Below are 57671 nucleotides of genomic sequence, written 5' to 3'. Positions count from 1 at the left end.
GCGCCCCGTCGGGGCCGGTCCACAGGTGCACGGGGTTGTAGGTGCCCGGGGCCTCACCGAGTGCGAGCGAGGTCAGGCAGCTGACCGCGGCCGCCCGGAGCGTCTCGGAGCTCACGTCCTGCAGCGGCTGCCGGGGCGCGGGGAAGTCGGGCTTGGCCAGGTCCACTTGGGGGAAGGCCACGAGCAGCGCCGCCCGGAAGCCCTCCCGCTCGTCCTCGAGGTCCTGAACGAACCGTCCGTACTGCGGCCCGCCGGCCATGGTCCGCAGCTCGTCGGTGATCTTCCCGGTGTCGGGCGCCTGCCCGCTCAACCAGCGCAGGAGGTTCGGGTAGGGGCTGGTCGGAGTGTGAGTGCTCATGGTCTTCCCTTCGGTCGGTGACTGCGCGGTGGACCGGGTGGGGGGAGGATCGGGGGCACGGGAGCCGCCCACGGGGCACCGGAGGGGCAGGCGGCGGGGCGACACTTCACGCTACCGTGCGCTTTGACACCCCGTGGCCGGTTCGGCCCGATCACCGCAAACGCCGCCGCCACGGCCTGATCGGCCGTGGCGGGCGAGGGTCCTCCGCGTGCGCGGAGGGGGAGAAGACCGGTGGGACCGCGTCAGCCGCGCTGCCTGACCGCGGCCAGGGCGTCCTTGACCTCCTGGACCACGCGGGCCGCGTCGTCGGGGTTGTTCACCACGTCCGTGCGGTTCATGTCGACGACGAGGACCTCGCTGGCCGAGTAGTGCCTGTGCACCCAGTCGTCGTAGCCGGACCAGAGGGTGCGGTAGTACTCGACGAGCCCGGCGTCCTGCTCGAAATCGCGTCCCCGCAGGCCGATGCGGTGCAGCACCGTGTCGAAGTCGGCCTGGAGGTAGACCATGAGATCCGGCGCCTTGCGGTAGGGCAGGCCGTCGATCTCGCGCATCATCTCCTCGAGCAGCCCCTCGTACACCTGCATCTCGAGGGAGCTGATCCGGCCCAGGTCGTGGTTGACCTTGGCGAAGTACCAGTCCTCGTAGATGGACCGGTCGAGGACGTTGTCGCCCTGCTTGTACGCCTCCTTGATCGAGGCGAAGCGCGTCTGCAGGAAGTAGAGCTGGAGCAGGAAGGGGTAGCGGCGCGCCTGGATCTCCTCGGGGCTCGCCGTGTAGAAGAGCGGGAGGATCGGGTTGTCGTCGACGCTCTCGTAGAAGACGTGGCTGCCGAGCTCCTTCGCGAGCAGCTCGGCCACGCTCGTCTTGCCGATCCCGATCATGCCTCCGACGCAGATCACTGCCATACCTCACTTCTCCCTGGGGTTCCTCTGTGCGCGGGCGGGCGGGCCGGCCGGCCGCCCCACACCGATGAGACGCGCGCCGACGGGCACGCGATTCCCAGGGAGCTTCATGATCAGTGTCATACGGTCCCGTCCGGCCTCGGGCCCCGACGCAGGCCGCCCTCCCCGGCCGGACGGACCGACCGCTCCGCGATCGCCCGTGCGGCGGGGAATCACCATCCCGCAGCCGCCTTGAAGCATAGGTGACGTTTCGCCCCGGGCCTGCCCGGGCGGACCGGCCCATGTGTGACCGGTGTCACCGTGCGGACGGGCCGCCGCCGGGCCGGGCGGGGCCGCCGGCGGGCCGGGCCGTGCGGAGCGGCCGGCTACGGCTGCTCGATCGCGACGAACAGCGCGTTGACGGTCCGGTTCGCGTTCATGGTGAGCTGGTGGCTCGGGTCGTTGCCGTCCAGCTCGATCCCGTCGACCGCCCAGGCGTCGAACCGGTAGCCGGGATTGGGGACGGCGGTGACGGTGACCTGCGTGCCGGGGTCGTACGGGCCGAACTCGCTGACCCGGACCGTGCCGCCGGCCTCCGGGTCGTGCATCAGGGTGAGGGAGTTGCGGTTGGTCACCAGGGAGGCGCGGTAGGCGGCCACGGTGTCCGCGCTCTGACGCGCGACGGCGGCGTTGTTGTTGTCGGCGTTGCCCAGGGCCTGGTCTCCCCAGGTGCGCTCGGTGTTGGAGTACGCGTTGACCACGCTGCACGCCCGGGGGCAGGCCTGGGAGTAGGCCATGAGCGTGCGGTGCAGCCCGTTGGGCGTGACCCAGCCGTAGTTGAACGTGCCCTCGGGGGTGGTGCCGCCCTGGCGCGCGATCGTCAGGCGGTCGTGCTTCAGGCCGAAGTTGTGTCCGACCTCGTGGGCGAGGTTCTCCCAGGCGGCCACGGACCCGATGCTGGTGACCGAGTACGCGTTGGCGTCGGTGGTCGCGGAGGGCCCCGGATCGGGCAGGTTGGCCGCACCGGAGGAGTCCTCGAACGGCACGGAGGCGAGCAGCGCGACGAGGTCGGCCCCGTAGGTGTTGCGCTGCGCGGCGGCCGTGGCCCCGAGGACCGTGTTCGCGGGGTTGCTGATCATGGCCAGCAGCGTGTTCACGTTCTCGCGCGGGACGTTGGTGGGCGCGGTCTGGTACGTGTTGACGACGTGCACGCTGGCCGGCACGTTGCTGAAGGCGAGCGCCCTGTTCATCTGGTTCACGCCGTACGTGATGCGGGACTGGACCGCCTGGACACTGCCCATGACCTCGACGGCGGCCGGGGTGTAGGCCACGACGATGTCGATGGCGGCCGGGTCGTTGGGTGTGGCGGCCCGCAGGCCCGGCTTGGGCGGGTGGTGCGGGTGGCCCGGGTGGTGCGGGCGGTGCGGCTTCTTGTCGGGGATGGTGACCGTGTCGACGCCCTGCCCGCTGGGCGGCAGGGCGAGGGAGTCGATCTCCTGCAGCTCGTACCAGCCGGGGCGCCCGGCCAGCGGCTGGTAGGCGTAGTCGCGGAAGTCCTCCGTGATGACGCCGGAGAGGGTGACCGGCCCCTTGGTGCAGGCCCCGATGACGGACACGGAGATGGTGTTCTCCGCGTTCTTCGGGTCGTGGCCGCTCCAGAACACCGTGCCGTCCGCCTCCTTGCGCTGGAAGTCCTCCACGGCGGTGAAGCCCTTGCCACGCCCGAACAGCGGGAACGTACGGCGCTCCGGTGCGCCCTCCCGGTGCTCGCCGCAGAGGGAGCGGAACGCCTTGGCGTCCGTGCGCTGCACGGCGGACCGCACCACCCAGGGCTCGTGCTCACCTCCGCCCCGGCCTCCGCCCCGGCCTCCGCCCCCGCCCGACCCGGCGGACGCGGCGGGTGCGGTCAGGGCGAGTGCCACGGTGGCGGTGAAGGCGGTCGCCGAGGCGGAGGCGGCGAGCAGGAAACGACGGCGCATGGGGCGTGGGCCTCTCTGTGGGGGGTGTGCGCCTTGTATTCCGTGGCCGGGGCCACGCCACGCCGGTACGCCGGTCCCGCACGGCCGACCGGCCCGAGGGTTCACCCCGAGGGTGGGGAACCCCCGAACCGGATGCTCAGGGTGTGGTGGAAGGCGCCGTCGGGGCCGTACGCGGCCCCCGTCCACCCCGCACCCCCGCCGCCCGTCCGACCGCGGCCGGTCAGGGGCCGGTCCACGGCCCCGGTGCGCGGCCGGTCAGGGGCCGGTCCACGACCCGGTGCGCGCCCGGTCAGGCGCCGCTCCGGCGTCGGAGGTGGTACGCGCCGGCGCCGGCGGCAGCGGCTCCCGCCAGCAGGACCGCGGGCCACGCGTACCCGGTGCCGGAGCCCGCCGGGGCCGTGGCGGCGGCGGCCACGGGCGGCGGTTGGGTCCGCGGGCGGGCCGCCGACGGGGGCCGGAGCGATCCGACCGGGTTCACTCGTCCGGCTGCCGCAAAACCCCAGTCCAGCAGGGCCCGCGCCTCCTCGTACACCGCGAAGGGGCCGCCGTGCTGGGGGTTCATGACGGTGACCAGGACGGTACGGCCGGCCCGCCGTGCGGCCGTGACCAGGGTGTAGCCGGCTCCGGAGGTGTAGCCGTTCTTGATGCCGATGACGCCCGGGTAGCGCTCGACGCCGTCCTCGCCGGTGAGCAGCCGGTTGGTGTTCTCGATGCCGTACGTCCAGCTCGGCCGGCCCGCGGCGTCCGTGTCCCCGGGGAACGGGGCGTCGGGGAGCGCCGCGTAGCGGGAGAAGTCGGGATCGGCGAGGCCCGCGCGGCCGAAGACCGCGAGGTCGAAGGCGGAGGACACCTGGCCGTCCGCGTCGTAGCCGTCCGGGGAGACGACGTGGGTGTCGGTCGCGCCGAGGGCGCGGGCCTTGGCCTGCATCCGCGCGGTGGTCGCGGCCCAGCCGCCGTTCATGGCGGCCAGGACGTGGACGGCGTCGTTGCCCGAGCTGAGGAAGACGCCCTTCCAGAGGTCCGCGACCTGATAGGTACGGCCGGCGTCGAGGCCGACCAGGCTGCTGCCCTCGCCGACGTCGGCCAGTTCGGCGCCGGTGACGGTGTGGGTGCCGGTCCGCGGGAGGCTGGGCAGGGCCGTGAGCGCGAAGAGCGTCTTCAGGGTGCTGGCCGGCGGCAGGCCCAGGTGGGCGTTGTGGGCGGCGAGCACCTCACCGGTGCCGGCGTCGGCCACCAGCCAGGACAGCGCGGACAGGTCGTCGGGCAGGGCCGGTGCGCCCTCGCGCGGCCGCACGACGACGCCGGGGCGGTGCAGGAGGGCCGGATCCGGCAGGGCCTCCGCCCGCGGGGGCGCGGGCTCGGCCCGGGCCGCGCCCGCGAACGCCGGCGTGAGGACGACGCTCGCGCCGGCGGCCAGGGCGGCCGTGCGGGTAAGGAGCCTGCGCGCTGACGAACTGAGGATCATCCGGTCACGGTAGGCACCGCCCGGGGAGCTCGCAGCCGCACGTGGGCCGACCGGCGTAGCGCCGCGGCCGCCGCGGCACGGCCGCCGGGCATCGGCCCGCACCGGACACGTCCCGGCGCCTACGGGCCCACGGGCCCACGGCGGGTCAGGTGCGGGCCAGCGCGGCGGCGCCGAAGGACACGTCGAAGCGGTCGCACCAGATGCTGACGCTCGAGTACGTCGACCAGTCGAGGTCCGGGGGCAGCGGGTAGTTCTGGTCGCCCTTGTTGCCCTTCAGCTCGGCGAGGTTGACGTACCGTCCGTCGTCGAAGAGCCGCCAGCCCGCCCTGCCCTCCTTGACGGGCGCGTCGCTCAGCCAGACGCGCACATCGGGCCCGCTGCTCGTGTCCAGGCCCTCGAGGCGGAGCGTGTGGGTGCCGTCCGCGAGCCGGAGGATCCTCACCGTGCCGGTCGTGGCGTGCTCGTGACTGATGAACGTGCCCTGCGCGACGGTGACGGGCTCCGACGGAGAAGGCGCGGACGGCGCGGAGTCCCCGGCCCCCGCCGTCGGCTTCGCTGCCGCGGCCGAGGTGGGCAGCGCCTCGTTCACCGTCTCGTCCGTCCACAGGGCCCACGGCTCGAACCACACCAGCCCGGCCGACACCACCACCAGACCCGCCGCGACGACCGCGGCCCACCACTGCTTCCTCGTGACGCGCCCCACGACGCCCCTCCTTCCGAACCGCCTCTTCACCTTCACCCGCCATCCAAGGTGATCGCGCCTCCGTCCGGCAGCCCCGGGCCGATGACGAAACCCTTACGTCGTCGGCGGCGCGCGCAGCGGCGCGGCCGGGTGGCGCGCAGGGGTCATCCGAAGGGGCCGGACGGCGGCGTGCGCCATCGCGGTCCGCCCTGCGTCCCGGCCCCCATGCCGCGCGGGCGCCGACACGGGGCGTTCGCGCCGAGGACCCGTCAAGTCGGGTGCTGTCACACGTTCTTCATGCTCCGTGCATGGTCCGGGTGCGGCTCCCCCGCGCATGATCGGCAGGCGTCCGGCCCAGGCCCAGGCCCGGCCCGCCCGCACCCCCACGCGCACGCGCACGCGCACCCGCAGCCGCACCCACACCCGCACCCGCATCCGCATCCGCATCCGAGGAGCAGTCCCCCATGCCCAGCCGCCGTACCTTCCTCGCCGCATCGACCGCTTCGCTCGGTCTGACCGCCGTCACCGCCACCGCCGCCGGGTCGGCACAGGCGGTGCCCGCGGTGACGGTCCCGGACACGGCGGACGGCTCCGGCACCCGGCTGCCGAACATCGTCGTCGTCCTCGCCGACGACCTGGGCTACGGCGAGCTCGGCTCCTACGGCCAGAAGCTGATCACCACCCCCCGCCTGGACCGGCTCGCCACCGAGGGGCTCCGCTTCACCGATGCCTACTCGACCGCCGCGGTCTGCGCACCCTCCCGCTGCTCCCTGCTGACCGGACTCCACACCGGCCACTCCACGGTCCGTGCCAACCCCTCCTCCGGCGGCCAGGGCTCGCTCACCGCAACCGACACCACCTTCGCCCAGGTGCTGCGGGCGCGCGGCTACCGAACCGCCGTGATCGGCAAATGGGGCTTCGGACCGGAGGCCGCAGGCCAGGACAGCCATCCGGCCGCCCGCGGCTTCGAGGAGTTCTACGGCTACATCGACCACAGCCACGCCCACCAGTACTACCCCGAGTACCTGTGGCACAACGCGGTCAAGGAGCCCATCCCCGCGAACGCCGGCGGCGCCAAGGCCGTGTACGCCCCCGACCTCCTCGAGCAGCACGCCCTGGAGTTCATCGACACCCACGCCGCCGAACCGTTCCTCCTCCTGCTCACCCCGAACGTCCCGCACGCCCCCAGCGACATCCCCGACACCGGCGCCTATGCGGGCCAGAGCTGGTCGGCTGCGGACAAGGGCCACGCGGCCCAGGTCAGCTACTTCGACTCGCTGGTGGGCAAGGTGATCGACCGGCTCCGCGACCTCGGCCTGGAGCAGGACACCGTCGTCCTCGTCACCAGCGACAACGGCCCCCACGAGGAGGGCGGGGTCAACCCCGACCTGTTCGACGCCAACGGTCCGCTGCGCGGCTACAAGCGCAACCTCTACGAAGGCGGCGTACGCGTCCCCCTCATCGCCTGGGGCCCCGGCCGGGTCCGGCAGGGTACGAGCGACCGCCCCACCCCCCTGACCGACGTCCTGCCCACCCTCGCCGAGCTCGGCGGTGCCCCCGCCCCCACCGACCTGGACGGGCTCTCCGCCGCTCCCCTGCTCGCGGGCAGCGCCGACTCGGCGCGCCACGGGCACCTGTACTGGTTCCGCGACGAGTCGGGGGGCACCAGCCGGGCCAACGCCCAGGACAGGAAGCGCGCCACCTGGCTCGCCGAGGCGGTCCGCCGGGAGAACTGGAAGGCCGTGCGCTTCGCCCCCGAACGCGACCACAACCTCCCCGACGACAAGTGGCAGGTGGAGCTGTACGACCTGGCATCCGATCTCGGCGAGGCCCACAACGTCATCGACAAGCACCCGGCCACGGCCGGAGAACTTGTGGCGCTGATGCGCTCCTCCTGGAAGGACACCTACCCGCGCACGCCGTTCGGGACCCGTCTGACGCTGCCCCGGCTGGCCGTCCCCGGCCGGGCGTTCACCGTCACCGCCACCCTGGACAACGGGTCCGCACGGCCCTGGACCACCGCGGCGCTCAGCCTGCGCGCCCCCGCCGGATGGACCGTGGCCTCCGCCTCCCCGGCCACGGCGGAGGGACTCGCCGTCGGCGCCCGGCTCACCGCCTCCTGGCAGGTCACACCACCCGTGGACGCCGCCCCCGCGACCGCGTGGGAGCTCACGGCGGAGGGCACCGCCCTCACCCCGGCCGGCCCGGTCCACTACCCGGCGACGGCCACCGTCCCGACCCCGCCCCCCGCCCCCACTCGCGACTCCTACCTCTCCGACCTCACCTGGATCAGCGCTACCAACGGCTGGGGACCGGTGGAACTCGACGCCTCCAACGGCAAGAGCGCCGCCGGGGACGGCCCGCCGATCGCCTTCGGCGGTACGACGTACCCCAAGGGTCTGGGCGTCCACGCGCCCAGCGACATCGCCTACCACCTCGGCGGCGGCGCCGTCCGGTTCACGTCCCTGGTCGGCATCGACGACTTCTCCGCCAAGCAGAGCACCCTCGGCGCCACCCGCGCCAAGGTCTACGGCGACGACCGCCTGCTCCTCACCACCCCCACCCTCACGGCCGCCACCGGCCCGGTCCAGGTCGACCTGGACGTGCGCGGCGTCCGCGTCCTGCGGCTGGTGGTGGAGGACGCCAACAACCGCACGTCCTACGACCACACCTCCTGGGCCCTGGCCCGGGTCACCGTGGGCTGACCCCCGCGCCCCCGTGCCAGAGGCCGCTCCGGATCACTCCGAAGCGGCCACCTGCGCAGTCGCCGTGGGTATGCGGGCGACGGACCGTGCTACGCGGGACCGGCGGCCACGCGGAACCCGATGTTGCCCGTCGAGCTGTCGGGCGTGTTGGAGCTGCGCGCGGCGACCCGGTAGCGGTTGCAGTAGGAGTCGTGGCAGAGGTACGAACCTCCGCGCATCGCGCGGGACGTCTCCTCGGCGGGGGTGAACCAGTCCGCGCACCACTCCCAGACGTTGCCGACCGTGTTGTAGAGGCCGAAGCCGTTGGGCCGGAAGGAGTTCACGGGGGCGGTGGAGACGTAGCCGTCGGCGCCGGTGTTGAGCACCGGGAACCGGCCCTGCCAGATGTTGCACATGTGACGGCCGTCGGGCATGAGCTCGTCGCCCCACGGGTAGCGGCGCTGCTCCAGGCCGCCGCGGGCCGCGTATTCCCACTCGGCCTCGGTCGGCAGGCGGGTGCCGGACCAGGCGCAGTACGCCTGGGCGTCGTGCCAGGACACGTGGACGACGGGGTGGTTCTGCCGGTCGGTGACATGTGAACCGGGCCCTTCGGGGTGGCGCCAGCTGGCCCCCTCCACCGCCCGCCACCACGGGACGCCCGCCACGGGCGCGGAGACCGCGGCGACCTCGTCGGCGAGGAAGGCCCCGAAGGTGAAGGAGAAGCCGAAGCGTTCGGCCTCCGTCGTGTAGCCGGTGGCGTTGGCGAAGGTGGCGAACTGGGCATTGGTCACGGCCGTTGCCGCGATCCGGAAGGGCTCCACGGCCACTTCGCGGATCGGCCCCTCGGCATCCGCCGGGAAGCCCTCCGGGTCGTCGGTACCCATGAGGAAGCTCCCACCGGGCAGGGTGAGCAGCTGCCGGGCCACCCGGGAGGCCGGGGGCGCGGCGGGCGGCGGCGCGAGGGTGAGCGTCGGGGCATGGGCGTGGCCGGGGGTGCAGCAGTCGGACATGGGCGACTCCGTCGGGACGGTGGGCGGCCGGGCGCCCGCACCTCGCGGTGGGGGCGCCCGCCCGGCGGTTCCGGGGTGTGGGTTTGCCATGGCGACGAGAGTAGGTGAAGCGGAACCGGCGTTCCATGTACGGCAGATGAAAACGAGGGCGCCACCACACATACCCCCTGCCGGCCGGGCCACCGCCGGGAATGCGTCGTCCCTGCCGCGCGGTTGACCGGGCAGGCACCCACCGACAGCGACAGGGGGAACAGCAAGGTGACACAGGTGAGGGAGCTCTACCTGAGTGTGGCGGACACAGCGGCGAAGCTGCTGGCCGCACCGGAGGTCGCCGACGACTGGCACCAGCCCTCCGCACTGGCGAAGCTCAGCGTCCAGGGGCTGGCGGGTCACCTGGCCGGGCAGGTCTTCTTCATCCCCACGGTGCTGGCAGAGCCGGTACCTACCGAGCCCGCCATCTCGATCCACGAGTACTACGCGCGGGTCAGCTGGATCGGCTCGGACCTCGACACTCCGTTCAACCAGGCCATTCGATCCGGCGGCGAGGAAGAGGCGGCTGACGGTCCGGCCGCCCTGGCCGCGCGAGTCGCCGCATGCGTCGAGGAACTGCGCGACGTCCTGCCCACCGCGCCGGATCGCCTGGTACGTCGGCCCACCTGGGGGCCGTGGTCGATCGGTCTCGACGACTTCGTCGCCAGCCGGATGCTGGAGCTTGCCGTTCACTCCGACGACCTTGCGCACAGCGTCGGGTTGCCGACCCCCGAGTTCCCGGCCCCTGCCGTCGAGACCGTCGTGGACTTGCTGTCACGGATCGCCCTACGCCGGCACGGCGCCACCAACGTCCTGCGCGCACTGAGCCGCAGCGAACGCGCACCGGCTTCCATCTCGGCGCTCTGACGCAAGCACCTGAACCGAGCAGAAGCCAACGAACCGCCCGCCCGCCTTCCGGCCGGAGGCTCCGCCGCGGGCCGGCCGGAAGGTCCTCATCGGTGACGCGCGGCTCCCCACCCGCTCACAAGCGGGCGGGGAGCCCGGAAGAAGCGGTTCAGGAACCTTCGAACGTCCCGAGCTGCCCCGAAGCGATCCGCCCAACGTTGCTGCGACCACCGGGCGACCCCCTGCAGCAGCTCCGCGAGGCCCTCGGCCGACCCCGCTCCCCCGCGCCGCCGGCCTTCAGCGTCATGGCCGCCGCCCTGCCACGGACCGAACGTACGACCACATTGCGACCACCCTGGCCCCGGACGCACCAAAGGCCGTCCTCTCATGGATGAGAGAACGGCCTCCGACCTGCGTTTCCGCGTGGTCGGGACGACAGGATTTGAACCTGCGACCCCTTGACCCCCAGTCAAGTGCGCTACCAAGCTGCGCCACGTCCCGGTGCTCGCTGACCTGGGGTTTCCCCCGGTCCGGCGTGCAGGAAGAACATTACCGCACGTCGGGGGCTGCGCTGACACGGGCGGGGCGGCCGGGGAGGATGGGGGCATGGAACGGGACCGGGACGGTGAGGGGCGGGCGCGGAGCGCGCGGCCGCGGGACGGGCTCGGGCGGCCGTTGCCGTACGGGGCCGAGGGGGTCGAGCGGCAGCCGGAGGGGGTGGTGCGCAGCCCCGACGACACGGTGCGGGAGGCGCAGCGGCTGCTCGACGCGGGGATGCCGTTCCACGCGCACGAGGTGTTCGAGGACGCGTGGAAGTCCGGCCCCGCGGAGGAGGCAGGCCTGTGGCGGGCCCTGGCGCAGCTGGCCGTCGGGCTGACGCACGCCGCGCGCGGCAACGCGACGGGCGGGGCGCGGCTGTTGCTGCGGGGCGCGCAGGGGTTGGAGGAGTGGCGGCCGGGCCGGGCTGCGGCTCCGGGGCCTGGGTCTGGGCCTGGGCCGTACGGGTTGGACCTGGTGGGGCTCGTGGGGTGGGCTCGGGAGTTGGGTGGGCGGGTGGCCGCCGGCGGCGGCGCCGGCGCGGCGCCGGTGGACGCGGGGGCGGAGGCGCCGCGGCTGCGGGGGGTGGGGTGACGGGTACCGAGGGTCGCCCGGGCCGCGGCGGCCGGTCGGGGCTACTTCGGCTGGAGGAGGTCCCAGCGGTTGCCGTAGAGGTCCTCGAAGACGACCACGGAGCCGTACGGCTCGTGGCGCGGCTGCTCCAGGAAGTGCACGCCCGCGGCCGTCATGCGGGCGTGGTCGGTGGCGAAGTCGTCGGTGTGGAGGAAGAAGCCGACCCGGCCCCCCGTCTGGTCGCCGACGCGGGCCCGCTGCTCGTCGTTCTTGGCCCGGGCGAGGAGGAGCGCCGACTCGGTGGCGCCGCGGGGGCGGACCACGACCCAGCGCGAGCCGTCGGGGCGCGGGGTGTCCTCGACGAGCTCGAAGGCGAGGGCGCGGGTGTAGAAGTCGATGGCCTCGTCGTAGTCGAGGACGACGATGGCGGTCAGGGCGATATGTGCGGACATGGGATCAGTCTGTCGCAAGCAGGACGACTTCCAGTGTGCGGGGGCCGTGTACGCCCTCCACTCGGTCGAGTTCGATGTCACTCGTGGCGGAGGGACCCGAGATCCACGTGAGCGGGCGGGCCGGGTCCAGGCGGGCGAGTGCCTGGGGTACGGAGTCCACGACCTGGTCGGGCACCCGTACCACGCAGATGTGGTGGTCGGGGATGAGGGAGATCCGGCGCCGGCCCTGGTCCGGGGATCCGTCGAGGACGAGCGTGCCGGTTTCGGCGACGGCGAGGGCGCAGCCGGTCACGACGCTGCCGACCCGGTCCAGGCGGTGGGTGGTCCAGCGCGGCAGGTCGTGGATGCGGGTCGGGCCGGCCGCGGACAGCCAGTGCGGCGGCAGGGCCGGGGGGACGAGGACCTCCCCGGAGCCGCGGGCGGCCAGCAGGCGCATGAGGAGCGGGGCGATGCCGTCCTCGTCCGTCCGGTGGACGACGGCTCGGTAGTCGGCGAGGTTCTCGGCGAGCAGGTCGACGCGCTCGGCGGGGGTGCGGGTGCCGTGCACGGTCAGGTAGTCCCGGGGGACGTCGGTGGCGTACGCGGCGGCCGTGGCCGGCGGGGCCGACTCGCCCCGGGCGCGCCGGATGCGCGCGAGGATGCGCTCTCTGCTGTCCATGGTGCGTGGTCCCTCCGGTGCGCCGGTCGTGGGGGCGGTCCCGCCCCGTCGTGCGTGCATCAGTCGCCGGCCCGATCGCGCCGTGCGCACAGCGGCTGCCGTCCCGATCGCGCCGTGCGCGACGTCAGTCGCCGCCCCGTTCGCGCCGCCACCAGTCGCGGAAGGACTCCGCGGGCAGCTCCGGCAGGTCTCGGGTGTCCGTCCAGGCGCGGCCCGTGCGGCCGGGCAGGCGGCGGGGGCGGAACCGGCGGGCCCGGGCCAGCAGCCGCTCCCCCGCCCGCAGGGCGGCGGGGTGGTCCAGGGTCCAGCGGGCGGCGCGCATCGCGGCGCGTTCGGCCGCGTGGCCCCGGGCGGGCCGGATGCGGACCCGTACGCCCTCGCGGGTGACCGGGCCGCCCTGCGCCACCCGCTCGCGCAGGTGCACCAGCACCTCGGGGATGTCGATGGCGACCGGGCAGACCTCGTAGCAGGCCCCGCAGAGCGTGGAGGCGAACGGCAGGGACGCGTCGACCGGGCTGTCCGTGCCGCGTAGTTGCGGGGACAGGACCGCGCCGATGGGGCCGGGGTAGACGGAGCCGTAGGCGTGCCCGCCGGCACGCTCGTAGACGGGGCACACGTTCAGGCAGGCCGAGCAGCGGATGCAGCGCAGCGCCTGGCGGCCCACCTCGTCGGCGAGGGTGTCGGTGCGGCCGTTGTCGAGGAGGACGAGGTGGAAGGCGCGCGGGCCGTCGCCGTCCGTGGTGCCGGTCCACATGGTGGTGTACGGGTTCATCCGCTCGGCGGTGGAGGAGCGCGGCAGGGTCTGCAGGAACACCTCCAGGTCGCGGAAGGTGGGGACCACCTTCTCGATGCCGACGACCGAGATCAGGGTCTCGGGCAGGGTCAGGCACATCCGGCCGTTCCCCTCGGACTCCAGCACCACGAGGGTGCCGGTCTCGGCGACCATGAAGTTGGCTCCGGAGACGGCCACCTTGGCGCGCAGGAACTTCTCGCGCAGGTGGCGGCGGGCCGCCTCCGCGAGGTCGGCGGGCCGGTCGGTCAGGTCGGCCGGCGCGGGCCGGCCCCAACGGGCCATCTCCGCACGGAAGACGTCGCGGATCTCGGCGCGGTTGCGGTGGATGGCGGGCACCAGGATGTGCGAGGGCCGGTCGTGGCCGAGCTGCACGATGAGTTCGGCCAGGTCGGTCTCGTACGCGGCGATGCCCGCGGCCTCCAGGGCCTCGTTGAGTCCGATCTCCTGCGTGGCCATGGACTTGACCTTGACCACCTCGCGCTCGCCGGTGGCCTCGACGAGGGCGGTGACGATCGCGTTGGCCTCGGCGGCGTCGGCGGCCCAGTGGACGGTGCCGCCCGCCGCCGTGACGGCCTCCTCCAACTGGATGAGGTAGTGGTCGAGGTGACGGAGGGTGTGGTCCTTGATGGCGCGGCCGGCCTCCCGCAGCCGTTCCCAGTCGGCGAGTTCGGTGACGGCCCGGGCGCGCTTGTCGCGGATGGTGCGGGTGGCGTGCCGGAGGTTGGCCCGCAGCCGCTCGTCGTGCACGGCGGCCCGGGCCGCCTCGGGGAAGGCCGGGAAGGAGGAGGCGGGAGCGGGGCCGGGTACCGGAGCGGGGCCGGGGGCAGGAGCGGGCGGATGCGCCGGGAAACCCGGCATGCCCAGGTACGTGGCGCCGTCGCCGCTCATCGGAAGTCCTCCTCGGTGCTCGCCAGGATCTCCGCCAGGTGCAGGGTGCGCAGTGGCGCGCCCTGCCGGCGCAGGGTGCCGCCGAGGTGCAGCAGGCAGGAGTTGTCCGCGCCGCACAGCACGTCGGCGCCGGTGCCGAGGGCGGCGCGCACCTTGTCGGCACCCATGGCGGCGGAGACGTCGGGGTTCTTGACGGCGAAGGTGCCGCCGAAGCCGCAGCACTCCTCGGCTCCGGGCAGTTCGACGAGGTCGAGGCCCTTGACGGCGCGCAGGAGACGGCGCGGGCGGTCGCCGAGTCCGAGGGAGCGCAGCCCGTGGCAGGACGGGTGGTACGTGACGGCGTACGGGAAGTACGCTCCGACGTCGACCGTGCCGAGCACGTCGACGAGGAACTCCGTCAGCTCGTACGTACGGGGGGCGAGCCCGTCCGCGAGCACCGCCAGCTCTCCGCCGCGGCCCTCGGCGGCCGCCCGCCGGCCGATGCGCGGGTAGTGCTCGCGGACCATCGCGGCGCACGAACCGGAGGGGGTGACCACGTACTCGTACCCCTCGAAGGCGCGGGCGGTTCGGCGCAGCAGCGGCTCGGTCTCGTGCCGGTAGCCGGTGTTGTACTGCGGCTGGCCGCAGCAGCTCTGGGCGGCGGGGAAGTCGACCGTCACGCCGAGCCGCTCCAGCAGCCGCACCACGGCGACGCCGGTGCCGGGGTGGAGCGCGTCGTTGACGCAGGTGACGAACAGGGCGACGCGCATGCCCGGGAGCATAGCGAGGACGCCCCGGCCCGGCCCTGATGTCCGGGGGACGGACGGCATGGGGCAGACTCGGCCGGGTGAAGAAGTTCTATGTGATCGGCATCGGGGCGGGCGACCCCGACCACCTGACCCTCCAGGCGGTCAAGGCGATCGGCGCGACGCACGCGTTCCTCATCCTGGAGAAGGGTGAGGAGAAGGCTGACCTCACTGACCTGCGGCGGGCCATGCTGACCGCGCACGGCCGGCCCGGGCACCGCCTGGTGGAGGGGCTCGACCCGGACCGCGACCGGACCCCGGCCGACTACGCGCCGACGGTCGACGGCTGGCGCAGCGCGCGCTCGCACCTCTTCGAGCGGTTCATCGCCGAGGACCTCGCCGAGGACGAGACGGGCGCGTTCCTGGTGTGGGGCGACCCGGCGCTGTACGACTCGACGCTCGCGATCCTCGACGAGGTCCGCGAGCGGGGCCGGGTGGCCTTCGAGCACGAGGTCGTGCCGGGCATCAGCAGCGTCTCCGCGCTGCTGGCCAAGCACCGTACGACCCTGAACCGGGTGGGCCGGCCGGTTCAGATCACCACCGGGCGGCGACTGGCCGAGGGCTGGCCGGCCGACGTGGACGACGTGGTGGTCATGCTGGACGCCCGGCACGCCTTCACCCGCCACCTCGACCAGGACCTGTACATCTACTGGGGCGCCTACGTGGGCACGCCGGACGAGATCCTGGTCCAGGGACGGCTCGCGGACGTGTCGGACCGGATCGAGGAGCTGCGCACCGAGGCCCGGGCCCGCAAGGGCTGGATCATGGACACGTACCTGCTGCGCCGCGGGTGATCCCGCGCCCCGTTCCGGGCGGCTGATCACCCCGGGTCGCGTGGCGGTGTGCGTGGGGGGGGAGGCGGTTGACAGGACCACGGCTCCCCCACCCCACCGCCCTCAGCGGTCCAGCAGCCCGGCGAGCCCGACGGCCAGCGCCTCGTACTCCTCGGGCCGGTTGTAGAGCTGCCCGCACACCCGGATGCCGCCGGCGCCCTCCCAGCCCCAGACGGTGACCCGGATCCGCAGCCGGTCGGCGATCTCCTCGCGCAGCGCCCTGGCCCGCTCCAGCGTGTCGGCGACCCCGGCCGGCAGTCGCAGCGAGCGCATCGCGACGCCGTCGGCGTACGGCAGCGGGCGCAGCCCGAGCCGGTCCGCGAGCACCTCGCTGCCGTACGCGGCGAGCGCGGCGTTGTGGGCCCGTACCTTCTCCGCGCCCAGGCCGTCGAGGAACGCCAGCCCCTCGGGGGCGGCGAGCCAGGCGGTGTAGTCGGCGGTGGCGCGCCACTCCAGCGAGCGCGGGAAGCCGTGGTGGTCCTCCCAGGACGGCGAGAGCGGCCGGATGGCGGCGCGGTGCGCGGGTGCCACGGCCAGGACGGCGGCGCCGGGCGGCGCGTAGGCCCACTTGTGGAGGTTCCCGAAGTAGAAGTCGGCCCCGCCCGCGAGGGGTTCGGCGAGCATGCCCAGGGCGTGCGCCCCGTCGACGATGGTGGTGACCCCGCGGTCGGCGAGCTCGGCGAGCAGCCGCGGCCCGGCCACCAGGCGGGCGGTGGGCGAGGTGATGTGGTCGAGCACGGCGGCCCGGGTGCGCGGGGTGACGGCGGCCAGGACGGCCTCGCACACGGCGTCCTCGTCCGGCAGCTCCGGGTCGAGGGCGACGGTGCGCAGCGGGGCGCGGCGGGCGGCGGCCGCGGTGACGGTGCCGTAGCCGTGGTCCGTGACCAGGATCTCGTCGCCCTCGTCGAAGTCGAGGGAGTTCATGACAACGTTGGCACCCTCTGTCGCGTTGGCCACGAAGGCGATGCCGTCGGGGTCCGCGGCGAGCGGGGCGGCCAGACGGACGCGGGCCTCGGCGATGCGCTCCGGGGCGCCGACGAAGAAGGCGTCGGGGTCGGCGTGCTGCTCCTCGCGCACGGCGGCCTGCACCTCCAGCACGGGGACGGGGGCCGCTCCGAAGGACCCGTGGTTGAGGTGCGAGATGTCCGGGTCGAGCCTGAACAGGGCGCGTCCGCCGGGGAACTCCGCAGGGGTGTGCGGCTGGGGCACCGGTGCCTCCGGGGTCTCGTGGCGGGGTCCGGTTGCCCCGCACGGGTGTTCCCGCGATCATGCCCGGCGGGCGGGGCCGGACGGAAGACCGTCCGCCCCGCGCCCCGCGCCCCGCCGCCCCGTACTGCTCCCGCTACTCGTCCCGGCCGCTGGTCGCCGCGTAGTACTGGAGGTCCTGCACCTGCACCACCTGGGTCACCGGGTAGTCCAGCCCCACCGAGGCCACCGTCTTCCCGGACCGCCGGGCCACGGCCGAACTGGTGCCGGGGCGCAGCGGGAAGAGCTCGGCGTGCGGCCCGGCGGGGGCCTTGTACGTGGACCCGCTGCCGCCCACGGTGGCCCGTACGGACCCGGGGGCGGTGAGGAAGCTCAGCACCTCCACCGTGTCGCGCGGCGTGGCGGTGCCCCGGCGCGGGGCCATCAGCAGCTTCTGGCCGCCCGTCGGGGCGGTGCGGGCGAACTGCACGCGCGAGGTCAGGTAGACGGTGTCGCGCACGATGCCGGGCCAGGAGCCCGTCTTGAAGCGGGTCAGGTAGTAGGCGGAGATGTCGAGGTACGCGTGCCCGTTGTGCAGCGAGGGGGCGAACTGGCTGCCCTCGGAGTAGTCGTTCCAGGTGGTCAGCTGCACCCAGTCGGCGCCGTCGTCGATGGCGTGGTTCCACGTGGCCCGCAGGGTGGCGGTGTTGCCCGCCTCGTCGTAGACGCCCTGGTTGGGGCGGGCGTCCTGGACGGAGACCGGCTGCATCCAGATCTTGCCCAGGCCGTGGGCCCGGCGGACGTCGCGGGTGGCGCTCTCCTGGCCCACGTACGAGCGGCTGCCCCATTCCGAGAAGCCGTAGCTGATGGAGGAGAACTCACCGGAGTGGGCGCCGTAGTCGAGGAAGAGCGGGACGAGCGCGGTGCGCACTCCGTGCCGGCTTTTGAGCAGGTCCATGACCTGCTTCCACCAACCGACCGGCTTGGCCTCGGCCTTGAAGGGCGAGACCACCAGCCGGCCGTCGCCGAGCCGGTGCGCGGCCGGCTGAGCCGCCAGCTTCGCCAGGGCGTCGGCGAGCGTGGTCGGCTCCGGGTTGATGGAGGTCATGTCCGGCATCGGCATGATCTTGAAGTGCGGGTCGACGGAACGGGCCGCCCGCATCAGCATGTTGGTCCGCTCCCAGTTCTTGCCGGACAGCGACAGCAGGTCGACGGTGAACCCGTCCAGACCGGCGGCGCGGGCGGTGCGCACCTCCCGCTGGAGGTTGGCGTACTCCCAGTCGCCCGGCTTGGGCGACACCGGCAGCGGACGGTCGCGCAGCAGGCCGCCGTACCGGCTGTGCTTGCCGCCCTCGCCCTGCGGCTTGAGGTAGTTGCGGGTGTAGTAGTCCGTCTCCGCACGGGCGTTGTCGAGCGACAGCGGGTACGGGGTGAAGTAGTGCGCGAACACCAGGCGCTTGCTCTTGCGCAGCGTCGCGGGCGACGGCATGTCGAAGGGCAGCGCGCCGCTGGGGCGCCAGTCGCCGTCCGGGTCTCCGGGGCGGGGGGTGGGCTTGGCGCCGCCGCCCCCGCTCTTGCCGTCGTCCCCACCGGGGGTGCTCGAACCGCCGCCGGGCGTACGGCCGTAGCCGTCGTCGGGCCCGGGTCCGCTCGACCAGGGCGTGCCGATCCGGACCGGCCCGGTGGCGCGTTGGGGGGCGTCCTTGCCGAACGGGTCCCAGGCGATTCCGGTGGCGGCGCACACGCCCACGGTCAGGAACGAGGCGATCGCGAAGGCCAGCGCGCCCCTGCCACGAAATCCCGTGCGGCGCCGATGGGTTGAGGGTCGTCGGCGTCTGTCCGCCCGATCCGCACTCATTCGTTCCGCCCTCCCGGTGAATATGCCCCGTCCGGGACATGGACAGCAGTAGATCCGATCCGCGCCATCCGGACAACCGTTCTCCTGCGTGTCGGGCGCTGACACGTACGTCACACGCATCACTCGCCCTACGCCCGTACGGCCGCGCGCGCCCGGGCATCCGATGGCCGCAATGCCCGGTTCGCCGCTTTGCTCCGGCTAGTTTGGGTACGAGGGCCACGGCGCCCGCCCCGTGCAGACGCGGCGGGCCGGTCGGCCGGCGCGAGGAGTCCCGGCGGCCGGGGGCATCGGGCGCCGGGCGGCGGGTAGACGCGGTCGAAGTACCGACGGCGGACCGATGACGGACCGACGACGGACGGACATCGATGACGGACAGACAAGGAGCCGATGTGACGCGAGCCGAGGATCCCGCGGTCCACCCACCGCCCGGAACGGCCCCGGGCGGTGGAGCCCACGGCGCGCCCCTCACCTGGCGGGGCACCCTCGCGGACCGGGACCGACGGCTGTTCGAGGCGGTGGCCCGACAACACTGGCCGGGCGCGGAGCGGGTCCTGCCGCGGCTGGGCCGGGCCGCGAACCACGGGGTGCTGTGGCTCGCCGGGGCCGGCGCCCTCGCGGTGTTCGGCTCGCCGCGCGCCCGCCGGGCGGCCGCCCGGGCCGCGGCCTCGCTCGCGCTGGCCTCGGCCACCATCAACACGGTCGGCAAGTGGTCCGTCCGCCGCCCCCGGCCCCTGGCCGAGGTGGTGCCGGCGGCCCGGCGGCCGACCCGGTTCCCGACCACCACGTCCTTCCCGTCCGGGCATTCGGCCTCGGCCTTCGCCTTCGCCACCGGACTGGCCCTGGAGCACCGGGGCTGGGGCGCGGTGGCCGTGCCGGTGGCCGCCGGTGTCGCGGTCTCCCGCGTCTACACGGGCGTGCACTACCCGGCGGACGTGCTGGCGGGGGCGGCTCTCGGGGTGGGCGCGGCGCTGTGCGTCCGCTCCCTCGCCCGCGCGGGCGAGCGGCGGCGGGCGGCCCCGGGGCCGGAGCAGCCCGCGACGGACGCGCCCGCGCTGCCGGACGGCGCCGGACTCGTCGTGGTCGCCAACACCGGCTCGGGGGTGGCCTCCGGCCCGGTGGCGGGCGGCGCGGGGCTCGGCGCCGGGTTCGGCGCCGGGTTCGGCGCCGGTCCGGCGGAGGAGGTCCGCGCCGCGTTGGCGGAGGCCCTGCCCGCGGCCGAGTTCGTCGCGTGTACGGGCGAGGAGTTGGTGGCGGCCTTGGAGGAGGCGGCCGGGCGCTGCCGCGTGCTCGGGATCTGCGGCGGCGACGGGTCGGTGAGCGCGGCCGCCACGATCGCCCAGCGGGCCGGGCTGCCGCTGGCGGTCTTCCCCGGCGGGACCCTCAACCACTTCGCGGCCGACCTGGGGCTGCCGGACGCCGCCGGGGTCTGCCGGGCGGTGGCCGCCGGCGAGGCGGTCCGGGTGTCGGTCGGGCGCCTCACCCCCGGTCCGGGCCCGGACGGCCGGCCCGTCTGCTTCGTCAACACCTTCAGCCTGGGCGTCTACCCGGAGCTGGTGCGCCGCCGGGAGCGGTGGGCGCCGCGGATCGGCGGCGGCCCGGCCGCGCTGCTGGCGGCCTGGCGGGTGCTGCGCGAGGAGCGGCCGGTGTCGCTGACCGTGGCCGGGCGGCCGCGGTCGGTGTGGCTGCTGTTCGCGGGCAACGGCACGTACTACGGCTCGGGGCCGGTGCCCCGGCGGCGGTTCGCCCTGGACGAGCGGGCCCTGGACGTGCGGCTCGCGCACGGCGGCGGCCGGCCCGGCCCGCGCCTGCTGGCGGCGGCGATGACCGGGCCGCTGACCCGCTCGCCGCTGCACACCGCGACCCGGCGGCGCTCCCTGCCGATCGCGGACATCCCGCCGGGCACGCTGCTGGCGTACGACGGCGAGTACGCCGCGGCGCCCACCGAGCTGGTGGTCGAGCAGCTGCCGGGGGCGCTGGTGGTCTACCGGCCGTACGGGGTGGACGCCGGCCCGTCCTCGGCGGCGTGGGCGGACGGGGAGCGGCCCTCGGCAGCGGCGGCGGGCGACCCGCAGGGCGCCTGAACCGGCGGGCCGGCCGGGGCCGGCTCCTGCGCACCCTGGACCGGCGGCCGGCCGGGGCGCCTCCTCCGCACCCCGGCCGGCCGCCGCCGGCTCAGCCGTTGGTGCTGGTGCAGTACAGGCCGCCGGCGGAGGGACGGTAGCCGGTGCCGATGCCGTTGAGGGCGAACACGGCGTCAAGGGTGGCCATCGGCAGTCCACGGGCCTGCCAGGCGCTGCGGAAGCCGTTGATCGTCGGGCAGCCGCGGGCGACACCCGGGAACGGGGCGCGGTCGAGGTCCTTGTCGAGGATCCGGAAGACCGTCGGTCCGTAGCCGCCGGCGGGGTCGTCGTCGGCGCTGGTGCCGACGGCCGCGTCGTCGAGGTCCCAGAGCGTGGCCGCGACCCGGGACTCGAGCGTGCTGCCGGGTTCGGCGGAGCCCGGGCACTGCGGCGACCGCTCCGGGTTCACCCCGCTGCCGGTCAGCCGGGCCGCCGGGTACGCGGTCCTGACCGCCGGCGCGAAGTAGTCGGCGAACCCCTCCGACCAGGCGTGCTGGGCGTCGAAGCCGTCGCAGCCGGTGTGGACGGTGGGCATGGCGTAGAAGGCGCCGAGATGGTGTTCGAGGAAGTGCGCGTACTCGTGGGCGAGGATCATGTCGTCGTAGGGCACCTGGATGCCGTTCCATGCCCCGGAGGGCAGTTTGATCGCCGACTCGACCGGGTTGTAGTAAGGGGCCTTGGCGATGGCGTCGTAGGACAGCCACGTGACGTCCACCCGGGTGAGCCGGTCGGTGTCGGCGCGGCGGGCGGCCGCGTAGTCGCGGGCGGAGAGCAGCGTGTCGGTGATGTTGAAGTGCTGCGCCGACCAGCCGGCGAAGGTCCACGAGAAGTCGAGCGCCTGCGCGGTCTGTCGGACGGTGTACTCGATCGGGTTGCGGTCGCCGGGCTCCCGCCACATGGTGCCGCTGAGGTTCAGCCCGATCGGGATCCAGTCGCCGGCGGTACGGGGGTTCGGCCGGACGGCGGCGGCCGGGTTCTGCGCCACGACGCGCAGCGCGTAGACGATGCCGGACTGCTGGAACGGGAACGAGGTGGCCACCCGGCCCCTGGCGTCGGTGGTCAGGACCCGCTCCATCGCCCAGGTCCACAGCGGGCCGACGTGCGGGGCGAACCGCCAGACCTCCACGCGGCCGCGGCGGATGGGCCGGTCGGCGCCCTGGAGTTGGTCGTGGTACTTCAGGGTGGCCGAGAGGGAGGTGTCGGTCCGGTTGAAGCCGGTGTCGGTGGTGGCGGTCCCGTGCAGGTCGACCGCGTCGACGGCGAGGTTCGCGGACCCGGACGGGTAGAACTCGACCCGCGCGGTCCGGTGGTCGGCGAGGGCCGTGCCGCAGACCGTGAGGCGGGCCCACGGCTGTCCCGCCCGCGGGGCGGTGAAGGGCCTGACCGAGGGCTCGCCCGGGTCGCCGAGGAACCACAGGGCCAGGGTCCCCGTGGCCCGGCCGCCACCGCGCGCGAGGTAGGTGGTGACCATGACGTCGACGCAGTAGGACTCACCGGCGCGCACGTTCACGGTGACGTCCTGGTACTTGGAGCCGGGTGACGCCGTCGGGTCGAGCACGGCGTAGCCGTCGCCCTCGTACGCGCCGGCGAACTCGCCCGGCACCGGCGAGGGATCGCGGCTGACCAGGAGGGCCGCACCGCCCTGCCAGGCGTTCGGGTCGCCCGGGTTGAACCCGGGACCGGTGATCCCGTCGCGGTGCAGGTCGACGGCGTCGACCACGGTCGTGTTGGTGCCCGGGGTCGGATAGAACTGCACGCGCACGGCGGAGAAGTTCCCGCGGGCCGTGCCGCAGGTCTGGATCCGGGTCCAGCCGTTGCCGCCGGGCAGGTCGCCGTACGCCTTCGTGGCGGCGGGCTGCGCGGAGCCGAGGAACCACATCGCCAGCGTGCCCGACGCGCCGCCGCCGGGGCCCTGCGAGGCCACGTACGCCGAGACGCACATGCTGGTTCCCGACGTCCCGCCGACGGCCGACGCGGGCACGTCCTGGTAGAAGCCGCCACCGGGGTCCTGCGTGTTCGTCGCGCCGTAACCGGAGCCCTCGTACGCGGGATTGGTGTCCCCGTCGCCGTAGGTGGTGAAGTTGCTGCGGGTCCCCGGGAAGAGCTTCCAGCCGGCGGCGGAGCGGTTGAACCCGGCCGCGGTCACGAAGCTGCGGTGCAGGTCCACCGCGTCGACGACCATGGTCGGGCTGTCGGGCTCCGGGTAGAACTGCACGCGCACGGCCGTGTGGGGGCTCGACGCGGTGTGGCACACGTCCACCCGGGTCCAGTCGTTGCCGCCGCCGAGTCCGGTCACGTGCTTGTCGGAGCTCTCCGAGGCCGTGCTCCCGACGAACCACAGCGCCAGCGTGCCGCGGGCGCCGCCCGCCGCGCCCTGGGTCGCCAGCTCCGCCGACACGCAGTAGGTCGTGCCGGCCGGGATCCAGGCGGCCCGGTCCTGGTAGAACCCGCCGCCGGCGACGCTGGTGTTGGTGGCCGCGAACCCGTTCCCCTCGAACGGGTCGTTGCCGACGACACCCGGACCGTAGGTGGTGAAGTTGCTGGTGCCGCCCGGCCAGACCGTCCAGCCGGCCGCGCCGGCGTCGAAGCCGGGGTCGTCCAGCGTCGCGGAGGCGGTGGGCGGCCGCCCCGTCGCGTCCGCCGCGGTTCGCGTACCCGACGCGGCGGACGCCGCCGCGGGCAGCAGCCCCGGCACGCCGAGCACCAGGGCGAGCACGACGAGCAGCGCACGCCACGGGGGAGGCGACGTGCGGGTCCGGGTCTGACTCATGGACCGATCCCTTCGCACAGGTGGTTCGAGGGCGCGCGGGCACGGCGAAGCGGCCCTGCGGGCGCGAGGAAGGTGGAAAGAGGGGCCGACCGGCCCCCCGCCGCATTCTCGGAGCCCGGCGGACCGGGTCACAAGGAGTCAGCCCCATGGGATCACGCATGCCCATACGATCTGGCGCATGACAGCAGGCGAGGGTCGATCCGCCGACCCGACCGATCCCATGACCGCCCTGACCCGGTTACGGAACCCGGCGACCCAGCGCGCCGACCCCAAGACACGGTGGCTGCTGGAGGCCGGCCTCGACGCCATATCCGCCAGCTTCAAGGAGCCGAGGGCGACGTCCGACCTCCCCCTCCGCGTCGTCTGGCCCACTCAGGAGCGCGTCGTCGCGCGCTACCGGGAGCACCGGGAGCCCCGCGCGACGCGCGGCGTGCTCGAACACCGCTGGCGGACCATGTCCGACTACTACTGCGACCTGTTCACGTGGTCCCTCCACCCCGGCCAGTACGCCGCCCACCGGGGCATGGCGCAGCACGCGGCACCAGAGGTGGTCGGGGCGGCCGACCTGGCGGCCGCCGCCCGCGCCATCGCGCGGGCCGAGCTGGAGGACGTCTTCGCCCGACCGCTGTTCCGGATGAAGCTCCTGATCTGCGTCATGGATCCGGTGGCCCCCGTCTTCCGTGACGCGCTGGCCCGCTTCTACGCGGCCGCCACCGAGTGGTGGAGCGAGGCCTACCGGGCGATCCTCGCGGCGGCCAACCTCGAACTCCGCGGCGAGATCGGACTCGGGACCTTCGCCGCCCTCATGACCGCGATGGAGGAGGGCCTGGCGCTGCGCTACGCGGCGCGCCCGGAGGAGTTCGGCAACAGCATCGAGAACCTCGCCGACAGCCTCGCCCTCGGCGCCATGGCGTTGATCAACGGCTCGACCGCGGAACCCGGGCAGACCACCACCCTGGCCGAGCTCCTCCGGAACCGCTTCGGCGGGGTCGGTACGCACGACGGCACGGGCCCCGGTCGGGAGGGCGGCGGGCTCCCGGAGCAGGGCTGACCGCGGGCGCCGGCGAGGGGGTGTGCGGCGGATCACGGCCCGGCCCGGGCCTGGTCCGCCCGAGGCCCCCTAACGCCCCCGAAGGGCGCCGGCGAGCTGGGCCCGGGAGCGGACGTGCAGCTTCTGGTAGATGCGGGTGAGGCGGGCTTCGACGGTCTTGACGCTCAGGAACAGCTTGGCCGCCGCCTCCTGGTTGCTGGCGCCCTCGCTGACCAGCAGTGCCAGTTTCAGCTCCGCCTCGGTCAGGGCCGCCGCCACGGGGTGTGCGTCGCCGCGGGGGCCTGGTACGAGCGGGGCGGGGTGCTCGGCGGCGAGGTCCGCCCAGGGGCGGGCACCGGCTGCGGCGAACACCTCGGCCGCGCCCTGCAGGGCGGTGCGCGCGGGCGCCCGGCGCCGGCGGCGGCGTTCGACGCGGCCCAGGGCGAGCAGGGTGCGGCCGCGCTCCAGCGGGAGTTCCAGCTCCGCGAAGTGGACCTCCGTCTCGGCGAGCAGGCGGACCGCCTCGTCCGTGTCCCCGCGGGCGGCCAGGAGGAGCGCGTACGCCCGGTCGAGCGCGGCGACCACGGAGGGGCGGCCCAGTTCGACGGCGACGGTGCGCCAGTGGTCGATCAGGCGCTCGGCGTCGTCGGGTTCGTCGGCGGCGACCAGGGCCTCGGCCAGTTCGCCGTGCCAGCGCAGGATCGAGGGGTCCACGACCTGTTGGGCGGCCTCGAGGTCGGCGACCCGGCGCAGGGTGGCCACCGCCTTGGCGGTGTCGCCGGTGGCGAGTTCGACGGTGCCCAGGGCGTAGAGGTTGCGGGAGAGGAAGACCTGGTCGCGCTCCTCCTCGGAGGCCTGGATGCCGCGCCGGGCGTAGCCGGCGGCGCGGGCGAAGCTGCCGCCGGTGGCCTCGGCCATGGCGGCCACGTACCAGGCCGGGCCGGGTGACAGGCCGGCCTCGATGGTCAGGCGCAGGGAGCGGCGGGCCCAGGCCAGGCCGGCGGCGCAGCGGCCGCCGCGCAGCTCGACCTCGGTGAGGCTGCGCAGCACTTCGAAGACGTCCTCGCAGGAGCCGGAGCGCTCGGCCCTGGGCAGGAGGGCGAGCAGCCGGCGGCGGGCGTCGTCGAGCCAGTCGTCGAAGAGGGCGTGCCGGACGGCCAGGTACTGGGGGGCGTTGCGGAGCCCGAGCGGCACGTCGGGGGCGGGCAGGGCGAGTGCCTCGGCGAGGATCTCCTCGGCGCCGGGATCGCCGAGGATGCGGCCCATCCGGGCCCGGACGGTCAGGGCCATGGCCTCGGCGACGGGATCGCCGCCGCGCCGGGCGAGCTCGCCGGCCTCGGCGGCCGCGGCCCGCGAGCGCACCGGGTCGCCGTCGCTGAGGTTGAGCTTCCACGCCACGCGCAGCTGGACGAGGGCCTGGAGGGCGGGGTCGCCGGCGGCGTCGGCGGCGGCGTGGGCGAAGTTCTCGTCGTGGTCGGCGAGGGCCTGGCCGGCGGAGTCGATGACGGCGAGCCGGGCCCGTACCCGGTCGGCGGGTGCGGCGTCGCGGGCCAGCACCGCTTCGGCGGCGCGCCGGGCCAGGTCGGCGCGGCCGGCCCAGCCGGCGTCCTCGGCGGCGGCGACGAGCCGGGCGAGCTCCTCGTCCGGGCGGTCGGCGGGGGTCCGGTCGGCGGCGAGCATGCCGAGCTCGGCGGCCAGGGCCCGGTTGCCGCGCCGCCGGCAGCAGGCGGCGGCCTCGGAGACGTCGTCGGCCAGGGCGGCGCAGGCGGCGTCGACCGCTAGGGCCCGGTGCCGGGCGGCCTGCACCGGGTCGTCGACGGCCGCGGCGAGGGCGGCGTGCCCGGCGGAGCGCTCGGACCAGCCGGCGTCCGCGGCCAGCACGCTGGGCAGCGCCCCGGCGGTGAACTCCACCGTGTCGTCCTCGCCCACGGTCACCAGGCCGGCCCGCTCGGCGGCGGCGAGGTCCCCCTCGGCGCCCGGGCGGCCGGCCCGGCGCAGCAGGGCGGTGGTCGGCCGGGTGGCCAGGGCGGCGAGCAGCAGGGTGGGCCGGGCCGGGCCGGGGGCCTCGGCGAGCAGCCTGCGGGCCACGTCGCGGGCCTGCCCGGAGACGGGCAGGGAGTCGGCGTGGTGGACCGGTTCGCGGGAGGCCGCCAGGGAGTGGCCGAGGGCGAGGGCGAGTCGGGGGTTGCCGCCGCTGGCGCGGTGGATGCGGCCGGCGAGGCGGGCGGGCAGGCCGTGGACGACCAGCAGTTCGGCCACCTCGTCGGCGTCGAGCGGGGGCAGGGCCACCGAGCGGATGCCGGGTCCGCAGAGGGCCTCGGCGGCGGGGGTGCCGCCGTGGACGTGCTCGGCGACGAGCACCCGGACCCGGGACGGGGTCAGGCGCAGGGCGAAGCGGAGCAGGTCGACGCTCTCCCCGTCGAGCCACTGGGCGTTGTCCACGACCACCAGGACGGGCTCGGCGGCGGCGAGGGCGCGCAGCGTCTCGACGATCGCCAGGCGCAGGGCGATCAGGTCGCGGCCGGCCCGCGGGTCGTCGGTCTCGCGGCGCAGCACGGCGACCGCGGCGCGCTGGGGCGGTGCCAGCCCGTCGAGGGCGGCGGCGGGGACCGAGGTGAGCAGGGCGGCGACGGCGGCCTCGGGTATGTGCCGGTCGGCGGCCTCGGGTGTGAGGTGCAGCACGGTCTCGCCGCGGGAGCGGGCGGCCGCGGCGAGGGCGGTGAGCACCGCGGTCTTGCCGGATCCGGCCGCGCCGGAGAGCGCCGCCCGGGCGTGGGTGTGCAGCGCGCGGTCGAGCGCCGCGACGAGTTCCCCACGACCGACCGGTGCGTCAGCGTTCCCCTTGGCCGCCACGCAACAGCCTCCCGCGTCTCGGTCCTGTGCCGTTCCTGTGAGCGCTGAGGATACGAGGTCTGCCGCCTCGCGGACACCGGAGTGTGACGCAGAAATCACCGAGGTGGAGGTTTGGGTTCCCGAAATGCCGTCGGACCTGCCGTACGAGGCGTAGCGGCAGGTCCGAGGCTGTGTGTGGTCCGTACCAACGGGCCGGGATGGGGGTCCGTGTCCGGTGGGACGGCGTGCAGGTGGGGGGACGGGGTTCCGGGGCGGTGGGGCCGGGGCCGTGGGGGGTGGCCCGTGTGTGGGGGGTGGCCCGTGGTCCGTGGGGGCGGCCGTCCCGGAACCCCCGGGGGGGGGTGGATCAGAAGGTCAGGCTCCAGGAGTCGACGTAGCCGGTGTCGGCGGCGGCGACGTCCTGCACCCGCAGCTGCCAGGTGCCGTTGGCCGGGATGGCCGAGGCGTCCACGGTGTAGGTGGTGTTCAGGTTGGCGGTGCTGTCGCCGGAGGAGCTCTTCAGGCGCTTGACGGTGCCGTTGGGGCCGACCAGGTCGATGACGAGGTCACCGCGGTAGGTGTGCTTGATGTCCACGGCGACCTTGAGGGTGGCCGGGGCGTTGCCGGTCAGGCCGGTGACGCTGATCGCCGAGGAGACGGCGGGGCCGTTGTCAGGGATCGAGAGGTCGGTGGTGTTGGTGAAGGTGCCGCCGCCCGGGTTGGGGGTGCCGGTGACCGAGGCCACGGCGGCGGCCGCGTCGGCGAGACCGGTGCCGCAGCCGCCGGTGCACGTGCCGGCCAGCGGGCGGGCGGTGTTCTTGATGGCCGACTCGACCTGGGCCGGGGTGAGGGTGGGCTTGGCACCGAGCAGCAGCGCGGCGAGGCCGGCGATGTGCGGGGCGGCCATGCTGGTGCCCTGGTACGGCTTGTAGATCTCCGAACCCGGCGTGGTGGTGCCGCTGTTCAGCGTCGAGAGGATGCCGTTCTCGGGGGTGGTGACGGTGCCGGGGGTGTCGGTCGCGCGGCGGGTCTCGCCACCGGGGGCCGAAACGTCCACGGTGGCACCGTAGTTGGAGTAGAAGGAGCGGTCACCGGTGCGGTTGGTGGACGCGACGGTGATGATGTTGCTGCAGCTGGCGGGCGAGAAACCGCTGGCGTCGGCGTTGCTGTTGCCGGCGGCGACGACCACGGTGGTGCCGCGGGCCACGGCCGCGTTGATGGCGTTCTGGTACGTGGTCGTGCACGCGCCGGAGCCGCCGAGGCTCATGTTGATGACCTTGGCCGGGGTCGGGTTGGCCGGCACGCCGGAGACGGTGCCGCCGGAGGCCCAGGTGATGGCGTCGACGATGTCCGAGGTGGCGCCGCCGCACTTGCCGAGCACGCGCACCGGCTGGATCTTGGCGCCGTACGCGATGCCGGCGACGCCCTTGGCGTTGTTGGTGCTGGCGGCGATGGTGCCGGCCACGTGGGTGCCGTGCCAGGACGAGTCGCTGGCCTTGGAACCGGTGCCGCACTCGCCGGCGGCGCTCCAGTCGCCCTGGTCGGCCGGGTTGTTGTCGCGGCCGTTGCCGTCACGGGCGGCGGTGGAGGAGGAGATGAAGTCGTAGCCGGGGACGATGTTCCCGGCGACGTCGGAGTGGGCGACGTAACCGGTGTCGATGACCGCCACGGTGACGCCCGTGCCGGTGGACTTGTCCCAGGCGGCGGGGACGTTCATGCCGGCGGTGGCCTCGAAGAGGTCCCACTGCTTGGCGTACTCGGTGTCGTCGGGGGTGACGGCCATGGCGTAGGCGCGGGCGTCGGGCTCGACGTAGGCCACGTCCGGGTCGGCGCGGAACTGCGCCATGACGTCGGCCGCGTCGGCGGCGGAGAGCTTGCCGCCGAGGTCGACGAGGGCGGCACCGGTGCCGAGGCGGCGCTCGAAGCCGACCTTCTCGCCGGCCTTGGCACCCTTGGCCTTGGCGTCGGCGTCCGCGGCCGTGTTGGAACGTGCCTCCGTGGCACCGGACTTGTAGCCGACGATCAGGTTCTCGACGGGGGCCGCGCCGGTGGGGGCGGCCGCCGGGGGCAGCGCCCGGCCGGTGGCCGCCGCACGGGCCACCGACGGGTGCGTGAGCGCCATCGAGCTGGTGGCGGCGGTGCCGAGCAGCGTGGCCGAGATCGCCACGACGGATATGAGCCTGCGCCTGGAAGCGTGCAAGGTGTGCCCTTTCGCGGGGCCCGCCGCACCGTTTCCGGGCATGCCGGACAAGCGGCGGGATGGAGCATGTGTGGGAGGTGTGCGTCGCAGGGCGCCGGGGGCCGCGGCGCGGTCGCGGATGCGGTGTCGTGGTGCGGTGGTGCGTGACACCTGGTCGTGGGGGGCGCGATCGCGAGGTGGTGCGGTGGTACGCGGAGGGACCGCGGGCGGCGCTGCTGCGATGGTGCGGTGGTGCCGTGGTACGTGCTGCGGTGGTGCACGGTGCGGTGGGGATGAGCCACGGTTGTGCCGTTCCGCGGGCCGGGACGCGCTGCTCACGCGCCCCGGACTCCGCTGCTCCCCCGGTTGCCTCCGCCGCGACGATGAAGCGGGGCAACTGCGGTCCGGGATCGGCCGGCGCACACGAAGGTCGCGTCTTGTGGGGTGTGACGGACCGGTCGTTCGGCCGGGGAGATCGCCGGTGCACAGACAGTAGGCAAAGGGCAGGTGAACCGGATACCGGGAAAACCCTTGTCCGGCCCCTGCCCCTACCCCTGGGGGTCCCTGCGTCGCAGGTCAGAGGGGTGGGTCAGCCCTCGGGGGGTGGGGCGGGCGCGGCCTGGGCGGGGGGAGTTGGTCCAGGCCAGGAGGTGGGCCGCCGGGAGCGTACCGCCGGTAGGGGGCCGGGCGCGAGGGGGAGTCGAGCCATCCCGGAGGGTGCGGACCGGCCGGGCGGCCGTCCGCACGGGGGGCGGGCGGCGGGCTGGGCGGGCGGCGGGTGGCGGGCCGGATGAGTGGCGGGCCGGGAGCGGTCCGCACGGGGGGCGGGCCGGACGGGCGGCGGGGCGGTCCGGGCTCAGGCCAGGCAGTGGACCGTGACGCGCTGGACGAGGTTGTTGGCGAAGCCGCCGCGGTTCCAGGCGAGGTCCGGGTCGAGCGGCTGGGTGCGGCCGGCCGCGTCGGTGGCCCGGACGGCGAGGGCGTGCGCGCCGGGTTGCGCGTCCCAGGTGGCGGTGAAGCGCCGCCAGGCCCACGGGTGCTCGCCCGGCGGCGCGAGGTCGGCGGGCCACCAGCCCGCCCCGCCGTCGGCGCTGAGCTCGACGCGGGCTACGGGCGCCCCGCCCGACCAGGCGCGGCCCTCGAGGGCCACCGGCCCGGGGGCCACCACGCGGGCCCGGGACATGAAGTCGGGGAAACCGGGCGGGAGGAGCAGGGCCCGCGGGTCGATGGTGGTCACCGGCTCGCCGGGATCGTCCGGATCGCGGCGCAACCGGTAGGCGACGGCCTGCTGGTAGCCGGTGAAGGCGGCGGCGGTCAGTTCGACGTCGCGCAGCCACTTCACGTGGGCCATGCCGTACCAGCCGGGTACGACGAGCCGCAGCGGGTACCCGTGCTGCGGTGGCAGTTCCGCCCCGTTCATGGCGTACGCGACGAGCACCTCGCGGTCCGCGTCGGTGGCGACGGCGAGCGGCAGGGAGCGCCGGTAGTCCTGCTCCACACCGCGCTCGACGCCGTGGTCGGCACCGGTGAACACCGCCTCCACGGCGTCCGCGGCCACTCCGGCCTCGGCGAGCAGCACGCGCAGCGGTACGCCGGTCCAGTCGGCCGTACCGACGGCCTCGGTGAGCCAGGGCTGGCTGACCGGGCGCGGGCTGAGCCGGGCCCGGCCGTTGCCGGCGCACTCGAGGGTGACGCGGTGGGTGGCGGCGGGCAGGGCCCGGAGCGCGGCGAGGTCCAGGCTCAGCGGGCGGCGCACCCGGCCGCCGATCCCGAGCCGCCAGCTCCGCGCGTCCACGACCGGGATGTCGTAGTGCACGAGCGTGTAGTGCAGCCCCGGGGGCGTCACGTCGTAGCGCAGGGCCTCCAGCGGCAGCCCGTGGTTGCGGGCGGCCAGCGCCAGCTCGTCCGCCCCGATGCCCTCGCCGGCCGCCGCCACCCGCGCCGGCCCGCTGACCCCGGCCCACCGTCCGTCGTCCATGGGCCCATGGTCCTCCGGCCGGGGGTCCGGGGCATCCGGTCCGGGCCCGGGATCCGGCAGCCGGTCCGGAGGAGTCCCGTCCGGACGGCCCGGCGAGGGTGTCCCGTCCGCGGCGTCCGGCCCGGGCCGTCCCGTCCGGGGGGCCGGCCTCAGTCGCTCTCGGCGTACAGCTCGGCGATCAGCCGGGCCACGGCCTCCGGCTCGCGCAGCGTCGGGTAGTGGTCGGAGCCGGCCAGCCGCACCAGCCGGCACCCGGGGATCCGGCGGGCCATCTCCTCGTTGACGCGGACCAGCTCGGGCTGGTCCTGCTCCCCCAGCGCCAGCACGGTCGGCGCCGTGATCTCGCCCAGCCGGTCGTAGGCGGGCGCCCCCGGCTCCTGGCGACCGTAGTTGCTGAACCAGGCCGGCAGCGCCGCCCGCAGCGCGGCCGCGGCGACCGGATCCGCCTCGGGCGTGCTGCCGCCGGCCCTGCCCCAGAAGCCCAGGCCGAGGCGGACGATGCCCTCGGTGTCGCCCACTGTGGCCAGCTTCTCCAGTTCCTCGAAGAACCCGGGCGGCATGAGGTCGACCCCGGTGACCCCGGGCACCACCAGCGCCAGCCCCGCCACCCGCTCCGGGGCGTCCAGGGCCAGTCCGATGGCGGTGGCCCCGCCTATGCTCGACCCCACCAGGACCGCGCGCGCCAGCCCGAAGTGGTCGAGGACCGCGCGGAGGTCCTCGACCAGGGAGTACGAGACGGTGGGGGCGGCCGAGCGGCCGTAGCCCCGCACGTCGTAACGGATGACCCGGCGGCCCGCGGTCAGGGCGGGGAGGACCGGGTCCCACGTCGTCGAGTCGCCGACGCCCGGGTGGAGGAGGACGAGCGGCAGCCCGTCCCCTCCCGAGTCGTCGGCCCAGAGTTCACCGTCGCGCACCGGCACCGTGGTTTCCATGGTTCCAGTCTGGTCGGGCGGTGCGCGCCGCCGCCAGCGCCTTTCGGCCGTGTCGCGGTCCGTCCGGTCCCGCGTCCGACGGACCGTCACCGCGTCGCACCGCCAGCCCGACGGACCGTCACCGCGGCCGTTGCCGCTGCCGCTGCCGTCGAGCCGTCGTCGCCGCCGCCGTCGCCGCCGCCGTCGAACCGTGCAGTCGGCGGTCAGTGCCGCCGCGCGCCCTGGATGTGGAAGTTGAAGTCCGTGTGCCCCAGGGCGCCCATCAGCCGCAGCCAGACCGGCAGGAGCATCTCGGTGCCGCGGGCGGTCTCGATGCCGCCGAGGTCGATGATGCTCTCGTCGGACCAGCCGAAGGAGCCCAGGAGTTCGGCGACGGACTTCTTCGCGTCGGCGTCGTCCCCGGACATGAACACGGTGTGCTCGCCCTGCACCCGGGCGGGGTCCACCATGACCAGGCAGTTCATGGTGTTGAGGGTCTTGACCACGCGCAGGGCGGGGTGGGCGCGCTGGATCTGCTCGCCGAGGCTGTCGGTGTTGACCGGGTTCAGTCCGGGCGGGAACCCCTGGGAGAAGTCCAGGGGGTTGGCGATGTCGACGAGCACCTTGCCGTCGAGGTCGCCGGGGCGCACGGAGTCCAGCACCGCGAGGGTGGCGGATCCGGAGGTGGTGTTGACGAGGGCCTCGGCGCCGGCCGCCGCGTCGGCGAAGGACGCCAGCCCGACGGCCGCGTTCTCGGCCTGCCACCGCGCGAACGGGGCGAGCCCGTGCTCGTCCGGCTCGGCCCGGGCCAGGGTGTTGCGGGGGTCACGGGTGCCGATCACGACCTCGTGGCCGAGGGAGACGAGTCGGGCGGCGAGCGTACGGCCGACGATGCCGGTGCCCAGTACTGCATAACGCATGGCAATGCCCCTTCGCATGGCGACGTTCCACGGCGGGCCGACCCGACGCGGCGACCGTACCGTTGTACAAGGCCGGACCCGTCGGCAACCGCGGGGTGAGTCGGCCCGGGCCGAATTCCGGAGGTCGGCCTCCTGCCGCGGACCGGGCGCTCGTACGTACGCACGGACGGGGAACGGGGGCCCGCACCCCGCATCCGGACCGGGCGTCACCCCTGGGTGCAGCCCACGCTACCCACAGTGACCGCACCCCCGTCGGCCCCGCCCCGCACCCACCGGCACCGGGCCCTCCGGACCCGGGCCGAAGCCGTTCGGCACCGAGCGGTGCCCGCGGCGCCGGGTGCGGTGACACTGGAAGAGGCTCGTCCCCCGGAGGTCGTCATGGGCACACCGTCACCCACCCGCATAGCCGCCGCCCTCTCCCCCGCGCACCGGGAGCGTCTGATGTCCCTGGCGCGCGAGGTGAACTTCCCGGTCGGCGCCCGTCTCTTCGACGAGGGCGCGCCCGCGGAGCGGTTCTGGATCGTCCGGTCCGGCACCGTCGCCCTCGACATGGTCGTCCCCTACCGGCGCCGCCCGGTGGCGATCGAGAGCCTCGGACCCGGGGAGCTGGTGGGCTGGTCCTGGCTGTTCCCGCCCTACGTCTGGCAGCTCGGCTGCGAGGCCATGACGCCGGTACGGACCCACGAGTTCGACGCCCGGGCCGTGCGCATGCTGATGGACGCCGACCTCGCCTTCGGGGCGTCCTTCGGCCACTGGGTCGGCCGGATCCTGGCCCACCGCCTCCAGACGGCCCGGATCCGGATGATCGACCTCTATGCCCCGCACTCCGGCAGCGGCGTGCTGTGACGGTCCAGGGATGCGGCAGGATGGCCGTATGACCGAGATCCTCACCCCCCGTCTCCGCCTGCGCCGCTGGGAGGACGACGACCTCGTCCCGATGGCCGAGATCCACGCCGACCCCGAGGTCATGCGCTGGATCGGCGACGGCAGGCCCCGGAACCTGGAGGAGACCGCCGACTCGATCGAGCGGTGGGAGGAGGAGTGGGACGAGGAGGGCTTCGGCCTGTTCGCCGTCGAGCTGCTCGGGTCCGGGGAGCTGGCCGGCTTCGCGGGCCTGTCCGTGCCGCACTTCCTCCCCGAGGTGCTGCCGGCCGTCGAGATCGGCTGGCGGCTGGGCCGCCCGTTCTGGGGCCAGGGGTACGCCTCGGAGGCCGCGCACGCCTCGCTGGAGTTCGCCCTCCAGGACCGCGGGCTGGACCGGGTCGTCAGCATCTGCCGGCCGCAGAACCGGGCCTCGGAGAACGTCATGCGCAAGCTCGGCATGACCCCGTGCCTCGACACGGTGCACCCTGCCCACGGCCACCCGCTGCGGATGTACGAGATCGACCTCACCCAGTACCAGGGCTGACCGCGCCCCGGGGGGCGAAAATCCTTTCGTCGACCCCCCGTGACCTGCGTACCCTCGCCGCATGGGCAAGCCTCTTGTTGCGATCCTCAGCGGTGCCGGCATCTCCACCGACTCCGGGATCCCCGACTACCGGGGTCCGAACGGGCTGTGGCGGCGCGACCCCGAAGCCGAGAAGCTGGTCACGTACGACGCGTACATGGCCGATCCGGAGGTGCGTCGCCGGTCCTGGCTGATGCGCCGCGACGTGGGCGCCCTGGCCGCCGAGCCGAACGCGGCCCATGTGGCGGTGGCCGAGCTGGAGCGGGCCGGGATCCCGGTCCGCGTCCTCACCCAGAACGTGGACGGCCTGCACCAGCGGGCCGGGCTGTCGGCCCGCAAGGTGCTGGAGCTGCACGGCACGGCCCTGGAGACCAGTTGCACGCGCTGCCACGCCCGCGCGCCGATGCAGGAGGCCCTCGACCGGGTCGGGGCCGGCGAGCCTGACCCGGCGTGCCGGGGGTGCGGCGGGATCCTCAAGCCGGCCACCGTCATGTTCGGCCAGGCCCTCGACCCCGTGGTGCTGGGGCAGGCGCTGGCCGTGGCCAAGGGCTGCTCGGTGTTCGTGGCCGTCGGCACCAGCCTGCAGGTCCAGCCGGCCGCGGCCCTGGCGGGTGTGGCGGCCGACCACGGGGCCCGGCTGATCGTCGTCAACGCCGAGCCGACCCCGTACGACGACCGCGCCGACGAGGTGGTCCGGGAGCCGATCGGCACGGCCCTGCCGGCCCTCCTCCGCCGCCTCGCGGCGGGGGGCTGAGGACGGGGCGGGGACGGGACGGCAACTCCCTCGGGTCGTGGGACCGAGGCGGCGGGGGCGCCACGGACCGGGCCGGGGCCTTCGGTGATCAGGCGCCGCCGAAGGCCGCCAGGATCGACTCGGCCGCCATGGTCGGCGTCAACCGGCCCTCGCGGACGCGCTGTTCCAGCTCCGGGGCGAGGGTGCGGACCTCCGGGTGGGCGCGCAGCCGGCCGAGCAGTTCGTCGTGGACCATGGCCCAGGCCCAGTCCACCTGCTGCTCGCGCCGCTTCGCCGCCAGCCGGCCGCCCGCGTCGAGCACGGAGCGGTGCTGCTCCAGCCGGTCCCACACCGTGTCCAGCCCGGCGGACTCGCGGGCGCTGCAGCTGAGCACGGGCGGGGTCCAGGCCGCGTCGGCGGGGTGCATCAGCCGCAGGGCGCCCGACAGTTCGCGGGCGGCGGCCCTGGCGTCGCGCTCGTGCGGGCCGTCGGCCTTGTTGACGGCGATGACGTCGGCCAGTTCCAGGACGCCCTTCTTGATGCCCTGGAGCTGGTCGCCCGTGCGTGCGAGGGTGAGCAGCAGGAAGGAGTCCACCATGTTGGCGACGGTGGTCTCCGACTGGCCCACGCCGACGGTCTCGACGAGGACCACGTCGTAGCCGGCCGCCTCCATCACCACCATGGACTCGCGGGTGGCCTTGGCGACGCCGCCGAGGGTTCCCGCGCTCGGCGAGGGCCGGACGAAGGCCGCCGGGTCGACGGCGAGCCGCTCCATCCGGGTCTTGTCGCCGAGGATGGAACCGCCGGTGCGGGTGGAGGACGGGTCCACGGCGAGCACGGCGACCCGGTGGCCGAGCCCGGTCAGCAGGGTGCCGAAGGCGTCGATGAACGTCGACTTGCCGACGCCGGGCACGCCGCTGATGCCGATCCGCCGGGCCCGGCCGGTGTGCGGCAGCAGCTCCGTCAGGAGCCGCTGGGCCAGGGCCCGGTGGTCGGGTCGGGTGGACTCGACGAGGGTGATGGCGCGGGCCACGAAGGCCCGCTTCCCGTCGAGCACGCCCTTGACGTAGCTGTCGAGGTCGATGGCCACGGTCCCCGGCTACTCCGTCTCGGCCAGGCCGGTGTGGCCCAGCTCCGCACCGAGGCGCACGACCAGGTCGTACGCCGCGTCCGGGATCACCGTGCCGGGCAGGAACACCTCGGCGGCGCCCATCTCCCGCAGGATCGGGACGTCCTGCGGGGGGATGACCCCGCCGACGACGACCATGATGTCCTCGCGGCCCTCGGCGGCCAGCTCCTCGCGGAGCGCCGGTACGAGGGTCAGGTGGCCGGCGGCCAGCGACGAGACGCCCACGATGTGCACGTCCGCCTCGACCGCCTGGCGGGCCACCTCCGCCGGCGTCTGGAAGAGCGGGCCGACGTCGACGTCGAAGCCGAGGTCGGCGAAGCCGGTGGCGATGACCTTCTGGCCCCGGTCGTGTCCGTCCTGGCCCATCTTCGCGACGAGGATGCGCGGGCGGCGGCCCTCGGCCTCCTCGAAGCGGTCGACCAGGGCGCGGGTGCGGTCCACGTGCGGCGACTCCCCTGCCTCGTTGCGGTACACGCCGGAGATCGTACGGATCTGACTGGCGTGGCGGCCGTACACCTTCTCCAGGGCGTCGGAGATCTCACCGACGGTGGCCTTGGCGCGGGCCGCGTCGACGGCGAGCGCGAGCAGGTTGCCCTCCATGCCCGTGCCGGAGCCGCGGCCGGCGGCCTCGGTGAGGGCGTGCAGCGCGTCCTGGCAGGCCCGCTCGTCGCGCTCCTCGCGCAGCCGGCGCAGCTTGGCGATCTGCTGCGCGCGCACCGAGGAGTTGTCGACCTTGAGGACCTCGATCTGCTCGTCGTTCTCGACGCGGTACTTGTTGACGCCGATCACCGGCTGCCGGCCGGAGTCGATCCGCGCCTGGGTGCGGGCGGCGGCCTCCTCGACGCGCAGCTTCGGGATGCCGGCGTCGATGGCCTGGGCCATGCCGCCGGCCGCCTCGACCTCCTGGATGTGCTGCCAGGCGCGGCGGGCCAGGTCGTACGTGAGCTTCTCGACGTACGCGCTGCCGCCCCACGGGTCGATGACGCGGCAGGTGCCGGACTCCTGCTGGAGGACGAGCTGGGTGTTGCGGGCGATGCGCGCGGAGAAGTCCGTGGGCAGCGCGAGGGCCTCGTCGAGGGCGTTGGTGTGCAGCGACTGGGTGTGGCCCTGGGTGGCGGCCATGGCCTCGACGCAGGTGCGGGTGACGTTGTTGAACACGTCCTGCGCGGTCAGGGACCAGCCGGAGGTCTGCGAATGGGTGCGCAGTGACAGGGACTTGGGGTTCTTCGGGTCGAACTGCCGCACCAGCTTGGCCCACAGGAGGCGGGCGGCGCGGAGCTTGGCCACCTCCATGAAGAAGTTCATGCCGATGGCCCAGAAGAAGGACAGCCGGGGTGCGAACGCGTCGACGTCCAGACCCGCCTCGCGGCCGGCGCGCAGGTACTCGACGCCGTCGGCGAGGGTGTAGGCCAGCTCCAGGTCGGCCGTGGCGCCGGCTTCCTGGATGTGGTAGCCGGAGATGGAGATGGAGTTGTAGCGCGGCATCTTCTGCGAGGTGTACGCGAAGATGTCGGAGATGATCCGCATCGAGGGCCGGGGCGGATAGATGTAGGTGTTGCGGACCATGAACTCCTTGAGGATGTCGTTCTGGATGGTCCCGGCCAGCTTCTCCGGCGGTACGCCCTGCTCCTCGGCGGCGACGATGTAGAGCGCGAGGATCGGCAGCACCGCGCCGTTCATCGTCATCGACACGGTCATCTTGTCGAGCGGGATGCCGTCGAAGAGCTGGCGCATGTCGTAGATGGAGTCGATCGCCACGCCCGCCATGCCGACGTCGCCGGTGACGCGCGGGTGGTCGCTGTCGTACCCGCGGTGCGTGGGCAGGTCGAAGGCGACCGAGAGGCCCTTCTGGCCGGCCGCGAGGTTGCGGCGGTAGAAGGCGTTGGACTCCTCGGCCGTGGAGAAGCCCGCGTACTGGCGGATGGTCCACGGCTGGTTGACGTACATGGTCGGGTACGGGCCGCGCAGGAACGGCGCCGCGCCCGGGTACGTGCCGAGGAAGTCGAGGCCTTCGAGGTCGCGGCCGGTGTACAGCGGCTTGACGCCGATGCCCTCGGGGGTCTCCCACAGCAGGTCGGAGGCGCTGGACCCGGTGGCCTCCTTGACGGCGGCGGACCACTGCTCCTCGGTGGCCTCGGCGGGTGCCGACGGTCCGAGGGGGACCTGCGAGAAGTCGGGGATCGTCATGCCGCCACTCCCGTGCGGTCGAGGATGGAGGTCAGGACGGCCACGGCGTCGCAGCCGGCGAACACGTACGCGTCGACGCCGGGGTGCTCGCCGGACCGGCCGGCGAGGAGGACCTGGTCGGCGCCGGCGCCCTGGAGGGCCGCGGCCACGTCGGCGGCCTGCTCCTCGTACAGCGCGTCGGAGGAGCACAGGCAGGCGATGGTCGCGCCGCTGGCCTCGAAGGCCTCGGCCGCGGTGGCCGCGTCCACCGTCACCGGGGTGTGGACCGGTTCGATGCCGCCGGCCTGGAAGAGGTTCGCGGCGAAGGTGACGCGGGCGGTGTGGGCCGCGGCGGAGCCGAGGGCGGCGATGAACACCTTCGGGCGGCCGCCGGTGGCGGCCAGGTGCGCGTCCGAGCGGGCGCGCAGCGCCTCGTACGCCTCGTCGCGGCGGACCCGGGGCAGGCCGCCGGTGAGCGGGGCGGGAGCCGCCTCGCGCTCGACGGGCTTCTCACCCAGGTTCGGGAACTCGCTGACGCCGGTGACGGGCTCGCGGCGGGTGGCCAGGCGCCGGGTGCGGGCGGCCCAGGTGGCGGCGATGCGGTCGCCGACCAGGCCGTCGGCGAGCGCGGCGGACTGGCCGCCGGCGGCCTCCAGTTCCTGGAAGAACTCCCAGGCGGCGTCCGCGAGTTCGACGGTGAGGCGCTCGACGTACCAGGAGCCGCCGGCCGGGTCGGCGACCCGTCCGAGGTGCGACTCCTCCAGGAGGATCGAGGAGGTGTTGCGGGCGATGCGCCGCGCGAACGCGTCCGGCAGGCCCTGCTCGTGGTCGAAGGGCAGCACGGTGACCGCGTCCGCGCCGCCGACGCCGGCGGCGAGGGTGGCGATGGTGGTGCGCAACATGTTCACGTACGGGTCGCGGCGGGTCATCATCACCGGCGAGGTGACCGCGTGCTGGCGCTGCGCGCCGGCGTCCCCGGTGCGGACGCCGCAGGCCTCGGCGACCCGCGCCCACAGCCGGCGGGCGGCGCGGAACTTGGCGGTGGTGAGGAACTGGTCGGCGGTCGCCGAGTAGCGGAACTCGAGCTGGCGCAGGGCCGCTTCGACGGACAGCCCGGCGTCGGCGAGGGCCCGCAGGTAGGCGACGCCGGTGGCCAGGGAGGCGCCCAGTTCCTGGGCGGCGGAGGCGCCGGCCTCGTGGTACGGCAGGGCGTCGACGGTCAGGGCGCGCAGGCCGGGGTAGTCGGCGTCGCAGAGCCGGGCCAGCTCGGCGGCCCCGGTGAGGTCGGCGGCCGCGCCGGTACGGGCGGCCAGGCCGAGCGGGTCGGCGCCGAGGTTGCCGCGGGCGGCGTCGCGGGCCACCGCGCGCTCGTCGTAGAGGCGCAGCAACTCCCGTGCGGCGGAGTCCGTTTCGGCGCCGGCGTCGAGGACCACGGGGGCGAGGTCGAGGTAGACGCCGTCGAGGGCGCGGGCCAGGCCGGAGACCGGGAGGCCGGCGTCGCCGAGGGTGAGCCAGAGGGAGGTGACGCCGTTCTCCAGGTCGGTGAGCACCGCCTCGTTGGCGGCCTCGGCCCCGGGCCGGTCGTGGCGCTGGCGCACGTCCCAGCCGCCGGTGGGGCGGGAGCCGCGCACGAAGGGCGCGAAGCCGGGGAGGCCGGTGGCGGGGGCCGCGTCCCGGGGCGTGTACAGCGGGCGTGCCCGCAGGCCGTCGTCGAGGGCGGTCGAGAGCGCCTGCTCGGCGGCGTCGCCGGACACGTCCTTGCCCGACTTGCGCAGCACGCCTTCCACCAGGCGCTGCCACTCCTCGTGGGTGGTGTCCGGGAACTCGGCTGCGAGCGAGAGCCCGTCATCGGGGAGAACCGTCATGCCGAGGATGCTAGGGGAGAGGCACTCAGTGCCAGGAGAGGCAAGCCGTGTGACCTTGCCCTCTTCGCGGCGGCCCCAACCCGCCCGCCACCTGCGCAATCGGACGGCATGTCCGGTTATGCGGGTGGGTGCCGGATACGGGCGCGGGCCGGGAATCCGGGAGGTGGGGCCGCCCGGATCCCCGGGACCCGGAGACGGGGCCGCCCCGGCCGGAAGGGTCCGGCCGGGGCGGCGGGGTTCACGCCGTGGCTCAGGCGAGCGAGGCGATCGCCTGGTTGAAGGTCGCGGACGGGCGCATGACGGCCGCGGCCTTGGCCGGGTCGGGCTGGTAGTAGCCGCCGATCTCGGCGGGGCTGCCCTGGACGGCGTTCAGCTCGCCGACGATGGTCTGCTCCTGCTCGGTGAGGGTCTTCGCGAGCGGGGCGAAGGCCTCGGCGAGCGCGGCGTCGTCGGTCTGCCTGGCCAGCTCCTGGGCCCAGTACAGGGACAGGTAGAAGTGGCTGCCGCGGTTGTCGATGCCGCCGACACGGCGGGTCGGCGACTTGTCCTCGTTGAGGAAGGTGCCGGTCGCGCGGTCGAGGGTGTCGGCCAGGACCTTGGCGCGGGCGTTGCCCGTGGTGGTGGCCAGGTGCTCGAAGCTGGCGGCCAGGGCGAAGAACTCGCCCAGGCTGTCCCAGCGCAGGTAGTTCTCCTTGACGAGCTGCTGGACGTGCTTCGGGGCGGAGCCGCCGGCGCCCGTCTCGAACAGGCCGCCGCCCGCCATCAGCGGGACGACCGAGAGCATCTTGGCGCTGGTGCCCAGCTCCAGGATCGGGAAGAGGTCGGTCAGGTAGTCGCGGAGCACGTTGCCGGTGACCGAGATGGTGTCCTCGCCGCGGCGGATGCGCTCCAGGGAGAACGCGGTGGCCTCGACCGGGGACAGGACCTTGATCTCCAGGCCCTCGGTGTCGTGCTGCTGCAGGTACGCGTTGACCTTCTCGATCAGCTGCGCGTCGTGGGCGCGGGTGGCGTCCAGCCAGAAGACGGCCGGGGAGCCGGTGGCGCGGGCGCGGGTGACGGCCAGCTTGACCCAGTCCTGGATCGGCGCGTCCTTGGTCTGGCAGGCGCGGAAGATGTCGCCCTCGGCGACCTCCTGCTCGAGGACGGGGGCGCCGGTGGCGGCGTCGACGAGGCGGACGGTGCCGGCCGCGGCGATCTCGAAGGTCTTGTCGTGGGAGCCGTACTCCTCGGCCTTCTGCGCCATCAGGCCGACGTTCGGGACGGAGCCCATGGTCGACGGGTCGAAGGCACCGTGCGCGCGGCAGTCCTCGATGACGGTCTGGTAGACGCCGGAGTAGCTGCTGTCCGGCAGGACGGCCAGGGTGTCGGCCTCCTTGCCGTCCGGGCCCCACATGTGGCCGGAGGTGCGGATCATGGCCGGCATCGACGCGTCGACGATCACGTCGGACGGGACGTGCAGGTTGGTGATGCCGCGGTCGGAGTCGACCATCGCCAGGGCCGGGCCGTCGGCGATCTCGGCGTCGAAGGACGCCTTGATCTCGGCGCCCAGGCCGTGCGGGATGGTCTCCAGGCCCGCCAGGATGGCGCCCAGGCCGTCGTTCGGGGACAGGCCGGCACCGGCCAGGACCTCGCCGTACTTGGCGAAGGTCTGCGGGAAGAAGGCGCGGACCACGTGACCGAAGACGATCGGGTCGGAGACCTTCATCATCGTGGCCTTGAGGTGCACGGAGAACAGCACGCCCTCGGCCTTGGCGCGGGCGACCTGCTCGGAGAGGAAGGTACGCAGGGCGGCGACGCGCATGACGGACGCGTCGACGACCTCGCCGGCCAGGACCGGTACGGACTCGCGCAGCACGGTGACGGCGCCGTCGGCGGCCACGTGCTCGATGCGCAGGGCGCCGGCCTCGGCGATGACCGTGGACTTCTCGGTGGAGCGGAAGTCGTTCTCGCCCATGGTGGCGACGTTGGTCTTGGAGTCGGCAGACCAGGCACCCATGCGGTGCGGGTGGGTCTTGGCGTAGTTCTTGACCGAGGCCGGGGCACGGCGGTCGGAGTTGCCCTCGCGCAGGACCGGGTTGACGGCGCTGCCCTTGATCTTGTCGTAGCGGGCGCGGATCTCGCGCTCCTCGTCGGTCTGCGGGTCGTCCGGGTAGTCCGGCAGCGCGTAGCCCTGGGCCTGCAGCTCGGCGACGGCGGCCTTGAGCTGCGGGATCGAGGCCGAGATGTTCGGCAGCTTGATGATGTTGGCCTCGGGGGTCTTCGCCAGCTGGCCCAGCTCGGCCAGCGCGTCGGCGATGCGCTGCTCCTCGGTGAGGTGCTCCGGGAAGCTCGCGATGATGCGACCGGCGAGGGAGATGTCCCGCGTCTCCACGGTGACACCGGCGGTCGAGGCGTACGCCTGGACCACGGGCAGGAACGAATACGTGGCGAGCGCGGGGGCCTCGTCAGTGTGCGTGTAGATGATGGTCGAGTCAGTCACCGGATGCTCCGCTCCTGGTCTGCGTCTCTCGTCTGCAACATTGCTCGACATCAAGATATCTCGTGATCGGCCGTCCCTCGCACGTGGGCTCCGCGCGGGCCCCGCCACGTGGCGGGGGCCGGGGGAAGCAATCGGGGCATCCCGGGGCGCGGGGCCGCGTGCCGCGGGGGCGTCTACCGGAGGTTGACCGATAGTGCACCCGTCCCGGGGGCGACGTACGTCACCTCGGCGCCGCGGGCGCCGCCGCGTCCGGGCGGTGGGTGGCGGTGACCTGCCACGACGCACCGGACCGGGACGAACACAACCGGCCAATGTCCCGATCGGCCTTGCTGCCGCCCTCCCCCGGCACCCACACTCGCTGCTGTACGACGAATGGCCGTTCGGAGCTGTTTACCGGGCTTCGGGCGAGATCTTGTGAACGTTCCGACATGCCCCTTCCGTGGCATGTCCCGCGCCGCCCCTCCGAGCGGCCCGTCCCCGACCTCCGCCTTCCCTCCGAAGGGAGTTCGCCATGTCCCGTACCCCGAACCCGCAGGACCCCCTGGAGCTCCAGGACCTCGACCTGGACGCCGACCTGGACCTCACCGACCTGACCGTGACCTCGCTGCGCGACACAGCGGCGCTGCCCGAGAACGGCGCCTCGTGGGGCTCCTGTTCGTGCCAGGCCTCGTCGTCGTGCGCCCAGCCCCACGTGACCACCCCCGAGGTCCTCTGACCGTCGCGCCGCCGACACCGCCGTACGGCCGGCCGCGGCTCCCCGGGGCCCGGCCGGACGTACGGCCCCGCGCCGCGGACGCCACCGCCCCGCCCTGCCGGCCGCTCGTGCGCGGTGCTCGACCCGCCCGTCCCTCCGAGCCGTACGCCGGGAGCCCGCCATGCCGCACTCCGCCCCGACCGGAATCCCCGGGCGCGTCCCGCACGCCGGGGCCGGGGCGCACGCGGCGCCGGACCCGCCCGACGGCCCCGGCATGCGGGACGCGCCCGAGGCCGGTGACCGGACGGCGCGCCACGCCCTGGTCCGTACGACCGTCCTCCCGTACCCGGCCGAGACGGCCCCCGCGGCCGCGGTACGGGCCCTGCTCGCCCGGCTCACCGCCCTGGCCGCCGAGGACGGCGCCCTGCGCGCCGCCCTCTCCGACGACCTCTTCGCCGCGCGCGCCGGCCACGGCGAGGACTTCCACCGGCGGGTGGTCCTCCCGCTGCGCCGCGCCCTGCACAACGGCCGCACGCCCCGCCCCGCGCTCCTCGACCGGCTCGACGACCTGCCCGTACGGGTTCCCCGGCTCGCCGACTGGCTGGCCCTGCGCGAACGGCGCGCCCGGCTGCTCGACGAGCTCGCCGACGCGGTGCCGCCCGCCCTGGGCGCCGAGCGCGCCGCCCTCGCCGCACTCTGCCGCTCGCCCGCCTTCACCCGCGCCGTCGCGCTCACGAGCGCCGACCTGCTGCGGGCCGTCACCAGGACGGGCGGGGCGGCCGACCACGGCGGGACCGGGCGGCGGGCCCGCAAGGAGGAGGCCGCCGTCCTGCGGCACGCTCTGCGGGCGGGTACGAAGACCAGTCCGCTGTCGTGGTTCACCGCCGTCGGCTGGACGGCCGGCCCGCCCGCCGCCGGCGGGCCCCCGCAGCCCCCGACCGGGGCCGTCCCCCTCGCCGCCACCGTCCGGGAGAGCCGCGCCCTCGTCGCCACCGTCCGGGAGAGCCGCGCCCTCGTCGCCGCGCTCACCGCGGCGCTGCTCGACGAGCCGCGCCGGCGCCGCGCCGTCCCGCACCGGCTGACGAGCAGTGCCCGGGTGGTGGACGGGCGGGCCCGGTACGCCCGGGCGGAGACGCTGTTCGCGGGCGGCCGGTACCTGGTGACCCGCGAGGACGAGGTCGAGGTCGCCGCCCGTCCGGCGCTGGCGGCGCTCGCGGCCGCCCTGGAGACGGGCCCCCTGCCGCTCGGCCCGCTGACCGCCCGGCTCGCGGACGGCCTGGGCCGTGCGGCGGACGATCCGGCCGTCGCGGGGTTCGTGGACCGCCTCGCCGCGGCCGGGCTGCTGGTGCCCGCCGACCCCGTCGACCCGCAGCACGCCACGCCCCTGGAGGCCCTGGCCGACTGGCTGCACCAGTGGCCCGAGGACGCCCCGGTGGCGGCGCGGGTCGCCCGGCTGGCCCACGACACCCGGGGCTTCACCGCCGCCCCGGCCGCGGAGCGGCCCGCCCTCCTCGCGGCCCTGGCCCGCCGCTGGCACGAACTGCTCGCCGGGGCGGGCCGCCCCGTCCCGGCGGACGCGGCGCCGCTCACGGTCCTCAGCGAGGACGTCACCGCCCCCGCGCTCCTGCCCGCCTCCCGCCCGTCGGGTCCGCCGTCGACGAGGCGGCGGACCTCGGGGGCCCCGTACGAGGAGCAGGACCACCTTCCGGCCGGGTACGACCCCCCGGGCCCCGCCGACCGTGCCGCGCTCGCCGAACTGAGCGCCCTCGCCGAACTGTTCGACCTCGGGCACGTGATGCGCCGGGCCGCCCGCGACCGGTTCGTCGCCCGTTACGGGCCCGGCGGCACCTGCCGCGACCCCTGGGACTTCGGCGCCGACACGGCGGCGGCCTGGGAGGACGCCGGCCGCCTCGCGGGCCGGCCGTCCGACGACCCGGGCCTGTCCGGGGACCTACGAGGACTCGCGTTGCTCCGCGAGGAGTTCGTGTCGCTCGCGCACACGGCCGCCCGTCCGGGAGACGACCCGGCGGGCGTCCCAGCCGACGAGGTCGTGCTCCCCGCCGGCCAGGTCCGTGCCCTCGCCGCCCGGCTGCCCGACTGGACGGCGGCCCGCCCGCTCGACTACGCCTACTTCCTCCAACGGGACCCCGACGCGCGGCTGTTGTGCGTCAACCACGTCTACGGCGGCTGGGGCCGCTTCACCAGCCGCTTCCTCGACGCCCTGCCCCCGGCCGCTGCCGCCGCGGTCGCGGACCGCATCCGGCACGGGCTGGGCGAGGGGGTCCGGGCGGCCCAGATCAGGCCGGTGGGCGGGTTCAACGCCAACCTCCACCCGCTGCTGCTCGCCGACGAGATCGGCCCGGACCGCCGCTGGACCTCCCTGGCCGAGACCGACGTCGCGCTCGTGCACGATCCCGATGACGACCAACTCCGTTTCCGCGTACGTTCGTCCGGCGACCCGATCGACGTCCTCTACCTCGGCTTCCTCGCCCCGGTCATGCTGCCGCGGCGCCTCGGGCCGTTCCTCGCCGACCATCCGGAGGGGGTGGTCGACTTCAGCCCGCTGCTGCCCCGGCACACGGTGGCCGCCCCGGGCGGCCGGGTGGTCCGTACACCGCGGCTGCGCCACCGGCACCTGGTGCTGGCCCGGCGCCGCTGGCACCTCGACGCGGGCGTGCTCGAGGCGCTGCGCGCCGACCTCTCGGCGGCGGACGGCGAGGTGCCGGCCGAGCCGGTGGCCCGCTGGCGGGCCCTGCTCCACCTGCCCGAGCAGCTCTTCCTGCATCCGGCGCCGGCCGCCCCGTCCGGGCACGCGGTCGACGACTTCGTCACGCGGCTGCGGGCGCCCAAGCCGCAGGGCCTGGACCTGGGCAACGCCCTCCACCTGCGCTGCCTGGCCGGCTGGCTCGCCCGCCACCCGCGCGGGGTCGTCCTCGAGGAGGCCCTGCCCTCCTTCGGGGGCCGGCCCCGTCCGGGCCGCGCCGTCGAACTCGTCGCGGAGACGTACCGCCCGGCCCGGGCCCGTACGACCGGCCGTACCGCCCCGCGGGCGGAGCGGGCCGGCGCGGGCCGCCGGCCGGCCGACCCGCCTCCCGCGTCGGCCGGCCCGCCTCCCGCGTCGGCGGCCACGCTCCCGGCCGCCCGGACCGGGCCCCGGACCGCCGCCGTGCTCCCCCCGCCCCGCCGAGGAGGCACCCGATGAACGCCGCTCCCCGCCCGCCCGCCTCCGAGGCCCCCGCCGGGCCCGGCCCCGTCACGGCTCCCACCGGGCCCGGACCCACCTCGACTCCCACCAGCCCCGGACCCACCCCGGCCCCCACCAGCCCCGGCCCCACCCCGGCTCACGCCGTGCGGGGCCTCACCCCGGCTTCCGCCGGCCCCGGCCCCACCCCGCCCGCCGCCGCCCTCGACGTCGTCCTCTACCACTACCGCGAGGACAAGGCCCCGCTGCTCCGCGAGGCTGTGCTGCCCCTCGCCCACCGGGCCGCCGCCGACGGCCTGACCGTCCACGTCGAACGCCACTGGCGGTTCGGTCCCCACGTGCGCCTGAGACTGCGCGGCGCACCGGACCGCGTGGCCGCCGCGGCCGACCGGACGACGGCGGCCCTGCGCACGTGGGCCGCCGCCCACCCCGCCCCCGCGTCCGGGGCGGCCACCGAGGCGGACCTCCTGGCCCGGTCCGCCGCGGCGGGACGGGCCGAGCTGGTCCCCCCGCCGTACGGCCCGCTCGTCCCGGACGGCACGGTCCGCACCGAGCCCGTGGACCAGTCGTCCCTGCGCGCCCTGATCGGCACGGACGGGGTCCGGCTCCGCGACGACCTGCTCGTGCTCGGACTGCCGGCCCTCGACGCCGGCTGCGCCTTCCTCGGCGCCCACGCGGACGCGCCCGCCGCCCGCGTGCAGCTCGCGGTCGCCGCGCTCGCCGCGCACGCGGCGGTGCACCCGGAGGGCCTGGTCGGAGGGCACTACTCCCTCGTCTCGCACCTCGAGGACCTCCTCGTGCACGAGGACCGGGACGGCCGGCTGCGGGCGGCCTTCGAACGCCGGTGGGCGGCGACGGGCCCGGCGGTCACCGCGCTGGTCGGCCGGATCACCGACGGCGCCGGGCCGAGGGGCTGGGAACGCGCCTGGGCCCACTGGTCCACCCGGGCCCGGCACGTCACCGACGCACGGCGCGCGGCCGGCGCGGACCTCACGGGCCGGCCCCTCGCGTACCGCGACCGCGCGGCGGCCCTGGGCGACCCCGAGGTCGCCGACCGCTGGAACCCGGATGTCCGCACCCGCTACAGCGAGTTCCACCGCCTGCTGAGCCGCTCGGACCCGCGGGGGGCGATGTGGAGCCGGCCGGACTACCTGGTCCACCGGGCCTGCACGAACGCGCTCTACCGGCTCTTCGCGATCTGCGACGTACGGCCGGTGGAGCGCTACCTCGCCGCCCACCTGGTCGTACGCACCGTCCCGGAGCTCACCGGCCACGCGTGGCGGAGCCGCGTCGACGAGGTGATCGCAGCGGTGGAGGCCCGGTCATGACCGCGCCCCGCTCCCCCGCAGCGCACCCGCCACCGGATCCCCCTCACCCGTCCCCCGCAGCACACGCGCCGCCCGCACCCCCGCACCCCTCCCCCGCAGCGCACGCACCACCCGGCCCCCCGCACCCCTCCCCCGCAGGGCGCACGGCGTCGGCCGGCCGCGCGGAGCACGCGGGGCCCTCCGCCGCACGCACGCCCCTCGGGCCCCCGCCCGCCTCCGCGGCAGCGGCAAGCGGAGCGGGCGCCCCGGTGCGCGACGCGCCGGTCGTACCGGGACCGCGGCTCCGGCTGCGCCCCGGGATCGCCGTCACCCCCTTGCGCAACGGGCTGCACCTGCGCGGTCGCGGTGCCCACGTCACCCTGGAGGGCAGCCGGGCGCTACCGGCGCTGTGGAGGCTGCTGTCCGACCGGCTCGATCCGCCGACCGGGCCCCGATCCGACGGCGCGCAGCCCGTACCCCGTGGAACCGACACCGCCGGCCACCCTCGGGCCGGGGCCCGTGCTCCGGTCCCCGACTGCGGCCCCGACGCGCCACGGGTGGCGGACGCACTGGCCGTCCTCACCGCGCGGCTGCTGGAGCACGATCTGCTGGTCGAGCACCCGGACGGCGTCGCACTCCCGCCCTGGCCCGCGGCGTCGGCGGAGCACCCCGCCGGGGCCGCCGAGGCGGTCCGCGCGGCCCGGCCGCTGATCGCCGCCGCCGATCCGTCCGGTCCGCTCGCCGGCGCCCTCGTACGGGCCCTCGTACGGTCCGGGGCGGATCCGCGGGTCATCTCCGATCCGGCCCTCCCGGCCGACCGGGCCGTGCTCGTGGCGCACGTACCCACCGGGGCAGTGGCGTTGGCGGTGTCCTGCGACGCCGACGGCGGCTTCGTCACGGCTACCGGCGACCCCGGCCGCATCCGCTCCGACGCCGCCGCCGTCGCCCACCGCCTGCGTCGCGGCACCACGGCACCGGGCGACGCGGGGACCCCGCCCGGGTCCGCGGCGCCGGGCACCGGGGCGCCGACCGGGCCGCGGGCGCGGACCGACCGGCCGCCCCGCGCGTCCGCCGGGGCCGTCGGGCCCGCGTCCGGGACGTGCACCGCCCTGCTCGCCGGCGCGGCGGCCGGTCGACTGCTCGCGGTCGTCGCCGGACTGCCGGACCCGGCCGAGGCCGACGACGCCTCCGGCGGGACGGCGGCCGGGCATCCGGCCGTGCTGGTCGCCCGGGCCCGGCCGGCGGAGGCGGCGTACCACCCGTGGGCCGCGGCGCCGCCCGCCTCGCGGCGGACACCGGGCGCCCCTCCCGCGACCGATCTCACCGAGGCCCTGCGCCGGGTCGCGGCGCTGGGCGATCCGCGCCTCGGAGTGCTCGACGCACCGCTGCCCGGGGCGCTCCCGCAGCTCCCCGCGTCCCTGGCCTCCTGCCGTACCCCGGCGGGGCTGCTGGTGGCGGGGGCGGTACGGGCCGACCTGGCCCGCCTGGAGGCGGCCTGCCGCGCCGCCGAACTCGAACTCGGGCACGGGCTCGAACTCGGGCACGGCTACGGGCTCGGGCTCGAACTCGGAAGTGGAGGCGGGCGCGGAACCGGACACGGAACCGGACACGGAAGCCGGCAGCGGCGGGGGCCCGCGCGCCCCGGCGGTGCGCCGGCCCCGGTCGTCGGCGCGAACCCCGCGCACGCCCACGGCAGGGCCCTGCGCCGGGCCGTCCTCGACGGCGTCGGCCCCGCCGCCCCCCACGCCACCTGGGACGCGCATCCGCAGGCCCGCCACTGGTGGACCGTGCTCACCCGGCGCATGGGGTGTGCGGCCGATCTGACGGTCCGCCGACTCGGCTCGGAGGAGGTGTTCCTGGCGACGGTACGGACGGGGGCGGGCCCCGCCGGGGCCGGCCCGGTCGGCGTGAGCCGCGCCGTCGAGGCCACCGCCGCCGACGCGGTGGCGCTGGCCGCCCTCGGGGCGGTGACGCGTGCGATGGCGGCGCAGTGCGCGCCGGGCGCGGCCCGGCACACCTCGCTCAGCGGTGCCACGGCCCCGCTCGCGGCGGCCGGCGCCCGCCCGGCCGGTTGGACCGACGAGGGCTGGACCGACACCTGGCTCGCCGGGATCGCCGACCGGGAACCGGCCCTGCGCGCCGCCCTGGGCCGCCTCACCGGGCTGCGCCCCACCCCGTGGCCGGCCGACGCGGACCGCCCCCTCGCCGACGCCCTGCGCGCGTCCGGCTTCACGGTCCTGGCGGGTGCGGAGGAACCCCGATGAGCGCCCCCGGGCCGCGCGGCCTGCCCGTACCCGTACCCGTACCCGTACCCGTACCCGCACCCGCACCGGTTGCCGGACCCGCACCGCCGACCGCACCCGACCCCGCCCCCTCACCCGACCCCGCCCCCTCACCCGCCCCCGTGCCGGAGCCCCCGCCCGCACCCGCCGTGCTCGACCCGGCCGAGGCCCTCGCCACGGTCGCGGGCAGCGCCGTCGTCCGGCTGACCGCGTGGGACCTCGGACTGGCCGAGCGGCTGAGCCGGCACGCCCTGGCGCACCCGGTGCGGTTCGTGCCCGTGCGCGAGGACGGGGCGCTGACCGTGGTCGGCCCCGTGCTCCGGCCGGGCGCGGGCGCCTGCCTCAGCTGCGCCGAGCGGCAACGACTGGCCACCGCCGGGGGACGGGTCCCCTGGCAGGGCCCCGGCCTGGCCCTCGGCGGCACCGGTACCCCGCCGCTCGCCGAGGCGGCGCTCCTGCTCGCGGCCGACCTGCTGCGCCAGGATCCGCCGGACGACGACGCCCCGGACGACGCCCCGGACCACGACCCGGACCACGACCCGGAGGACGGACGCCCCTCGCAAGGGGACCCGCTCCCGGCCGACCACCCCGCCCGGCGCCCCGCCACATGTCCGCCCGGGGCCGACGCAGCCGCCCCGCCGGCGCACCGCGCCACCGTCCACGTCCTGCAGGGCGACCGCTGCACCTGGTCCACCCACCGGGTGCGCCCGGTCGGCGGCTGCCCCGTCTGCCGGCCGTTGCCGGACGACACCGCGGACGGGGCCCGGCTGCCGTCCGGGCCGGCGCCGGTGCCCGACCCGGCCGTGCTGCGCGGGGCCAACGCCCGCACCGGCGCAGGGCGGTTGCGGGCCGAGCTGTTCGACGAGCGGTTCGGGCCGGTGCGGCGGCTCTTCCGCACCGAGGACTCCGCGTTCGCGCTCACCACCGCGTGGGTGACGGACGGACGGCCCCTCGACGACGGCGGCTACGGACGGTCGGGCGACTTCCGCTCCAGCGAGCGCATCGCGCTCTTCGAGGGCGTGGAGCGGCTCACCGGCATGCGGCCCACCGGCCGCCGCACCGTGCTGCGCACGTCGTTCGCCCGGCTCTGCGCGGCGGGCGGTCCCGCGGTCCTCGATCCCCTCCGGCTCGGGCTGCCCGATCCCGGCTCCGAGGGCCACCCGGCCCGCCGGACCGTCCCGTACTCGCCCGACCTCGAACTGGACTGGGTGTTCGGCTGGTCGCTCACCGAGCGCCGCGCAGTGGCCGTACCGGAGCACGTGGCCTACTGGGACGTGCCGGGGCCCGACCGGCCGCGGGTCGTGTACGAGTCCTCGAACGGCTGCGGGCTGGGCAACAGTCCCCAGGAGGCCGTGCTGTACGGCCTGTTCGAGGTGGCCGAGCGCGACGCCTTCCTGATGGCCTGGTACGCCCGCACGCCGCTGCCGCGCGTCGCCGTGCCGGCCGACGACGCCGAGGTGACCGCCCTGGCCGACCGCGCCGCCCTGCTGCGCTACCGGCTGACGCTGTTCGACGCGACCAACGACCTCGCCGTTCCAGCGGTGTTGGCGCTGTGCCGGTACGACGGTGCGCATCCCGGCGCGCCCCGCGCGTTCCTGGCCGCCGGGGCGCACCACGACCCGCGCGCGGCGATCCGCTCGGCGGTGGCGGAGGTCGTCACCAACGTGCAGGAGGCCGCCCGCCGTTCGACCCCCGGCGGGGGGCTCGACCCCGACCGGCTGCGGCCGATGCTCGACCGTCCCGAGCTGGTGCTGGACCTCGACGACCACGTCGGGCTCAACACCCTGCCGGAGGCGCAACCCCGGCTGGACTTCCTGTTCTCGGACGCGCCGGAGGAGCCCTGGTATGTGCGGTGGCCGGGGGCGCCCGAGCCGGTGGCCGACCTCGCGCTGCTGCTGGCGCGGACCGTGGACCGGCTGGCCGCCGGGGGGTTGGAGGTCCTCGCGGTCAGGCAGGACGAGGCCGGCGTACGGGACCGGCTGGGCCTGCACTGCGCCAAGGTGATCGTCCCCGGCACGCTGCCGATGACCTTCGGACACGTCAACCGGCGGACGCTGGGACTGCCGCGGCTGCTGGAGGTCCCCCACCGGCTGGGCCGTACCGACCGGCCGCTGCGCCACGACGAACTGCCCCTCCACCCCCACCCCTTCCCGTGAGGACGCGATGACGACCGCCGGCCCCCGCCGCCGTCCCGACCCCGGACCCGAGGTCCCCGAGGCGCCCGAGGCTCGTGAAGCGCCCGAGGCTCCCGAGACCGCCGATCCTTCGGAGACCCCCGAGACCCCCGAGACCCCCGAGAGTCCCGAGACCCCCGAGACTTCGGCTCCGTGGCACGGCCTCCACCTCGCCCTTCACACCGGCGGCCCGGACACGGACGCCTTCGTCACCGACGTCCTCGCACCGCTCATGGACGGCATGACGGCCCATCCGCACGCCGGCTGGTTCTTCATCCGCTACGGCGAGGGTGGCCCGCACCTGCGGATCCGCTACCGCGGCCCGCTCCCCGCAGGGGCGGCCGCCGGGCTGCCGGCCCGGTTGGCCGGAGCCGCCGCGTCGTGGCCCGCCGCGTTCACCGGCCCCTGGCCGGCCCGGCACGGCGAGGTGCGCGCGGTCCCGTACGTACCGGAGACCGACCGGTACGGCGGCCCGACCGCGCTGCCGCTCGCCGAGGAGGTGTTCGTGCGTTCCACCCGCGCGGCGGTCGAAGCCCTGCGCGCGACCCCGGACCGCGGCGCCCGGCTGCCGCTGGCCCTGGACGTCGCGCACGCCACCGCCCACGCGCTCGGCCTCGACGAGCTGGCCGGCGCGCGCTGGCTGCGCCGGCACGCCGCGTCCTGGCGCTGGGTCACCGAGGTGGAGCCGCTGCCCGGGGCCGCGGTCCACTCCCGCGTGAACTCCGTGTTTGCCCTCCGACGGCCGGGCCTGGTCCGGCGCGCCCGGGCGCTGCGCGCGTCGCTCGACGCCGGCACCGCCGCGCCGTGGCTGGCGGAGTGGGCCCGCCACGTCGCAGCCGCGGAGGCCCGGTTGCGCGGCGGCGCGGTACCGGAGGACGAGGCCGACCGGCGGCTGCCCTGGGTGTGGGCGTCCCAGCTGCACATGCTGTTCAACCGGCTCGGCGTGACCCCGGACGAGGAGCGGGCGGTCTGCCGGCTCGCGGCGCGCACCTTGATGGAGACCGGGGACGACCCCGACTTCTTCCCCGCCGGGCACCGGGCCGCGGACTACCAGTACCTGGAGCGCAGCAAGTTCCGGATCGGGCGCCCCGAGGACACCGCGCTGCGCGACCTGCCGCCCCTCCCCGCCCCCTCGGCGGCCCGCCTCGGGGCCGAACTGCCCCTCCCCGCCGCCCCGTTGCCCGAGCTCCCCCTCGGGGAGGCGCTGCGCCGCCGCAGCTCGGTGCGCGGGGCACTGTCCGGGCCGCTCGACGCGGGGACCCTGGGCGGGGTGCTGTGGTCCGCGTACGCGGAGAGCCACACCACCCGGCAGCCGCTCGCCGGCGGGGGCGCCCGCACCCTGCGGCACCGCCCGTACCCGAGCGCGGGCGCCCTCTACAGCGTGCGCGTGCGCCTGGTGGCGCTGGACGTGGCGGGGGTGGCCGCGGGGACGTACCACTGCGTGCCGGAGCGGCGCGCGCTGCTCCCGATCGGCCCGGCGCCGGCCGTGGCAGCCCTCAAGGCGCTGTCCTCGTACCTCTCACGTCCCGCCGACGACCCGGACGCGGTGGGCGTCGACGCGGTCCCGGCGGTCCTCGCGGTCCACCTCGACCTGGCCCTGCTGCGCCGCCGCTACGGCCTGCGGGCGCTGCGGCTGGGCCTGCTGGAGGCCGGCCACCTCGCCCAGACGCTGCTGCTGACCGCGGCGGCGTTCGGCCTGGCCACCGTCCCCCTGGGCGGCCTCCACGACGACCTGGCCCACGAGCTCCTCGGTCTGGACGACCTCGACGAGCCCGTCCAGTACCTGCTCCCGCTGGGCCGCCCGCCCGGGCCCCCCGCGGCCCCGTGACCATCTCCCCGACCGTCTCCCCGGCTGCTCCCCGACCGCCTCCGCCGCGCGGCGGGGCCCTGCGCCGGGGCCGGGAGCCGTCGCGCGCCGGGGCCTGGCGAGCCGGGAGGCGGGGCGGCCGGTCAGTCCGGGTCGGTGTCCTCGCGGGCCAGGGCCAGGGCCAGGTCCTGGAGGATGTGCTCGGTGGTCACCTCGGGGTCGCCCTCGTCATGGGCGTCCGCGACGGCGTCGAAGGCGAGGATGAAGCCGTTCACCAGCGCGCTCAGCGGCCCCGAGATCTGTTCCAGCACGGCCAGCCCGGCCTCTTCCGGCCCGGCGTCGGCCGGGACGAGGAACTGACCGGGGACCACGTCGGCCAGCAGGTCGGAGACGAACCCCGAGTCGGCCCCCGACCTGAGCGCCGTGAGCGCGGCGATGGCCTTCAGCTTGATCTCGTTCTCGGTCACCCGTCGAGGGTAGATCCCCGGACCGCCCGACTTCCTGACGCCGCACGGAGTGCGGGCTACGGTGACGCGCCGCGCCGGGGGCGGCTGGACGCGGACCGGGCGGGAGGGGCCGGGCGCATGCCGGAACACGGGCAGGGGACAAGGTTCGGAGCAGGGTCAGGTGCAAGGGGGGGTCCGGCGTTCGAGGGGCAGTTGGCGTTTCGCCGTGCACTCGGGTCCCGGCTGGGCCACCGTGGAACCGGCGGATCCGCCCGGATGCCCCTGCTCCGCCGGACCCGCCGGACCCGCCGGACGCGGCGGCCGGCCGCGCCACCCGCCACCCGATCCGCGAGGAGCCCCCGTGAACTGGACGCTCGAAGTCGTACCGCTGCCCGTCACCGACCTGGACCGCGCCAAGGCGTTCTACGCCGACCGGCTCGGCTTCAAGGTCGACACGGACACCGGGATCGCCCCCGGCATGCGCATCCTCCAGCTGACCCCGCCCGGCTCCCGGTGCTCGGTCACCATGCTGCAGGGCATGCCCTCGCTGCCCGGGTCGAAGGAGATGGCGCCCGGATCCGTACAGGGCCTGCAGCTCTGCGTCACCGACATCGAGGCGGCCCGGGCGGAGCTCGTCGGCCGCGGGGTGGACGTCTCGCCGGTCCGCCACGTCGGCGAGACCGGCTGGGAGGACGGCAAGGGCGGGACCTGGAACTCGTTCATGTCCTTCGAGGACCCGGACGGCAACGGCTGGGTGGTGCAGGAGGCCCCCTCGGAACTGTCGGAACGCTGAACCGCCCGGCAGCGGCCCGCGACCCGTGACCTGTCAACCGTCAACCGCACCGCACGACCCCTCACCCGTCGAGGGGATCGCACGCGGCCTCGGGAACAGGCCCGCCGCACCGACGGTTTGAGCTGACCGGCAGACGCACGCACGGCGTGGGCACACGCGGAGTGGAGAGGTCCTCGGTCATGAAGATCGGCATCATCGGCGCGGGCAACATCGGCGGCAACCTCACGCGGCGGCTGACCGCCCTCGGCCACGAGGTCTCCGTCGCCAACTCCCGCGGCCCGCAGTCCCTGGCGGCGCTCGCGGCGGAGACCGGGGCGAGCGCCGTCACGGCGGAGGAAGCGGCCCGCGGCGCCGAGGTGGTCGTGGTGACCGTCCCGCTGCGGGCCGTACCCGACCTGCCGCCGCACCTGTTCGAGGGCGCCGCGGAGGGCTTCGCCGTCATCGACACCTGCAACTACTACCCGCGGGAGCGGGACGGCCGGATCTCGGGCATCGAGGACGAAGGGCTCACAGAGAGCCGCTGGACGGAGCGGCAGGTCGGCCACCGCGTGGTGAAGGCGTTCAACGGCACGTACGCCCAGGACATCCTCGACCGGCCGCTGCCGGCCGGGGCCCCGGGCCGGCTCGCGGTGCCGGTCGCCGGTGACGACGAGGCCGCCAAGAAGACCGTGCGCGCCCTGATCGACGAACTCGGCTTCGACACCGTGGACTCGGGCGGCCTCGACGACTCGTGGCGGCAGCAGCCGGGCACCCCCGTGTACGGGCTGCGGGCCGGCGTCGTCGAGGTCACGCGCGCCCTGGCCGAGGCATCGCCGGAACGCCCGGAGGCCTTCCGCGGCTGAAGGCCCGCGTCCTTCCGGCGGGGACAGGACGGGTGGGGCGGGAGGGGCGGGTGGTGGTTCCCGCGCCTCCCGACCGCCGCCGCAATGCCCGTCAAAGCTCACGAACGACCGAAATGCCGGTACCACGCGCGTAGTCGGCTGATCATATGAACGCAATCTTGTCGTCCCGTGAACATCCTTCGACATGTGGACGATCGGTAGCGGACCGTAGTCGATCATGTGTAGGTTGTGGGCCACGCGCCGCCGCACCCTGGGCACGGGGCCCACACGGGGAATCGCGACGCCAAGGATGCATCCACATCCAATGACCACAACCACTGCAGCGTTCAAGGTCGAGCCCTACACGCCGCACTGCCAGGTCATAGCCGACGAGCGCGCCCACGCCGTCATCGGCATCAGTCCCGGCAATTCCTACTTCTCGCACCAGCGCGTCAGTGACCTCGCACGCTGGGGGCTGGACAACTTCGACCAAGTCGACCTGATATATACCGACTTGTACGTGGCCGAAATGTACGAGGCACTCGGCTACACAGAGGAAGACGCCCGGCGCAAGGCCGTGAAGAACCTTCGCGGCGTCCGCGCCAAGGTGACCGCCGCCGTCGCCGACAACGACCCGTCCGGCGAACGGCTGCGCGGCAGGCCCATGTCGGCCCTGCGCGACATCCCCGCGTACCGGCGGATCCACTCCGATCTGAACGCCCGACTGGACACCGACCCGGTCTTCCGCGAGACCTGCAACGCCCTGGTCGACATCTTCCTGTCGTCCAAGGTCCTCGACGGCGGCACCCCGACCCTGCGGCAGCGCCAGGTGTGCATCGACTACGTGTCCGCCGAGGCGCCGCTCTTCCTGGACACTCCGGCGATCATGGGCGTCGAGTCGTCGCTCAACTGCTACCACGCGGCCCTGCCCATGGCCGACCTGCTCTATTCGCGCGGCGCGGGGTTGAGGGCTTCCCGCAACCAAGGCCACGCCATCGTCACGCCCGCCGAAGGAGACCGCGCATGACCGCCGCCGACACCGTCCTGGACTTCCCCTTCACATGGGACGGGACGCAGCTGCCCACCGAG

The 57671-nt window shown here is 75.2% G+C and carries 42 protein-coding genes and 1 tRNA gene (2 of these 43 running past the window's edge); 19 read left to right on the top strand and 24 right to left on the bottom strand.

Annotation, left to right across the window (positions count from 1 at the left end):
* The 5 genes from IF43_RS0110880 to IF43_RS0110860 form a co-directional block, all read right to left on the bottom strand.
* Positions 1-358, bottom strand: partial view of a hypothetical protein gene (locus IF43_RS0110880; RefSeq protein WP_030197488.1) — the 5' portion only. Its footprint begins 719 nt before the window's first position; only the first 358 of its 1077 coding nucleotides appear in the window; it begins with the start codon at positions 356-358; its stop codon lies beyond the left edge, outside the window.
* 242 nt (positions 359-600) lie between these two features.
* Positions 601-1263, bottom strand: coding sequence for a deoxynucleoside kinase (locus IF43_RS0110875; RefSeq protein WP_030197486.1), 663 nt, complete (start codon positions 1261-1263; stop codon positions 601-603).
* Positions 1264-1625: 362 nt separating this feature from the next.
* On the bottom strand, positions 1626-3218 hold the full coding sequence (locus tag IF43_RS0110870) for a reprolysin-like metallopeptidase (protein ID WP_030197484.1): 1593 nt from the start codon (positions 3216-3218) through the stop codon (positions 1626-1628).
* A gap of 289 nt (positions 3219-3507) precedes the next feature.
* Complete coding sequence (locus IF43_RS0110865; RefSeq protein WP_037888046.1) at positions 3508-4683, bottom strand: D-alanyl-D-alanine carboxypeptidase family protein; 1176 nt, start codon at positions 4681-4683, stop codon at positions 3508-3510.
* 145 nt (positions 4684-4828) lie between these two features.
* Complete coding sequence (locus IF43_RS0110860) at positions 4829-5386, bottom strand: DM13 domain-containing protein (protein ID WP_030197479.1); 558 nt, start codon at positions 5384-5386, stop codon at positions 4829-4831.
* A 443-nt stretch (positions 5387-5829) separates the two neighbouring features.
* On the opposite strand from IF43_RS0110860, the gene IF43_RS0110855 reads away from it, so the two are divergent.
* Positions 5830-8070, top strand: a complete 2241-nt coding sequence (locus IF43_RS0110855) for a sulfatase-like hydrolase/transferase (RefSeq protein ID WP_030197475.1) — start codon at positions 5830-5832, stop codon at positions 8068-8070.
* 89 nt (positions 8071-8159) lie between these two features.
* Here IF43_RS0110855 and IF43_RS0110850 read toward each other — a convergent pair whose 3' ends face one another.
* The gene (locus IF43_RS0110850; protein ID WP_030197472.1) at positions 8160-9059 is read right to left on the bottom strand and encodes a formylglycine-generating enzyme family protein; all 900 of its coding nucleotides are present in this window, start codon (positions 9057-9059) and stop codon (positions 8160-8162) included.
* Positions 9060-9326: 267 nt separating this feature from the next.
* On the opposite strand from IF43_RS0110850, the gene IF43_RS0110845 reads away from it, so the two are divergent.
* Positions 9327-9956, top strand: coding sequence for a maleylpyruvate isomerase N-terminal domain-containing protein (locus IF43_RS0110845; protein WP_234332086.1), 630 nt, complete (start codon positions 9327-9329; stop codon positions 9954-9956).
* A 403-nt stretch (positions 9957-10359) separates the two neighbouring features.
* Here IF43_RS0110845 and IF43_RS0110840 read toward each other — a convergent pair.
* Positions 10360-10436, bottom strand: a tRNA-Pro gene (locus IF43_RS0110840).
* A gap of 105 nt (positions 10437-10541) precedes the next feature.
* On the opposite strand from IF43_RS0110840, the gene IF43_RS0110835 reads away from it, so the two are divergent.
* Entirely contained in the window at positions 10542-11066 is a 525-nt protein-coding gene (locus IF43_RS0110835; RefSeq protein WP_030197468.1) for a DUF309 domain-containing protein, read from the top strand.
* 41 nt (positions 11067-11107) lie between these two features.
* Here the strand turns inward: IF43_RS0110835 and IF43_RS0110830 are convergent, their stop codons facing one another.
* From IF43_RS0110830 to IF43_RS0110815, 4 genes are all read right to left on the bottom strand, one after another.
* Entirely contained in the window at positions 11108-11497 is a 390-nt protein-coding gene (locus tag IF43_RS0110830) for a VOC family protein (protein ID WP_030197466.1), read from the bottom strand.
* Between the two features lie 4 nt (positions 11498-11501).
* Positions 11502-12155 (bottom strand): LUD domain-containing protein, encoded by a 654-nt coding sequence (locus IF43_RS0110825; RefSeq protein ID WP_030197461.1) that lies wholly within the window; start codon positions 12153-12155, stop codon positions 11502-11504.
* Positions 12156-12279: 124 nt separating this feature from the next.
* Positions 12280-13836: a lactate utilization protein B gene (locus IF43_RS0110820; RefSeq protein WP_030197459.1), complete on the bottom strand. Its 1557-nt coding sequence runs from the start codon at positions 13834-13836 to the stop codon at positions 12280-12282.
* A complete protein-coding gene (locus IF43_RS0110815) occupies positions 13833-14585 on the bottom strand; it encodes a (Fe-S)-binding protein (RefSeq protein WP_030197457.1) in 753 nt (250 codons plus the stop codon). The genes IF43_RS0110820 and IF43_RS0110815 overlap by 4 nt, the downstream gene beginning before the upstream one ends.
* Before the next feature lie 77 nt (positions 14586-14662).
* Here IF43_RS0110815 and cobF point away from each other — a divergent pair, with 77 nt between their 5' ends.
* Entirely contained in the window at positions 14663-15415 is a 753-nt protein-coding gene (cobF, locus tag IF43_RS0110810; protein WP_030197454.1) for a precorrin-6A synthase (deacetylating), read from the top strand.
* 102 nt (positions 15416-15517) lie between these two features.
* Here cobF and IF43_RS0110805 read toward each other — a convergent pair whose 3' ends face one another.
* Together IF43_RS0110805 and IF43_RS0110800 are read right to left on the bottom strand one after the other, a co-directional pair.
* Entirely contained in the window at positions 15518-16663 is a 1146-nt protein-coding gene (locus IF43_RS0110805; protein WP_030197450.1) for an aminotransferase class V-fold PLP-dependent enzyme, read from the bottom strand.
* 133 nt (positions 16664-16796) lie between these two features.
* Positions 16797-18383 (bottom strand): glycoside hydrolase family 71 protein, encoded by a 1587-nt coding sequence (locus tag IF43_RS0110800; protein WP_051795077.1) that lies wholly within the window; start codon positions 18381-18383, stop codon positions 16797-16799.
* Positions 18384-19012: 629 nt separating this feature from the next.
* Between IF43_RS0110800 and IF43_RS0110795 the strand changes: the two genes are divergently transcribed.
* Positions 19013-20578 carry a bifunctional phosphatase PAP2/diacylglycerol kinase family protein gene (locus IF43_RS0110795; protein WP_234332094.1) on the top strand — a complete coding sequence of 522 codons (1566 nt, stop codon included), beginning with the start codon at positions 19013-19015 and terminating at the stop codon, positions 20576-20578.
* A gap of 91 nt (positions 20579-20669) precedes the next feature.
* Here the strand turns inward: IF43_RS0110795 and IF43_RS0110790 are convergent, their stop codons facing one another.
* Positions 20670-23387, bottom strand: coding sequence for a hypothetical protein (locus IF43_RS0110790; protein ID WP_030197438.1), 2718 nt, complete (start codon positions 23385-23387; stop codon positions 20670-20672).
* 178 nt (positions 23388-23565) lie between these two features.
* Between IF43_RS0110790 and IF43_RS0110785 the strand changes: the two genes are divergently transcribed.
* Positions 23566-24438 carry a hypothetical protein gene (locus tag IF43_RS0110785; RefSeq protein ID WP_158939269.1) on the top strand — a complete coding sequence of 291 codons (873 nt, stop codon included), beginning with the start codon at positions 23566-23568 and terminating at the stop codon, positions 24436-24438.
* 69 nt (positions 24439-24507) lie between these two features.
* Here IF43_RS0110785 and IF43_RS0110780 read toward each other — a convergent pair whose 3' ends face one another.
* From IF43_RS0110780 to IF43_RS0110760, 5 genes are all read right to left on the bottom strand, one after another.
* Positions 24508-27270 (bottom strand): LuxR family transcriptional regulator, encoded by a 2763-nt coding sequence (locus tag IF43_RS0110780; protein ID WP_030197432.1) that lies wholly within the window; start codon positions 27268-27270, stop codon positions 24508-24510.
* Between the two features lie 346 nt (positions 27271-27616).
* A complete protein-coding gene (locus tag IF43_RS0110775; protein ID WP_078910063.1) occupies positions 27617-29371 on the bottom strand; it encodes a S8 family serine peptidase in 1755 nt (584 codons plus the stop codon).
* A gap of 913 nt (positions 29372-30284) precedes the next feature.
* Positions 30285-31406 carry a sulfite oxidase gene (locus tag IF43_RS0110770; RefSeq protein WP_030197427.1) on the bottom strand — a complete coding sequence of 374 codons (1122 nt, stop codon included), beginning with the start codon at positions 31404-31406 and terminating at the stop codon, positions 30285-30287.
* A 149-nt stretch (positions 31407-31555) separates the two neighbouring features.
* Complete coding sequence (locus IF43_RS0110765; protein ID WP_030197422.1) at positions 31556-32338, bottom strand: alpha/beta fold hydrolase; 783 nt, start codon at positions 32336-32338, stop codon at positions 31556-31558.
* A 203-nt stretch (positions 32339-32541) separates the two neighbouring features.
* Positions 32542-33237, bottom strand: coding sequence for an NADPH-dependent F420 reductase (locus IF43_RS0110760; protein ID WP_030197418.1), 696 nt, complete (start codon positions 33235-33237; stop codon positions 32542-32544).
* A 378-nt stretch (positions 33238-33615) separates the two neighbouring features.
* On the opposite strand from IF43_RS0110760, the gene IF43_RS0110755 reads away from it, so the two are divergent.
* The 3 genes from IF43_RS0110755 to IF43_RS0110745 all read left to right on the top strand — a co-directional run bounded on the left by IF43_RS0110755 (position 33616) and on the right by IF43_RS0110745 (position 35438).
* Positions 33616-34083: a Crp/Fnr family transcriptional regulator gene (locus tag IF43_RS0110755; protein WP_030197415.1), complete on the top strand. Its 468-nt coding sequence runs from the start codon at positions 33616-33618 to the stop codon at positions 34081-34083.
* 28 nt (positions 34084-34111) lie between these two features.
* Positions 34112-34645: a GNAT family N-acetyltransferase gene (locus IF43_RS0110750; protein WP_030197414.1), complete on the top strand. Its 534-nt coding sequence runs from the start codon at positions 34112-34114 to the stop codon at positions 34643-34645.
* Between the two features lie 61 nt (positions 34646-34706).
* The gene (locus IF43_RS0110745) at positions 34707-35438 is read left to right on the top strand and encodes a Sir2 family NAD-dependent protein deacetylase (RefSeq protein WP_030197413.1); all 732 of its coding nucleotides are present in this window, start codon (positions 34707-34709) and stop codon (positions 35436-35438) included.
* An 88-nt stretch (positions 35439-35526) separates the two neighbouring features.
* Here the strand turns inward: IF43_RS0110745 and meaB are convergent, their stop codons facing one another.
* The 4 genes from meaB to IF43_RS0110725 all read right to left on the bottom strand — a co-directional run bounded on the left by meaB (position 35527) and on the right by IF43_RS0110725 (position 43056).
* Positions 35527-36507, bottom strand: coding sequence for a methylmalonyl Co-A mutase-associated GTPase MeaB (gene meaB / locus IF43_RS0110740; RefSeq protein ID WP_030197412.1), 981 nt, complete (start codon positions 36505-36507; stop codon positions 35527-35529).
* A gap of 9 nt (positions 36508-36516) precedes the next feature.
* On the bottom strand, positions 36517-38733 hold the full coding sequence (gene scpA / locus IF43_RS0110735; protein ID WP_030197407.1) for a methylmalonyl-CoA mutase: 2217 nt from the start codon (positions 38731-38733) through the stop codon (positions 36517-36519).
* Complete coding sequence (locus IF43_RS0110730; RefSeq protein ID WP_030197405.1) at positions 38730-40577, bottom strand: methylmalonyl-CoA mutase family protein; 1848 nt, start codon at positions 40575-40577, stop codon at positions 38730-38732. The genes scpA and IF43_RS0110730 overlap by 4 nt, the downstream gene beginning before the upstream one ends.
* Before the next feature lie 250 nt (positions 40578-40827).
* Positions 40828-43056, bottom strand: a complete 2229-nt coding sequence (locus tag IF43_RS0110725; RefSeq protein ID WP_030197404.1) for an NADP-dependent isocitrate dehydrogenase — start codon at positions 43054-43056, stop codon at positions 40828-40830.
* Positions 43057-43567: 511 nt separating this feature from the next.
* Here IF43_RS0110725 and IF43_RS36345 point away from each other — a divergent pair.
* From IF43_RS36345 to IF43_RS39255, 6 genes are all read left to right on the top strand, one after another.
* Positions 43568-43771, top strand: coding sequence for a thiazolylpeptide-type bacteriocin (locus IF43_RS36345; RefSeq protein WP_037888041.1), 204 nt, complete (start codon positions 43568-43570; stop codon positions 43769-43771).
* Between the two features lie 160 nt (positions 43772-43931).
* Positions 43932-46952 (top strand): lantibiotic dehydratase, encoded by a 3021-nt coding sequence (locus IF43_RS0110715; protein ID WP_051795073.1) that lies wholly within the window; start codon positions 43932-43934, stop codon positions 46950-46952.
* Positions 46949-48280, top strand: a complete 1332-nt coding sequence (locus IF43_RS0110710; RefSeq protein ID WP_030197398.1) for a lantibiotic dehydratase C-terminal domain-containing protein — start codon at positions 46949-46951, stop codon at positions 48278-48280. Before IF43_RS0110715 ends, IF43_RS0110710 begins: the two co-directional genes overlap by 4 nt.
* 248 nt (positions 48281-48528) lie before the next feature.
* Complete coding sequence (locus IF43_RS0110705) at positions 48529-50523, top strand: hypothetical protein (RefSeq protein WP_051795070.1); 1995 nt, start codon at positions 48529-48531, stop codon at positions 50521-50523.
* On the top strand, positions 50520-52697 hold the full coding sequence (locus IF43_RS0110700; protein WP_234332084.1) for a TOMM precursor leader peptide-binding protein: 2178 nt from the start codon (positions 50520-50522) through the stop codon (positions 52695-52697). The genes IF43_RS0110705 and IF43_RS0110700 overlap by 4 nt, the downstream gene beginning before the upstream one ends.
* 7 nt (positions 52698-52704) lie before the next feature.
* Positions 52705-54543, top strand: coding sequence for a thiopeptide-type bacteriocin biosynthesis protein (locus IF43_RS39255; RefSeq protein ID WP_078910058.1), 1839 nt, complete (start codon positions 52705-52707; stop codon positions 54541-54543).
* 122 nt (positions 54544-54665) lie between these two features.
* On the opposite strand, the gene IF43_RS0110690 is transcribed toward IF43_RS39255, so the two are convergent.
* Positions 54666-54989 carry a hypothetical protein gene (locus tag IF43_RS0110690; protein ID WP_051795067.1) on the bottom strand — a complete coding sequence of 108 codons (324 nt, stop codon included), beginning with the start codon at positions 54987-54989 and terminating at the stop codon, positions 54666-54668.
* A gap of 340 nt (positions 54990-55329) precedes the next feature.
* Here IF43_RS0110690 and IF43_RS0110685 point away from each other — a divergent pair, with 340 nt between their 5' ends.
* From IF43_RS0110685 to IF43_RS0110670, 4 genes are all read left to right on the top strand, one after another.
* Positions 55330-55761: a VOC family protein gene (locus tag IF43_RS0110685; RefSeq protein ID WP_030197386.1), complete on the top strand. Its 432-nt coding sequence runs from the start codon at positions 55330-55332 to the stop codon at positions 55759-55761.
* A 161-nt stretch (positions 55762-55922) separates the two neighbouring features.
* On the top strand, positions 55923-56603 hold the full coding sequence (locus IF43_RS0110680; RefSeq protein WP_267884749.1) for an NADPH-dependent F420 reductase: 681 nt from the start codon (positions 55923-55925) through the stop codon (positions 56601-56603).
* 304 nt (positions 56604-56907) lie between these two features.
* Positions 56908-57609, top strand: coding sequence for a tRNA-dependent cyclodipeptide synthase (locus tag IF43_RS39250; RefSeq protein WP_199922711.1), 702 nt, complete (start codon positions 56908-56910; stop codon positions 57607-57609).
* A protein-coding gene (locus IF43_RS0110670; protein ID WP_030197376.1) for a cytochrome P450 crosses the window boundary here: on the top strand, positions 57606-57671 show its start. It continues 1113 nt past the right edge of the window; the window shows 66 of its 1179 coding nt (coding positions 1-66); its start codon is at positions 57606-57608; its stop codon lies off the right edge, out of view. The genes IF43_RS39250 and IF43_RS0110670 overlap by 4 nt, the downstream gene beginning before the upstream one ends.

The sequence above is a fragment of the Streptomyces sp. NRRL S-87 genome (assembly GCF_000719335.1).
In the GTDB taxonomy this organism is placed as follows: domain Bacteria; phylum Actinomycetota; class Actinomycetes; order Streptomycetales; family Streptomycetaceae; genus Streptomyces.
This window is presented reverse-complemented; position numbering and strand designations above follow the sequence as displayed.

Bases quoted from the DNA above. Each gene is read 5' to 3' on its own strand.
- IF43_RS0110755 (WP_030197415.1), top strand. From the start codon at position 33,616: ATGGGCACACCGTCACCCACCCGCATAGCCGCCGCCCTCTCCCCCGCG.
- IF43_RS0110830 (WP_030197466.1), bottom strand. From the start codon at position 11,497: ATGTCCGCACATATCGCCCTGACCGCCATCGTCGTCCTCGACTACGAC.
- IF43_RS0110745 (WP_030197413.1), top strand. From the start codon at position 34,707: ATGGGCAAGCCTCTTGTTGCGATCCTCAGCGGTGCCGGCATCTCCACC.
- IF43_RS0110785 (WP_158939269.1), top strand. From the start codon at position 23,566: ATGACAGCAGGCGAGGGTCGATCCGCCGACCCGACCGATCCCATGACC.
- IF43_RS39255 (WP_078910058.1), top strand. From the start codon at position 52,705: ATGACGACCGCCGGCCCCCGCCGCCGTCCCGACCCCGGACCCGAGGTC.
- IF43_RS0110715 (WP_051795073.1), top strand. From the start codon at position 43,932: ATGCCGCACTCCGCCCCGACCGGAATCCCCGGGCGCGTCCCGCACGCC.
- IF43_RS0110790 (WP_030197438.1), bottom strand. From the start codon at position 23,387: ATGAGTCAGACCCGGACCCGCACGTCGCCTCCCCCGTGGCGTGCGCTG.
- IF43_RS36345 (WP_037888041.1), top strand. From the start codon at position 43,568: ATGTCCCGTACCCCGAACCCGCAGGACCCCCTGGAGCTCCAGGACCTC.
- IF43_RS0110855 (WP_030197475.1), top strand. From the start codon at position 5,830: ATGCCCAGCCGCCGTACCTTCCTCGCCGCATCGACCGCTTCGCTCGGT.
- IF43_RS0110710 (WP_030197398.1), top strand. From the start codon at position 46,949: ATGAACGCCGCTCCCCGCCCGCCCGCCTCCGAGGCCCCCGCCGGGCCC.
- IF43_RS0110870 (WP_030197484.1), bottom strand. From the start codon at position 3,218: ATGCGCCGTCGTTTCCTGCTCGCCGCCTCCGCCTCGGCGACCGCCTTC.
- scpA (WP_030197407.1), bottom strand. From the start codon at position 38,733: ATGACGATCCCCGACTTCTCGCAGGTCCCCCTCGGACCGTCGGCACCC.
- IF43_RS0110815 (WP_030197457.1), bottom strand. From the start codon at position 14,585: ATGCGCGTCGCCCTGTTCGTCACCTGCGTCAACGACGCGCTCCACCCC.
- IF43_RS0110875 (WP_030197486.1), bottom strand. From the start codon at position 1,263: ATGGCAGTGATCTGCGTCGGAGGCATGATCGGGATCGGCAAGACGAGC.
- IF43_RS0110730 (WP_030197405.1), bottom strand. From the start codon at position 40,577: ATGACGGTTCTCCCCGATGACGGGCTCTCGCTCGCAGCCGAGTTCCCG.
- IF43_RS0110850 (WP_030197472.1), bottom strand. From the start codon at position 9,059: ATGTCCGACTGCTGCACCCCCGGCCACGCCCATGCCCCGACGCTCACC.
- IF43_RS0110865 (WP_037888046.1), bottom strand. From the start codon at position 4,683: ATGATCCTCAGTTCGTCAGCGCGCAGGCTCCTTACCCGCACGGCCGCC.
- IF43_RS0110765 (WP_030197422.1), bottom strand. From the start codon at position 32,338: ATGGAAACCACGGTGCCGGTGCGCGACGGTGAACTCTGGGCCGACGAC.
- IF43_RS0110825 (WP_030197461.1), bottom strand. From the start codon at position 12,155: ATGGACAGCAGAGAGCGCATCCTCGCGCGCATCCGGCGCGCCCGGGGC.
- IF43_RS0110750 (WP_030197414.1), top strand. From the start codon at position 34,112: ATGACCGAGATCCTCACCCCCCGTCTCCGCCTGCGCCGCTGGGAGGAC.
- IF43_RS0110770 (WP_030197427.1), bottom strand. From the start codon at position 31,406: ATGGACGACGGACGGTGGGCCGGGGTCAGCGGGCCGGCGCGGGTGGCG.
- IF43_RS0110775 (WP_078910063.1), bottom strand. From the start codon at position 29,371: ATGGCGCTCACGCACCCGTCGGTGGCCCGTGCGGCGGCCACCGGCCGG.
- IF43_RS0110835 (WP_030197468.1), top strand. From the start codon at position 10,542: ATGGAACGGGACCGGGACGGTGAGGGGCGGGCGCGGAGCGCGCGGCCG.
- IF43_RS0110700 (WP_234332084.1), top strand. From the start codon at position 50,520: ATGAGCGCCCCCGGGCCGCGCGGCCTGCCCGTACCCGTACCCGTACCC.
- IF43_RS39250 (WP_199922711.1), top strand. From the start codon at position 56,908: ATGACCACAACCACTGCAGCGTTCAAGGTCGAGCCCTACACGCCGCAC.
- IF43_RS0110760 (WP_030197418.1), bottom strand. From the start codon at position 33,237: ATGCGTTATGCAGTACTGGGCACCGGCATCGTCGGCCGTACGCTCGCC.
- IF43_RS0110820 (WP_030197459.1), bottom strand. From the start codon at position 13,836: ATGAGCGGCGACGGCGCCACGTACCTGGGCATGCCGGGTTTCCCGGCG.